The following is a 46,127-nucleotide window of genomic DNA, read 5'->3' as shown; positions in this document are numbered from 1 at the left end:
GATCAAAAGCAAAAGCGAAAGCAGAGCTTCGGCCCCCTCCCCTGCTTTAGCTGCCGGGGTCAGATCCCTTTTCCTGCGGAAAAGGGATCTGACCCCTACCCCACACGCATGGCGTGGATCTACCGTGTCGACCAAGGTCGACACCTACCGGAAATCGCGAGTTACCCGCCGTCACCGGGAAACTGTCGAAGGCGGGGAGGTGTCGGATGGCGGAGTGTCCGCGGCATGGATGCCGCGGCCAAGCCCCCATGGACGGGTTCACGGCGTCCCCGCCATCCGACACCTCCCCGCCTCCCCACGGAACATCCCAGAGCCGCTTTGGCTTCGGCTTCGGCCTCTGCGGGTGCAGGGCGCAGCCCTGCAAAGAAAAAGGCCGCCTTTCGGCGGCCTTCACTTCTCATTACTTCAGCTTGATCTCGCGCAGGCGCTCCTCGAGGAAGCCGTGGGCGGTGATCGGCTCCGGGTACCGGCTCGGGTTCTCCGGGGTGATGCAGGACGGCAGCACATCGATCAGGAAGTCCGGGTTCGGGTGCAGGAAGAACGGTACCGAGTAGCGCGGCTGGCGCGCCAGCTCACCCGGGGGGTTGACCACGCGGTGGATGGTCGACGGATACACATGGTTGGTCAGGCGCTGCAGCATGTCGCCGATGTTGACCACGATGGTGTCGGCGTCCGAAGTGAACGGCACCCACTCGCCATCATGCGACTGCACTTCGAGGCCGGCGGCACTGGCGCCGACCAGCAGGGTGATGAAGTTGATGTCGCCATGGGCGCCCGCACGCACGTTCGGGATGTCGTCGGTGGTGATCGGCGGGTAATGGATCGGACGCAGGATCGAGTTGCCGAAATTGGTCTTGTCGGCGAAGAAATTCTCCGGCAGGCCGATGTGCAGGGCCAGCGCCGACAGCACGCGCGAACCCAGGTTGTCCAGCGCCTGGTACAGGCCGTAGCCACGCTCACGGAAGCCCTCGACCTCGGTCGGCCACAGGTTCGGGGCCATCACATCGCGGTACTTGGAGTCGTCGGCGATCTCGCGGCCGATGTGCCAGAACTCCTTCAGGTCGAAGTGCTTGGAACCCTTGGCGGTTTCAACACCGAACGGGGTGTAGCCGCGGGCGCCGCCGCTGCCGGCCACGTGGTACTTGCGCTTGACCTCATCCGGCAGGGCGAAGAAGGCCTTGAAGGCACCGTAGGCCGCGTCGATGTCGGCCTGCGGGATGCCGTGGTTGCGGATGCCCGCGAATCCCCATTGGCGGTAGGCCGCGCCCAGCTCGGCCACGAAGGCTTCGCGGTCGCTGTCGAAACGGGTGATGTCGAGGGTCGGGATCTGGCTCACAGCGGTTCCTGGCTTGTCGTTGGGTCTGAAACGGGCCTGCGCATTCAGGGCCCGCCTGAACATTGTGACAGATCGCCCGGCGAACGCGACTCGATACAAGGAAACAAACCGATACAATGCGCGACCCGAGCACATTTAACGATTCAATCACGTTGGTGCCGCGCGTTTCTTCCAGCCACCCGACCCCGCCCGCACCATGCCCTCCGACCCAGCCGACACCACGCCCGTAGCAGATACCGCCCGCCACTGGCGCCGGCTGGCCTGGTGGTCGCTGTTCGTGGCCGGCAACGCGATCCTGGCCGCAGCCATCACTGTTGGGAACGTACCGCTGACCGACAACCCCGGTGGCGCAATCGGCCTGGTTTACCTGTCCGTCGCCCTGCCCGGCCATCTGCTGGCATTCGGCGCGCTGGCCGGCCTGTTGCCACTGCTGCTGGGACTCTGGCAGCGCAACGCACGCATCCTGAGTGTCAGTGCAGTGCTGCTGCAGGGCCTGTGGCTGTGCCTGCTGCTGGTCGACGCCAAGGTGTTCACCCTGTACCGCTTCCACCTCAATGCCATGGTGGTGAACATGGTCTTCGGTGGCGCACTGCAGGACCAGGTGGCGCTGTCCTGGAAAACCTGGCTGCAGGCGGGCCTGCTGGTGGCCGCCATCTTCACCGCCGAAGGCCTGCTGGCCTGGGCCTGCTGGAAGCTGCTGCCGGCCCTGCCCCGTCGGCGCACGGTACTGCAGGCCTGGGCGGTGGTCGCACTACTGATGGCCGGCGGCCAGGTCGCCACCGCCTACTACGATGCCCGCGGCGACCGCGATGTGATCGCGCAGTGGAACTATCTGCCATGGGCACAGCCGATCACCGCCAAGAGCTTCATGCGCAAGCTCGGTGTGGTCAGCGAACAGCAGGCCGGGCTGCCAGATCCGCGCCACGCCCAGTTGCAGTATCCGCTGCAGCCGCTGCGCTGCCAGAACCCGCACCGCCCCAACGTGCTGATGGTGGTGCTGGAGTCGCTGCGCCACGACGTCCTGACCCCCCAGCTGATGCCCAATGCCTCGGCGCTGGCACAGGGGTCGCGTGTATACGACCACCACTTCAGCACCGGCAACGCCACCCGCTATGGCCTGTTCGGCCTGCTCTACGGCCTGCCCGGTGGCTACTGGCAGAGCATGCTGGACGAACAGCGTGGCTCGCAGCTGTTCCAGGTACTGCGCCAACAGGGCTACGACCTGCACCTGTATGGCAGTGCGCCGCTGTACAGCCCCGAATTCGACCGCACCGTGTTTGCCGACGTCCGCGATCAGCTGCATCAAGGACCGTCCGAACTCGGCCCGGATGGCCGCGACCGTGCCATCGTCGCTGCGCTGCAGAAGGACATCCGTACCAGCCAGGCGGCACAGCAGCCCTGGTTCGGTTTCGTGTTCCTCGACTCCACCCACGCTGGCTACCACCTGCCTGCCAGCTATCCGCCGGTGGCCACACCGATGGCCAAGGAAATCGACTTCCTGAAATTCGGCCCCGACCACGACCCGACGCCGGAGCTCAACCGCTACCGCACCGCCGTGCACTACGCCGACAGTCTTCTCGGCTCATTGCTGGACGACTTGCGCGCGCAGGGCCTGGCCGAGGACACCATCGTCCTGGTCACCGGTGATCACGCCGAAGAATTCAACGACCTCAAGCTGAACTACTGGGGCCACAACGGCAACTTCTCCGATTACCAGCTGCAGGTGCCGTTCGTACTGCACTGGCCAGGCCAGGCCAGCGGCATTCAGACACGCACCAGTTCCCACGAAGACTGGGTGCCGACCCTGATGCGCCACGCACTGGGCTGCGAGAACGCGCTGACCGACTTCAGCACCGGCCAGGACCTGCTGGGCGAACCCACGGGCCAACGCGCACTGGTGGTGGAAAGCTGGTCGCAACGCGCGGTCCGCCACGGCGACGCCATCTACGTGTTCGACAAATTCGGCAACGCAACGGCGCTTGACCTGCGTTACCGCCCGCTGCCTCAGCAGGTCCCGGACTCCGCCGCCGTCCGCTCTGCATGGGAAGCGCTGACCCGCTTCCGCAACCGCTGACCCCCAAGGATCATCCCGCATGAACCGTCCGCTGCGCATCCTGCATACCGAAGCCGCCAAGGGAATGGGCGGGCAGGAGATCTACATCTTCCGCCACATGCAGGTGATGCGTGCGCGCGGCCATGATGTGTCGCTGCTGTGCCAGCCGGATGCACGGCTGGCCAAGCTGGCGCGTGACGACGGTTTCACCGTGCACGCGCTGCGCATGGGCGGGCTCGCCCGCCTGCTGCGCGGCATCTGGTCGGTGTCACGACTGGTCCGCCGCGAACGTTACGACGTGGTCAATACCACCAGCCGCCGTGACGCGCTGATCGCCGCTGCAGGTGCGCGTCTGGGCGGTACGCCGCTGGTGGTGCGCTCGCGCCATCTGATGAGTCCGGTCAATTCGCTGCTGACCTATACCGGGCTTCCGCACCGGGTTCTGACCGTCAGCAGTTTCGTCAAGCAGCTGCTGGCCGACCGTGGCATACCGGCCGAGCATATCGGCATCGTGCCGCCGATCGCGGTGCCGCCGCGCTGGAGCGAGATCCGCAAGGCCGATCCCTGGCAGTGCCTGCAGGAGGTGCGCGCGCAAGTGCGTGCCGAGCTCGGTTTCGGCGAACGGGACATCGTGGTCGGCTGCGTGGCGGTGCTGCGTGAGCCCAAGGGCCATGCCGACCTGCTGCAGGCGATGGTTCCCCTGTGCAAAGCCAACCCGGACCTGCATCTGGTCATCGTCGGCGATGGCCAACAGGTGATGGAACGACTGCAGGCGCTGTGCGCAGAGCATGGAGTGCAGCAGCAGGTACACCTGCTGGGATACCGCGATGGCGCCTGCCGCCTGATGGCCGGCTTCGACATCTTCGCCCTCGCCTCGCACAAGGAAGCGGCCGGTACCGTATTCCTGGAAGCGGCCTATGTCGGTGTACCGATCGTGGCCACCCGGGTCGGCGGCGTACCGGAAATGGTGGTTGATGGCAGCAATGCGATCCTCACTCGCCTGGGCGACAATGCAGCCTTGACCGGTGCCCTGCGCCTGCTGGTGGACGATCCACAGCGGCGTCGGCAGATGGGCCGCGCCGGCTGGGACTGGATGCACAGCGCACACCGTTTCACCCCGGACGGTCACGGCGAGACCACCGAACACTATTACCACCAGTGGCTGAAGGAGCTGGGACATGGCTGAGGCCCGAACCGTACCGGTGCTGATGCACCATCACGTCAGTCCTTCACCGGGCATGATCACGGTGTCGCCGGAAAACTTCGAGAGCCAGATCGCGTGGCTGGCCGGCAATGGCTGGACGTCGCTGACGCTGGACCAATATGCCGGCTTCCTCGCCGGCAAGCCGGTACCACGCAAATCAATCGTGATCACCTTCGACGATGGCTACCTGGACAACTGGGTGTATGCGCATCCGATCCTGCACAAGTACGGCATGCACGCAGTGGTGTTCGTGGTCACCGGCTGGATGGGCGAAGGCCCGGAACGCCCGCATGCAGGCATCGAAGGGGCAACGCTGCCTGCCACCCCGGACCACCGGGGCTGCGAAGCGGCGATCTACGAACAGGACCGCAGCGACGATGTGATGATGCGCTGGAGCGAAGCGCGCGCCAGCATTGCCGCCGGCACCTTCGAGATGCATTGCCATACCCATACCCATACGCGCTGGCTGCGCCGCACCGACCTGGACCGTGCGCAGCGCCGCGCAGGCCTGAGCCACGACCTGGCGGTTTCGCGCGAGGTCCTGCAGGACAAGCTGGGCCAAGTCTCGGACACGCTGTGCTGGCCGTATGGCGATTTCGACCAGGACCACATCGAGGTGGCGCGCGAGCACGGCTTCCGCTACCTGCACACCACTCATCCTTTCGGCCGCAACCTGGTCGGAGGCGACCCGGAACGCATCTACCGGTTCGCCATCCGCAACCGGCCGGCCAGCTGGCTGCGCAAGCGCATCAGGCTGAGCTACAACCCGCTGATCGGGCCACTGTTCAATGGTTTCAAGGCGCGGCAGAAGAAGATGGTGCCGGGGCCCTGAGTACCGCGTGCACCGCCCGCGCAAAGAAAAACGCCCCGGCTTCCCGGGGCGTTTTCATTTCACCGCGCGGCAGCCTCAGCTGGCGGCGGCGCGTACCGCGGCAGACAGGCGATCGAGCGTGTCCTGCATCAGCGTCGCGTCGTCAGCTTCCACCGTAACCCGCACCACCGGCTCGGTACCGGAAGGACGCAGGAAGGCACGACCACGACCGGCCACCGCCTGCTGCGCGTCGGCGAGCGCGGACTGCACGCTTTCAGCCTGCACCGTGGCCTTGGCCGAGACATTGCCCAGCCGCACGTTCACCGTCTTCTGCGGCACCCGCACCAGCCCCTTCAGCGCCTGGCGCAGGGTCTGGCCGTTGTTGCGCAGCGCCACCAGCACCTGCAGGGCACTGACGATGCCATCGCCGGTGGTGGCCCGATCCAGGCACAGCAGGTGTCCCGACGCTTCACCGCCGAGCACGCCACCACCTTCGATCAGCGCCTGGTGCACGTAGCGGTCACCGACGTTGCTGCGCAGGAACGGAATCTGCAGATCGGCGAAGGCCTTCTCCACACCGTAGTTGCTCATCAGCGTACCGACCACCGGACCGCGCAGGCGACCTTCGTCCTTCCACGCACGTGCCAGGATGTACAGCAGGTCATCACCGTCGACCGGATTGCCCTGGTCATCGGCCATCAGCACGCGGTCGCCATCGCCATCGAAGGCGATGCCGAGATCGGCGCGGGTCTCGCGCACCTTGGCCGCCAGGTTGTCGATATGGGTGGAACCGACGCCGGCGTTGATGTTGACGCCGTTGGGTTCAGCACCGATACCGATCACTTCCGCACCGAGCTCACGGAACAGCAGCGGTGCGATCTGGTAGGTGGCCCCATGCGCACAGTCCAGGACCAGGCGCACGCCACGCAGGTCGAATGCACGCGGCACGCTGGCCTTGCAGAATTCGATGTAGCGGCCGACCGCCTCACGTGCACGCGAAGCTTTGCCCAGCTTCTCCGATTCGGCGGTGGTGAACGGAACATCCAGTGCCGCTTCCAGCGCCAGCTCGGTGGCATCGTCGAGCTTCTCGCCCTGGGCGGAGAAGAACTTGATGCCGTTGTCGTAGTGCGGGTTATGCGAAGCACTGATGACGATGCCGGCATCCACGCCCAGCGTGCGGGTCAGGAAGGCCACGGCCGGGGTCGGCATCGGCCCCAGCAGCTGCACATCAGCACCGGCGGCGACCAGCCCAGCCTCCAGCGCCGCTTCGAACATGTAGCCGGAAATGCGGGTGTCCTTGCCGATGATCACGATCGGCCGGCGCCCGTCCTGGCCACGCTGGGCCACCAGCACCCGGCCCAGGGCGTTGCCCAGACGCAGCACGAAGTCGGCCGAGATCACGCCCTGGCCGACCCGCCCACGGATGCCATCAGTACCGAAGTACTTGCGGCCTCCCATCACGCCACCTCCGGCGCCGGCTGACGGCCCAGCATCGCCAGCAGGTCGGCGAGACGGTCACGCATTTCACGGCGGTCGCAGATCTGGTCGATGGCGCCGTGCTCGAGCAGGAACTCCGAACGCTGGAAGCCTTCCGGCAGCTTTTCGCGCACGGTCTGTTCGATCACGCGCGGGCCGGCGAAACCGATCAGTGCCTGCGGCTCGGCGATGTTGATGTCGCCCAGCATCGCAAACGATGCCGACACGCCACCGGTGGTCGGGTGGGTCAGCACCGAAATGAACGGCAGGCCGGCTTCACGCAGTTTGCCCAGCGCTGCAGAGGTCTTGGCCATCTGCATCAGCGAGAACAGGCCTTCCTGCATGCGCGCGCCACCACTCTGCGAGAAGCACACATAGGGGGCACCGATCTCGACTGCGGTTTCGGCAGCCAGCGAGAAGCGCTCACCCACCACCGAGCCCATCGAGCCGCCCATGAAAGCGAAGTCGAACGACGAGGCCACCAGCGCACGGCCCTTGAGCAGGCCGCGCATGGCGATCAGCGCGTCGTACTCGCCGGTGTTCTTCTGCGCGATCTTGATGCGCTCGCTGTACTTCTTCTGGTCCTTGAACTTGAGCAGGTCGGTCGGGCCCAGGCGCGCAGCGATCTCGGTGGTGCTGTCGGCGTCGAACAACGCTGCCAGGCGCGCACGTGCACGGATCGCCATGTGGTGGCCGCACTTCGGGCAGACCTCCAGGTTCTCTTCCAGTTCTGGCCGGTACAACGCGCTGCCGCAGTTGCTGCACTTTTCCCACAGGCCCTCGGGGACGCTGCGCTTCTTGCTGGGGGTGTTGTCGGTGCGGATGCCGGACGGCATCAACTTGCTGAGCCAACTCATGCGGGAGGACACTTCCGTTCAGGGCGGCCCAAGGGCCGCAAAGGCGGACAGTCTAGCTCCGCTTTCCCTGCCCGTGCACCCCCTGTGCCACCGGCGGAAGGCCGGGAAAAACCATGCTGGGACGTACGTTTAGCGCGGCAACGCCGCGCGGGTAGTGCCGGGCCATGCCCGGCGGATCCCCTTGCGGCCGGCACCGCCGGGCATGGCCCGGCGCTACCGTTACTGGTCCAATGCCTGCCGCAGCGGGGCCAGGAAGGCAGCGGCACGCTGCGCGGCCTGTTCCACCGAGCCCGCCTCAGCCAGCGCGGCGACCAGCGCGCTGCCGACCACCACGCCATCGGCCTGGCGGGCCATGGCCGCAGCACTGGCTGCATCCTTGATGCCGAAACCTGCCACCACCGGCACCGATGCGCGCGTGCGCAGGGCCTGCAGCCGAGCGCTTGCGGCATCGCTGTCCAGCCGCTCGGAGGCACCGGTGACGCCAGCGAAGCTGACGTAGTAAAGGTAACCACGCGCCAATGCCAGCAGCTTGTCGGCACGTGCCTCGCTGGTGGTCGGCGAGGCCAGCAGCACCAGCGCCAGGCCGGCAGCATCGAAGGCCTGCTGCGCCTCACCGGCTTCTTCCGGCGGCAGGTCGACCAGCAGCACTCCATCGACACCGGCGTCCACGGCGTTCCTGGCGAATGCTGCGTAGCCATGGATCTCCACCGGGTTCAGGTAGCCCATCAGTACCACCGGGGTCTGCGCGTCGCGCTCGCGGAACTGCGCCACCGCCCGCAGCACGTAACGGCTGCCAGCACCGCGTGCCAGCGCGCGCTCGGAGCTGCGCTGGATGGTCGGGCCGTCGGCCATCGGGTCGGAGAACGGCACGCCCAGCTCAATCACATCGGCACCGGCTCCGACCAGTGCATGCATCACCGGCACGGTCGCCTCCAGCGAGGGATCACCTGCCGTGATGAAAGGGATCAGCGCCTTGCGCTGCTGCGCGCGCAGGCGCTGGAAACAGGCATCGAGTCGGGAAACAGGCATCTCAGGCACATCCTTCAATCAGTTCAATCGCATCGCTGGTCCCCCAGTACATCTGGATGACCCTCCCTTCAAACAGTTCCACGCGGATGCCAAGGGCCGAGCCCGGGTCCTGCCAGGTCAGGTACTCGCCCTGCTCGCCATCGTAGGCATGCGGGCTGGACACAGGCGGCTTCGGAAACCGGGCAACCGCCTGGGCGCGGGTCATGCCGACGCGCAGGCCGAACGGGCCCGGCTGCTGGGTCGGCGCCCCGCTCTCCGGATCCAGGCCGAGGTCGAAACGGACCACGCGATCTTCGTCGGTCATCATCGACACGCCGGGCGGCAGCCCCTTGCCGTCGTAGTACTCGCAGCTTCCGCCGAGCGCTTCGACCGCTCCTTGTGCCGTCCACGGCCCGAATGCCTTCAGATCCGTCATGTGTTGTCCGATCAGCACCTCGCCGGCATGGTCCAGCGCCACCGAGACCACCGCCGGCGCGTCATCGCTGTTGGTCTCTTCCGTGGAGGGCGGATCGTCGATCGGCGTGCGCGCCATCGGGTCGAGGTCATCATTGGCCGCCGGTTGCTGCACCGGTTGCGTGGTGGCCTTGGCCGCCGGTGCCAGCACCGGCGGTTCCGGCGGCTGGCATGCCGCCAGGCCGAAGGCCAGCAGAAGCACGCCGCTGCTTCGCAGACGCGTGCTCACAGCACCAGGCCTTCGCGCGCGGCGATGGTGTGCACATCCTTGTCACCACGGCCGGACAGGTTGCACAGCACGATCTGATCGCGCGGACGCTCGCGTGCCAGCTTCATCGCCTGCGCCAACGCGTGGCTGGATTCCAGCGCCGGCAGGATGCCCTCGGTGTGCGCCAGCAGATGGAAGGCCTGCAGGGCCTCCTCATCGGTGATGCCCAGGTAGCGCGCGCGGCCGCTGTCGGCCAGGAACGCGTGCTCCGGGCCGACGCCCGGGTAGTCCAGGCCGGCCGACACCGAATGGGTCTCGATGATCTGGCCGTCGTCGTCGCACAGCACGTAGGTGCGGTTGCCATGCAGTACCCCGGGGCGACCGGCAGCAATCGAGGCCGCATGGCGACCGGTATGGATACCATCACCGGCCGCTTCGGCACCGACGATTTCGACCTGACGATCATTGAGGAAGGCATGGAACAGGCCGATCGCGTTGCTGCCGCCGCCGACGCAGGCGGTGATCGCATCGGGCAGGCGGCCGTACTCGGCCAGCATCTGCTCGCGTGCTTCGCGGCCGACGATGGCGTTGAAATCGCGCACCATGCGCGGATAGGGATCCGGGCCGGCGACTGTACCGATGATGTAGAAGGTGTCCTGCACATTGGTCACCCAGTCGCGCATCGCTTCGTTGAGCGCATCCTTCAGGGTGGCCGAGCCGGAGGTGACCGGCACCACCGTCGCGCCCAGCAGCTTCATGCGGTAGACATTGATCTTCTGCCGCTCGATGTCGGTGGCGCCCATGTACACCACGCATTCCAGGCCCAGCCGTGCGGCGACGGTGGCACTGGCCACGCCATGTTGGCCTGCGCCGGTCTCGGCGATGATGCGCTTCTTGCCCATCCGCGCCGCCAGCAGCGCCTGGCCGATGGTGTTGTTGATCTTGTGCGCGCCGGTGTGGTTCAGGTCCTCGCGCTTGAGCAGGATCTGCGCGCCGCCGACATGGTCGCTCAGGCGCTGCGCGTGGTAGATCGGGCTCGGCCGGCCCACGTAATGGGCCAGGTCGCGGTCGTAGGCCAGCTGGAATTCCGGATCCTGGCGGGCCTGGTCATAGGCCTGGGCCAGTTCCTGCAGCGGGCCGACCAGGGTTTCGGCGACGAAGCTGCCGCCGTAGCGGCCGAAGTGGCCCTGGGCATCCGGGAAGGCGTGGTAGTCGGCAATGGGGGAGGCAGACATGGAAGCGACCGCTGGTTCGAGACAGGTTGATACTCTAGCGCACGGGTCGTGACCGGAAAATCGATATTATCTCGCGTATATCGTCAGGAAATCTCACATGAGCCGCTCCCTGCTGCCACCGCTCAATGCGCTGCGCGCCTTCGAGGCCACCGCCCGTCTGGGCGGGGTTGGCCGCGCTGCACAGGACCTGCACGTCACCCACGGTGCGGTCAGCCGGCAGCTGAAGCTGCTGGAAGACCACCTCGGCCTGGCGCTGTTCCAGCGTGCCGGCCGTGGCCTGCGCCTGACCACTGCGGGCATCCTTCTACAGGCCGCCTGCAGCGAAGCCTTCACCGGCATCGAGGACTGCGTGCGCGAGCTGGGACGACCCGCGGCCTCTCCGGTACTGGTCCTGGGTTGCAGTGGCAGCGTGCTCGCGCGCTGGATGATCCCGCGCCTGCCCGCGCTGCAGGCCGCCTTGCCCGGCGTGCGCCTGCAATGGTCGGCGCTGGACGGCAGCTTCACCGAGGCGCAGGCGGCACTGGATGCGGTGCTGCTGCTTGCACAGGGACCGTGGCCACGCGGTTGGCAGGTGCGCGAACTGGCAGCGGAACGGGTCGGCGTGGTGGTGGCCCCCTCGCATCCGGCGGCACTGCGCCTGCGCAACGTGCCGCCGTCTGCACTGCTGAAGGAGACACTGCTGCACACCAGCTCACGGCCACAGGCGTGGCCGGCGTGGGCGCAGGCGCACGGCCTGGAAACGTCCAGACTGCAGCTGGGCACTGCTTTCGAGCACCTGTACTACCTGCTTGAGGCGGCTGTGGCCGGGCTGGGCCCTGCGATCGCGCCCGAGCCGCTGGTCGCGGAGGATCTGGCGGCGGGCCGGCTGGTCGCGCCGTGGGGATTTGCCGCCACGGGTGGCTTCTGGGTACTGGCGCGGCCGGACGGCCCGGTCGATGCGCGCGTGGATGCCCTGGCCGACTGGGCAGCAGCGCAACTGCGATGAGGCGAGGCCCCGGGCGGCATTCACCACCCGGAGCCGGCAACACATTCCTCAGCGACCGCCCATCGCGACCCGCTGCTGCTCCTCATGCACCTGCTGCTGATGCGACGGATCTGCAAGCAGCTTGGCACTGGTCTGCTCCAGCGACGGTGGCGCCTGGGCCAGGTCGACCGCGGTGCGGAAACCCGGCGTCGTGCCCATCACGAACGCCTTGCCATCCTGCACCGTGATGCTCTGCAGCTTGTCGGCCGCGTCGATACCGTTCTGCTTTGCATGCAGCGTGATATTGGCCGCAGCTTCTTCGGAGAACACGCTGGGAAGCTTGCTGCGGACGGCGTTGTGCAGTCCGTGGTCCGGATGTGATGCATCGTTCAGCGACGGCCCCTTCGGCACAGCCGCTGCAGGTTCATGGCCCTGCACACGGCCCGCCGCCAGTGCGGCAGTGGTCTGGCGACCGACAATTCCATCGGCCACCAGCCCCTGCTGTTTCTGGAGCGCGATCACCGCTTCGCGGGTGTGGTCACCGAAACGGCCATCCTCTGACAATCGATGGCCCTGCGCATCACGCACGCCGAGCTGGTTGAGAGTCTGCTGCAACGCCTGCACGTCGGTGCCGCGCTGCCCATGCTTCATCACCTCGCCGGCCGCCGGGTGCGATGCAGCCGGCTGCACGCTGGCGGCAGGCCGGGACGGCGCAGGTTCGCCACTGCCGTGCAGCGGCGCGCGCACCTGGAATTCCGGCTTCGGTGTCAGCGCACCAACGATGCGGGTGCTTCCGCCATCCCAGTACCCGCCCGGCCGGATGGTGACTTCGGCCGGCCCGGTGCTTCCCTGTGATCCGATGAACTGGATGTTTCCCTGCGCATCGTAGCCTTTGAAAATGCCGACATGCTGGCCCTGCGACGAGGAGAACATCAGGATGTCGCCCTGCTTCAGCGATCCGTTCGGCTTGCGTGCTTCGGCAGCCGGGGTCACATCGAAATGCTCGCGTGCGTAAGCCGTGGTGTTCGCACCATTGAACAGCGTCGAAGTAGTGAACCCGGCAGCATTCTCGCCGCGCACGTTGTAACCCGCGTTCTTCAGGCCGCGCCATACGAATGCCGAGCAATCCACGCCGAAGCGTCCGTCACCATCGAGGTCACGCTCCAGCCGGCTGCTGTCGCGCCCGGGACGTGGATGGTCCGGGCGCCCGTATTCGTACTGGCGACCCGAGGCCATGAAATGCTGATAGGCCTCGTTGTAGACCGCGGCACTGCCGACTGCAGCCGCGGCCTGGCCCACAGCGGGCGCCGTCGCCGAAGGCGACTGCACCTGCGCCTGGGTCTGTGTCTGCACGGGCGCGGCCGACTGAGTGCGCGTGGGTTGCTGCAACGTGGCGACCTCACCCGGCTGCCAGCCCTCGAAACGGCGGATGCCGTCTGCCAGCACCTCGCGCTCGCGCACGCTCATCTGGCCGACGGTCTTCGAGCGCAGGTCGACACCCTGGCGATCGCCCTCGGCATAGATGGTGGCCGCCTGTTCCTTGTGGTGGGTGGTGCCGCTGTAATCCTTCGTGGAGTAGCTCGGCAGCATTTCCTCTACGGTCTTGTCGCCGAACCGACGTTCGAGCAGCTGGATCTTCGCCACCCGGCCGGCTTCATAGCTCTCGAAAACCGCGTTGCCCCACTGGTCGAGATCGACCACGCCCTTGTAGCGCCCCTGCGCCGATTCCAGTGCCTGCTCGCGGGTACGCGGATTGGTGACCGTTTTGTCCGCGCTGCCGGCGAATTCGAACTTGAGATTGCCAGGATTGTTGTTGCGCCACGAGACGCTGCCACCTGATCGTTCGACGACGCTGCCATCGTCCATTTCCAGCGTGCGCGTGGTACCTACGCTGCTGACCAGCCGGGTGATTTTTGGATCCGACATGAGCTGTTCCTTTGCCAGTGGTTGATTGGACCGCTCCCCTGGCGGTGATTACATTCCGTTGGAAAACACGTCGAGCACGTCAGCACTGACCCAGCCCTGTGCGCAGTTCCCGGCGTAATGTCCCGGCGCCGCCGCATGGCAGGCCTCGCCCCCCGTGCTCGCCAGGCCAGTGATCGGCCTGTCGCCATAGGTGTCACACAATGTGTTTCCCTTGCACTTGTCGACCGTCGCAGCGGGAACCGCAACGACGTAATAGAACAGCGGATTCTGTCCGGTGCGCCCGATGCCCTGCACACAGACCAGCTGCCCCTTCGACAGCTTCGCGGTCACGCTGACCTTGCTGCCGGTGGATGGCACCGCATTCAATGTCTCCACGCCCTTGGCGTCGGCCACGCCAGCGAAGAAACCCTGGTCGCCACAGTCCGGCGACAATTCGACATCGTAGAAATCACCGCTGTCCACATCGCCGGCCGTGCAGCCGCTGCCTGTACTCGCGTTGCTGCATTTCACACCGCTGGCCTGGATCAGCGCAGCCAGGCCGTCGGCAGCCGGTGCTGCCGCCGGAGCCGTGGCCGGTGCCGTAGCAGGTGCGGCTGCCGGTGTGGCAGCAGCCGGTGCCGATGTGCCCGGGGCGGATGAGTCACCGGCCGCACACGCGCCCAGGGCAAGCAGCAGGCCGGGCACGATCGCCAGGCGGGCCAGGCGGATACGGCGGGAAGAGAGATGGGGCATATCCATTGCGTCCTCGTTGGAAAGGTAAGGCGTATATCGAGGGTGCTGCCAGCGACACGCACGCAGCGTCGCACCCAACCGTGACAGGCTGGGCGAATTGTGTCCGATCAGATGTTTGGGGGCTGTCGACTTTTTGGCGCTGGAACCTGAATCAGCCGAAAGCGTGATGCTCGTCGCATTCAGGAGGCGCCCGCCTTCAAGGCGCGGCGCGCTACAGGCCAGGCTCGCAGGCTACGCACACCCGCCAAGGAGACAGACCCGGCGGAATGCACCGTCGCCGATGACATTCCGGGCGCCCCCCTCAGGTGACGCGGATCACTCCAGAACGGTGCAATCGGCGCGGCGCACTTCCTCGACGAAGGTGCGCATCTTGTAGCCGTCCTTGATGCCCGGCTCCAGTTCGATGCCGCTGGAGACGTCCACGCCCCACGGCAGCGTCGCCAGCACGGCGTCGTAGACGTTTTCCGGGTTCAGGCCTCCGGCCAGCAGGAACGGACGGTGCAGTCCGGTCGGGACGCGGCTCCAGTCGAACGCCACGCCGGTACCGCCACCGCCGCCCGGCGCATGGCTGTCGAACAGGAAGCCGGCTGCGCTGGGGTAGCGCAGCTGCAGGGTGCGTGCGTTGACCTCTTCACGCCCGCCCATGGCGATCGCCTTCAGGTACGGCATGTTGAAGCTGCGGCAGAAGCTCTCGTCTTCCTCACCGTGGAACTGCAGCAGGGTCGGCCGCACCGTGCGCAGCACCTCACGCACCTCTTCCTTGCTGTTGTTGCGGAACAGCGCCACCACGTCGACCATCGGTGCGATCGCCTGGCGCATCGCGCGCGCTTCGGCCGGAGCGACCCGGCGACTGCTCTCGCGGGCAAAGATGAAACCCACTGCGTCCACGCCCAGCTCACCGGCCAGGCGGACGTCGCCGGCACGGGTCATGCCACAGAACTTGATGCGCGTACGGTAGTAGGAACGGCTCATAGCGTGACCTCGGCGGGCAGATGCCAGTTGTCGGGGTACAGGGGCCCAAGGAACACCAGGCCCTGCGGCGGTGCGGTGGGACCGGCTACGGTTCGATCACGCCCGGCCAGCAGTTCAGCGATCCATTCCACCGGTTTTTCGCCGCTGCCCACCAGGATCAACGAACCGACGATATTGCGGACCATGTGATGAAGGAATGCATTGCCCTGTACTGAGACTTCGATCACCTCGCCGTGGCGGCTGACCTGCAGCGACTGCAGCTCACGCCGCGCGTGCAGCGCCTGGCACTGGACCGAGCGGAATGCACTGAAGTCGTTCTCACCGAGCAGGGCCTGTCCGGCGGTGTGCATGAGCGTCTCGTCCAGCGCACGCCGCTCCCAGCTCAGGGTCTGCCGCTCGAGCGCCGGCCGCACTTCACGGTTGAGCAGTCGGTAGCGGTAGCGGCGCGCGCGCGCCGAGAAACGGGCATGGAAATCGTCGGCGACCGGAACACACCAGCGCACTGCGATTGAACGCGGCAGACGGGTGGTGGTGCCCAGCATCCAGGCGCGCGGATCGCGCACCACATCGGTATCGAAATGCACGACCTGGCATTGGCCGTGCACACCGGCATCGGTACGACCGGCACAGACCACCTGCAGCGGCGTGTCCGCCACCGAGGACAAGGCCTGTTCAAGGCTGGCCTGCACGCTGGGACCACCTTCGCCCAGGTTCTGCCAGCCCCTGAAATCGCTGCCGTCATACTCGACGCCAAGCGCGTAACGCATGTGCTACCTCGAAGTTGCGGAGGGGGTGACGCTCAGGCCGGGTCGCGTTCGGACCAGACCGCCAGTTCATTGCCACCGGGCTCGACGAACTGGAAGCGGCTGCCGCCGGGGAAAGAGAACACCGGGCGCACGATCGCGCCGCCGGCATCACGCACGGCCGCTTCGACCGGCGCCAGCTGATCGGCATACAGCACCAGCAGCGGTGCGCCACCGTCCGTGGCCCGCTGTGGCTGGCCGCGGAAGAAACCGCCCTGCAGGCGGCCGTCGTCGAAGGCGGTGTAATCGCTGCCGTAGTCGACGAATGACCAGCCAAACACCTTCTCGAAGAAAGCACGGCTGGCGGCCGGATCGCTGGAAGCGAATTCAACGTAATCGATGCGGCGCTCGCGGCTCATGGCACAGTCCTTGTCGGCAGGTTCGGTCACGGCAGGCGGGCCAGCAGTTCCCGGGCCTGTGCCTGGCTGTGCAGGTCGCCGCCTTCGGCGACTTCCAGCAGCAGGGTACGCGCGGTCTGTGCGTCACCCAGGTCGAGATAGGCGATGGCCAGTTCCAGGCGCTCCTGGCCAGCACGCGGTGACCAGCCAGCATCGTTGGTGGGTGCGCCATCCGTCGTAGCGACGTCATCAGTGTGCGCGTTGTCGATGCGGTCATGGTGGACGCGGTCGACCACGGCCTCGACCTCATGCGACTCCGCCGGCAGGTCAAATACGCCACGGAACTGCGGCTGTTGTTCGGCGTGCAGCGCATAGTCCGGCACACCGACGTCGGCAGCGGCTTCCTGCACCGCCGGTTCGTCAGGGTGCTGTTCGACGACAAGCCCGTCGTCATGTCCGGACGCTGGCTCGTCCCAGCGCGGCTGTTCGGTCACTGCCGCAGGCAGCTCCACCACATCCTCTGCGCGCAGCGTCCCGACCTGCCAGTCGGCCTGCACTGCGTGATCGGCCGTCGGCTCGGCATGCGACGGGTCATGCGTTTCGAGCTCGGTTTCGGTTGCCCAAGCTGGCATCGCCGGCTCCTGGCGGCCCCCTTCGGCAACCACCGACGACCATGAAGACTGCTCGGCCAGGGTATCCAGCGCGGCTCCAGCCGGAACCGCCGCAGCAAGCCCGGTGGCATCGTCTTCTTCACGCAACGGCGGCAATGGCGACGGCTTGCGACGGCGCAGCAGCCACGCCGCAGCGGCCGCCAGCAGCAGCACCGGCAGGCCCAGCCAGTACCATGGCGTTGCTGCGTCGCGGGCACCGGGGGCCTGCGCGAGGCGTTGCTGCGCGGCGGCCAGATCGTTGTCCTTCATGGCAATCAGCGACTGCTGCTGCTGCTTCAGCGCTTCCAGGTCGGCCACGCGCTGCTTGAGCTCGCCGATCTCGGCATCGCGGGTGGCGATGTCCTCACGCGCCTGGCGCAGTTGTTCGTTGCCCAGCATGTCACCCTCGCTGCCGGCAGCGGTGCCGGTGGTTGTGCCCGCACGCGCGGCGTCGGACGCCAGCGCCGGAGCGATCTCAAGTCGTGCCCCGTTGGCCGCAGCCGGGGAGGAATCGGTGGCCGCGACCGCCTTGGCGACCGGGGCGACCGTGCCCGCGGGTTGCGGCACGGTACGCGCCTGCCGCCATTGCGCGGCGTGCTCGCGCACCAGCGCAGCGGCCTCGGCGGCATCGACGGCTGCCAGCGCATCACTGCCCGGCATGCGCAGCACCGCGCCCTGCTTGAGCAGGTTCACGTTGCCCCGGATGAAGGCTTCGGGATTGGCGCGCAGCAGGGCGATCATCGCGCGGTCGCGGCTGATCTGGTTGCCACGTGCCACCGCGCCGGCGATCTGCGACAGGGTCTGCCCGCGCTGCACGGTGACGCTGCCATCGGCTGACGGCGCGGCAACAGGTGTGGCTGCTGTACGCGGGCGAGCCGGCACCGGCGCAGCGGTGGATGCACGCACGGGCGCTGGCACGCTTGCCGTTTCGGCTGCTGCAGGCTCAGGCGCCGCGTCGCGCGTGATGGTGTTGGACAGGGTGCCTGCAGGAGCAACGATCTCCGGTTCGGCCACGGCCAGCGCACTGGACGGTGCATCGACCAGCGCACTGGACGGTGCATCGACCAGCGCCGAGTACTTGCGCACCAGCCGGCCCTGGCCCCAGTCGGCCTCGATCAGGAAGCTCAGCGACGGGGTCTCGACCGGTGCCTGCGAGGTCACCCGCACCACAGCCCTGCCCTGTGCATTGCGGGTCAGTTCGAACTGCAGCTCGCTGACCAGCCCGGTTGGCCGTTGCAGGCCTACGCGTTCGAAGGTGACCGGTGAGGCCAGCGCCACGCGCAGGTTTTCCAGTTCGGACGGGTCGGCCGAGACCACCGGGATTTCTGCCAGCAGTGGCTGGCCCGGCTTGGACAGGACACGGATGTCACCCAAGCCCAGGGCAAGCGCCGAACTGCTGGCCAGGGCCAGCAGCGCGGCGGAAAGATAGCTGAGCGGGCGCTTTGCGCCCTTGGCCCGTTTATTCATGGGCGACACTATAAAGCGTGCGGACCGGAGTCCGCACCCACCGGAAAGACCCTTGAGGTAGTGCCGGCCGCTGGCCGGCAATCCCTTCAGCTGGTGGATCAGGGCAATGCCGGCCAGCGGCCGGCACTACCGGTGAGGCAACCGATGTGATCAGCGCTGTTCGGCAGCGACCAGCTCGGCCAGCTGCACGGCGTTCAGGGCCGCGCCCTTGCGCACGTTGTCCGACACGATCCACAGGTTCAGGCCGCGCGGATGCGACAGGTCCTCACGGATGCGGCCGACGTACACCGCGTCGGTGCCCGACGCATGCGTGACCGGAGTCGGGTAGCCGCCAGCCTCGTGGCGATCGACCACTTCGATGCCCGGCGACTGCTCCAGCAGCGCGCGTGCTTCGGCGACGGTCACCTTGTCACGGGTTTCGATCGCTACCGACTCGGAGTGACCATAGAACACCGGCACGCGCACTGCAGTCGGGTTCACCAGGATGCTGTCGTCGCCGAGGATCTTGCGGGTTTCCCAGACCAGCTTCATTTCTTCCTTGGTGAAGCCGTTGTCCTGGAAGTCGTCGATGTGCGGGATCAGGTTGAAGGCGATCTGCACCGGGAAGCGCTGCGGATCGATTTCCTGGAAGCTCAGCAGCTGGCCGGTCTGCTTGCCCAGTTCTTCCAGTGCCGAACGGCCACCGCCGGATACCGACTGGTAGGTGGACACGTTGATGCGCTCGATGCCGTACTTGCGGTGCAGCGGCGCCAACGCCACCAGCATCTGCATGGTCGAGCAGTTCGGGTTGGCGATGATGCCGCGCGGACGGTTGGCGACCTGCTCTGGATTGACCTCGGACACCACCAGCGGCACGTCATCGTCGTAACGGAAGGCAGAGGAATTGTCGATCACCACCGCACCGGCGGCGGCGAACTTCGGCGCGTATTCCTTGGACACGCTGCCACCGGCCGAGAACAGGGCGATCTCGACGCCGCTCGGGTCGAAGGTTGCCAGGTCCTGGACCTTGACCTTCTGGCCGTTGAACTCGATCTCGCCGCCGGCCGAACGCTCGGAGGCCAGGACGCTCAGGGTTCCGACCGGGAAATCGCGCTCGGCCAGGATGGCCAGCATGGTCTCGCCGACCGCACCGGTGGCGCCGACGATGGCGACGTGGAAGCTGCGTTGTGCATTGCTCATGGGGGAAACTCTCACGAAAACAGGGATGGGGAAAAATCACGCACGACAGCTGGGTTCGGGGAACCTCCTCAAGCGGCACGCACGGAGGCTCCCTATCGTTTCCCGGTTTTTTTGCCCAGCGTCACGCGCGCGGCTATTGCCGCGTCAGCGTTGATCGCGCTTGGCATGCGCGATGGGGCGCCGTCCAGGCCAAGCCCGGCGAGCAGATTATCCACCGCCAGCTGTACCATCGCCGTGCGCGTGGCCAGCGAGGCACTGCCGATATGCGGGGTCAGCACCACGTTGCGCAGCGCCAGCAGTTCCGGACGCACCGTCGGCTCGCCTTCGTACACATCCAGCCCGGCAGCGGCGAGGCGGCCATTGGCCAGTGCGTCGGCCAGTGCCAGTTCGTCGACGATGCCGCCGCGGGCGATGTTCACCAGCGTGGCCGTCGACTTCATCTTCGCCAGTGCAGCTGCATCGATGATGTGATGCGAGGACGGCGAATAAGGCAGCACCGTGATCAGGTGATCGGCCTGCGCCAGCAGCGTATCCAGATCCACATACGAAGCGCCGACAGCGGCCTCGGTGTCGGCCGGCAGGCGCGAACGGTTGTGGTAAAGCACCTTCATGCCAAAACCGTGCGCACCGCGGCGGGCGATGCCCTGGCCGATGCGGCCCATGCCAAGGATGCCCAGCGTGCTGCCGTGGATGTCGGCGCCAAGCATGGTCTGGAACGACCACTGGCCCCACTGCCCCTCGCGCAACCAACGTTCGGATTCGGTGATCCGGCGCGCGGTGGCCATCAGCAGCGCAAAGCCGAGATCGGCGGTGGTTTCGGTGAGGACGTCGGGGGTGTTGCTGGCGAGGATGCCGGCCGCGCTGAGCGCGTCGACGTCCAGGTTGTTGTAGCCGACACCGACATTGGCGATCACCTGCAGCTGCGCGGCATCGGCCAGCTGGGCCGCGCCGATGCGCTCGTTGAGGGTGATGATCGCGCCGTCGGCGCTGGCCAGTTGTTCGGCGATCTGCTCAGGCGACCACGCGGTGACGGTGTCGGTGCTGCGCAGCTGCACGCGATCGCGCAGCGGCGCGATGGCCGCGTCGATCAGCGGCTGGCTCACCCATACCGTCGGCCGCGTGTCAGCCATCGAGCTGACCAGGAATACGCGGGGTGACGGTGCCGACGTCGCCGCACTGCGCACGGTGGCGCAGAGCCTGGTCCATCAGCACCATCGCCACCATCGCCTCGGCGATCGGCGTGGCGCGAATGCCAACGCAGGGATCATGGCGACCGGTGGTGACCACCTCGACCACGTTGCCGGATGTATCCAGCGACGGGCCGGGCAGGCGCAGGCTGGAGGTCGGCTTGAGCACGATCGAGGCGACCACCGGCTGGCCGGTGGAAATGCCGCCGAGAATGCCGCCAGCGTGGTTGCTGGCAAACCCCTGAGGGGTCAGCAGGTCACGGTGTTCGGTGCCCTTCTGCACGGCGCTGGCGAAACCGTCGCCGATCTCCACGCCCTTGACCGCATTGATGCTCATCAACGCGGCGGCCAGGTCACCGTCGAGCTTGCCGTAGATCGGCTCGCCCCAGCCGGGCGGCACGTTGTCGGCGACCACGTCCACGCACGCGCCGACCGAATCACCGGACTTGCGCAGCGCATCCATGTACGCCTCCAGCTCCGGCACCTGTGCGGCATGCGGCCAGAAGAACGGGTTGTCTTCCACCGCCGACCAGTCGAAACCGGCCGGGGTGATCTCGCCCAGCTGCGACAGGTAGCCGCGCACGGTGACGCCGAAGCGCTCGGCCAGCCACTTCTTGGCGACCACGCCGGCGGCCACGCGCATGGTGGTCTCGCGCGCCGAGGAACGGCCGCCGCCACGCGGGTCACGGATGCCGTACTTGTGCCAGTAGCTGTAGTCGGCATGGCCCGGGCGGAACTGCTGGCCGATGTTGGCGTAATCCTTGCTGCGCTGGTCGGTGTTGCGGATCAGCAGTGCGATCGGGGTGCCGGTGGTCAGCCCTTCGTACACGCCGGACAGGATCTCGACCTCATCGGCCTCACGGCGCGCCGAGGTGTGCCGGCTCTTGCCGGTGGCGCGGCGCTGCAGGTCGTGGGCGAATTCGGCCGCGTCCAGCGCCAGCCCCGGCGGGCAGCCATCGATCACGCAGCCGATGGCCGGCCCGTGCGATTCGCCGAACGTGGTGACGGTGAACAGCTTGCCGAACGAATTGGAGCTCACGGGCGCTGCGCCGCCAGTTCGGTGATGCGCGCGCTGTGGGCGATCAGCTCGCGGCATTCGACCGCGAAGATGCCCATCTGGCCGACCTTGAACTCGATCCAGGCGAAATCCACTTCCGGCAGCAGCTTGATCAGGTGCTGCTCGGACTCGCCCACTTCACAGATCAGCAGGCCGTCTTCACTCAGGTGGAGCGGCGCGTCGCGCAGGATCTTCAGCACCAGGTCCAGGCCGTCGTCACCGGCACGCAGGCCCATGTCCGGCTCGTAGGAGTACTCCTGCGGCAGGGCATCGGTCTCGTCGTTGGTGACGTACGGCGGGTTGGTGACGATAAGGTCGTAGTGGCGGCCGGTCAGGCCGTTGAACAGGTCCGACTTGAGCAGGGTCACGTTGTGCGCCTGCAGGCGTTCCTTGTTCTCGGTGGCCAGCGAAAGTGCGTCGTCGCTGAGGTCCACGCCGTCCACTTCCCAGTTCGGGTAGTAGTGCCCCATGGCGATGGCGATGCAGCCCGAACCGGTGCACAGGTCCAGCGCGCGGCTGACATCGCGGCCAGCCAACCACGGCTCGAAGCCGCATTCGATCAGTTCGGCGATCGGCGAGCGCGGCACCAGGGCGCGCGTATCGCTCTTGAAGCTCAAGCCAGCGAACCAGGCTTCACCGGTCAGGTAAGCGGCCGGGATGCGCTCGTCGATACGGCGCTGGAAGAGTTCCAGCACGCGCACCTTCTCCTCCTGCAGCAGACGCGCTTGGCCGTAGGCCGGGCCCAGATCGTGCGGCAGGTGCAGGCTGTGCAGCACCAGCTGGGTCGCTTCATCCAGCGCGTTGTCGTAGCTGTGGCCGAAGGTCAGCCCGGCAGCGTTGAAACGGCTGGTGCCGTAGCGGATCAGATCGATGATCGTGTGGAGTTCGGCGGCCGTTTCAGCGGTCATGGCGGTACTGCGGGCAAAGTGGCCCCCGATTATAGGGGCTGGCGCCCGTGGCGGCATCCGTTGCGGCGGAAACGATCGGGCCACAGCCGGTATGATGGAGCCCACTTCGCGCGGGGGCTCCCATGTTCAATCGCAACGCCGGCATCATCCTGCTGGTCGCCCTGGCGGCGGGCCTTGGCCTGCTGGCCGCGCAGCAGGTGTTCGCGCCGAAGCCTCCGGCCAATGCAGCGGCCACCGAAGCGATCACCCTGTACCCGCAGGCCCGCGAACTGCCCGACTTCAACCTGGCCCAGTCCGACGGCACCCGCCTGATTCCGGGCGAGCTGAAGGGCCACTGGACCCTGGTGTTCCTGGGCTTCACCTTCTGCCCGGACGTCTGCCCGACCACCCTGGCCGAGCTGGCCGGCGCCCAGAACCAGTGGGAGGCCCTGCCCGACAGCCTGCGCCCGCGCGTGCTGTTCGTCTCGGTCGACCCCGACCGCGACAGCGCCACCCGCCTCGGCGAATACGTGCACGGCTTCCACAAGGACACCCTGGCCGCGACTGCCGATGTGCCCTCGCTGGAGCGCTTTGCCACCTCGTTGGGCTTCGTGTTCCAGAAGGTGCCGGGCAAGCACTTCGACGAAAATCCCGAGGACTATACCGTCGAGCACTCGGCCAGCCTGGCCGTGCTCGACCCGCAGGGCCGCCTCGCCGGCCTGGTGCGGCCCCCGTTCAACGCGCCGGCGATTGCCCGCGACCTGCAGAAGCTGACCGAGAAAACCGCCCCATGAGTCTCACCACCGCCCTGACGTACGCCCTGCCCCACCGCCTGCTGTCCTCGATGGCGCGTTCGCTGGCGTACTCGGACGATCCGCGCGTGTCGCGCTGGTTGATCGACACGGTCACCCGCAAGTTCAATGTCAACCTGGATGAAGCGGCCAATCCGGACCCGCGCAGCTATGCGACCTTCAACCAGTTCTTCACCCGTGCACTGAAGCCGGGCGCGCGCGTGGCCGATGCCGATCCGCGCAACCTGGTGATGCCGGCCGACGGCCGCATCAGCCAGCTCGGCAGGGTCGAGGCCGGTCGCATCTTCCAGGCCAAGGGCCAGTCGTTCACCGCCGCCGAACTGCTGGGCAGTGACGAGGATGCCAAGCCGTACAACGACGGCCTGTACGCCACCGTGTACCTGTCGCCGCGCGACTACCATCGCGTGCACATGCCGTGGACCGGCACCCTGCGAGAAACCGTGCACGTGCCCGGCCGCCTGTTCAGCGTCGGCCCGGCCGCCGTCAACGGCGTGCCGCGCCTGTTCGCGCGCAACGAGCGCCTGGTCTGCCATTTCGACACCAGCTTCGGCCCGATGGTCAGCGTGATGGTCGGTGCGCTGCTGGTGTCCGGCGTGGAAACCGTGTGGAGCGGCGAAGAAATTCCGGCCTACGGTGACCGCATCACCCGCAAGGACTACCGCGGCCAGGGCATCCAGCTGGAGCGCTTCGCCGAGATGGCGCGCTTCAACTACGGCTCGACCGTGATCGTGCTGCTGCCGCCGGGCGTGGCCGAGTTTGCCCCGCAGCTGGGTGCCGAAAGCCCGGTGCAGCTGGGCCAGGCCCTGGCGAAGCTGCGCTGAGGCTTCCGTTAGTGCCGGCCGCTGGCCGGCATCTCCGTTGATCCAACGCGTCGAGCATTGCCGGCCAGCGGCCGGCACTACTGGTACGCGCGTTACTGCAGGGCCGGTGCAGGGCCGACGTCCATGCCGTCGTAGTCTTCCACACCCTTTTCCGCAGCCAACGCCGCGAACTCCTGGTTGCGGCGGTCCAGCGACGCTTCGTCGTGGATCTCCACGCGCTCCACATGCAGCACATGGAACGGTGCACCGCCCTCTTCCGGCTCCTGTTCGAACAGTTCGACGAAGCTGTAGCCCTGCGCCTGCAGATGATCCGCCAGTGCCTGCAGCGGCTCGGCGCTGGAATGGACGAAGAAGTACCCCCACAGCAACGGGCCGTTGATGTCCCAGTCGGTGTTTTCGCGGAGGTTGGCGAACAGGTTGCGGGTGTCTTCGAGGTCCATGCAGGTTCCAGGGGTCGTGGGGGATTACTTGTCGCAGCCCTGCAGCTTCAGCGTCTGGCCGTGGCGCAGGCTGTAGGCCGGGGCTTTCAGGCCGTTGGCGCGGGCCAGGGTCGGCACATCGCACTGGAACTTCGCGGCGATGGCGCCGAGGGTTTCGCCCTTGCCCACCTTGTGGCTGCGCACCGGCTTCGGCCGCGCAGCCGGACGTGGCGTGGCCACCGGCGCTACGGGCGTGGTCGGCACGCTGGTGGATGCGGCCGCATCGGCCACCGGCACCACCCCACCCACGGCCACGCTGCCGGTGTAGCTGGCGGCGGTCGGGCGCACGATCGCTGCATTCAGATCGGCGGTGATCAGGGTGCGGGCGAGGTCGGCACGCGGACCGCTGACGCAGTTGCGCTGGTACAGGCCGGCAATGCGGGTAGTGGCGTTGATCAGCGTGCCGGCCGGAATCCAGCCATCAGCCTCATAGCGCGGGTTGAGATTGCGCAGCGCGCGCATGTAACCATCGCGGGTGCCATGGCTGCCCAGGCAGATGGTCAGTTCATAGATCGTGGTGGATCGCGCCAGGCGGATGGTGGCCGGCTGCGCGCTGATCTTCGGGAACTCCACGCCGTACTGCTGCGGGTGCAGGAAGATCCACGCCGCGGCGATCACCATCGGCACGTAGTCCTTGGTTTCGCCCGGGAACTGGTTGTAGACGCTGTCCACCCAGAAGCTCTGCCCCGGGTACTGCTTGTAGACGCGCGCTGCGCGGCCTTCGCCGCCGTTGTAGCCGGCCAGCGACAGTTCAACGTTGTTGTTGAGCTCGCGCATGCGCTCGTTGAGGTAGGTGGCACTGGCTTCTGCGGCACTGCGTGCATCGAAGCGGGTGTCGAAACCGGTGCCATCCGGGCCCAGGCCGAAGCGGCGGCCAGTGGCCGGCATGAACTGCATCAGGCCGGCGGCACCGGCACGCGAAGAGGCATGTACGCGGCCATTGGATTCCTTGGCCATGATGCCGAACAGCAATGCCTCGGGCAGACCGCGCTTTTCCCACTCCGGCCACATAACCGCGCGCAGGTTCTGGTAGTTCTCGTAGGTGGTCATCAGCGCCGGGCGCATGTCGGTCAGCCAGCGGCGGATACCGGCCTGTACCGCCGGGTTGTACTCCACCATGCTGTCGAAGGCGTGCCGCTTGTCGTTCAGCAGCGCAGCGGCGCGGGCCGCCTCGGGCACGTCGGCGGTGAGCGGGCCGATATGGTCTGGGTCGGCTTCCAGGCGGTCGCCACTTTCATCGGCCACGTCATCGCTGGCAGCTGCATCGGCATCGTGCTTGAGCAGGCGCTTGTAGCTGGCCAGCAGGGTGCCCATCTGGCAGCCCTTCTGCTTCACGCAGTCGTTGAGGACATCTTCCATGTCCTCCAGCGCGGCATCGGCCTCGTTGCTGCCCTTGGGGTCGGCATTGGCGACCAGCAGCAGGGCATCGCTGTAGCGCTTCTCGGCGGCGGTCATGCGCTGCTGCAGCGCATCCACCTTCACCTTGTCCCGGGCCGAGACCCGCTGTGCATGGGCATCGGGTGCCAGGGAAACCAGGCCGGCAAGGGCCAGCAGCGGCCAACCGCGGGAAATCAGGACAGGAACGGGCATTGATGGCACTGTGTGCGAAACAGGCAGGCAGAGTAGCGGCGCCGCCAAGGTCCGGGCAAGCGGACCTTCGGACCGTCACCGCCGGCGGTTAACATTGGGCTATTCACCACAAGGGCTGGACCATGGATCCGATTCTGCTCGGCAAAGGCATCACCGACGATGTTGCCGTCACCCTGCTGCCGAAACTGGGCAACCGCCACGGCCTGGTTGCCGGCGCCACCGGTACCGGCAAGACCGTGACCCTGATGACCCTGGCCGAGGGCTTCTCGCGGCTGGGCGTGCCGGTGTTCCTGGCCGATGTGAAGGGCGATGTATCCGGCCTGGCCGTGCCCGGCACCGGCGCCGAGAACCTGCTCGCGCGCGCCGCCGAGATCGGCGTAGCCGACTATGCGCCAGCGGCAAGCCCTACCATTTTCTGGGACCTGTACGGCAAGCTCGGCCACCCGGTGCGCACCACCGTCAGCGAAATGGGCCCGACCCTGCTGTCGCGCATCCTCGAGTTGAACGACACCCAGGCCGGCGTGCTCGACATCGTGTTCAAGCTGGCCGACGACCGCGGCCTGCTGCTGCTGGACATGGACGATCTGCGCGCCTTGCTCGGACTGGTTGCCGAGGAACGCAAGGACATCTCCACCGAGTACGGCCTGGTCAGCGCACAGTCGATCGCTGCCATCCAGCGTTCGGTGCTGCGCCTGGCGCAGGACGGCGGCGAGAACTTCTTCGGCGAACCCGCGCTGGAACTGGCCGACGTCATGCGGGTCAATCACGACGGCCGCGGCGTGATCGGCATCCTGGCCGCCGACCAGCTGGTGCTCAAGCCCAAGCTGTACTCCACCTTCCTGCTGTGGCTGCTGTCGGAGCTGTTCGAGCAGTTGCCGGAAGTGGGCGACCTGGACAAGCCGAAGCTGGTCTTCATCTTCGACGAGGCCCACCTGTTGTTCGACGATGCACCCGCCTCGCTGGTGCAGCGCATCGAGCAGGTGGTGCGGTTGATCCGCTCCAAGGGCGTGGGCGTGTATTTCTGCTCGCAGTTCCCGGACGACGTGCCGGGCAACATCCTCGGCCAGCTGGGCAACCGCGTGCAGCATGCACTGCGCGCGTTCACCCCGCGCGACCAGAAGGCGGTCAAGACCGCCGCCGAAACCTTCGTGCCCAATCCGAAACTGGATGTGGTGAAGGTACTGAGCCAGCTCGGCACTGGCGAAGCGCTGGTTTCCACGCTGCAGGACAAGGGCGTGCCGATGCCGGTACAGCAGACGATGATCGCACCGCCGCGCTGCCGGATGGGGCCGATCACCGAGGCCGAGCGCGCCCAGGTGCGTGCCGGCAGCCCGGTCGGTACCCGTTACGACACGGCGATCAACCGCGAATCGGCTGCCGAACTGTTGGCACAACGTGCGCAGAAGGCGGTTGAGAAAGCAGAGGCTCCCGCTGCCCGCAGCCGTGAGCAGGACGAGGCGCAGGAAGGTGGCTTCGGCCAGTCGATCAAGGACGCGATCTTCGGCACCAAGCGCCGCCAGGGCATGATCGAGACCATGGCCAAGCAGACCACGCGCACGGTCGGCACCAAGCTGGGCAACCAGATCGTGCGCGGCATCCTGGGTGGCATTTTCGGCGGCAAACGCTAGCTGCCCCTGCTGGGGTCAGAGCCCTTTCCCGTGGAAAGGGATCCGACCCCACGCCTCCATCGCTCCCCTGAAAAGAAATCGCACCATATGTCGCGTTGGCGTCCCCCTGCAGAAAAGAGCACCGCACTGATCACCGCCTCCGGCCATGCACGGTTGAAGGCTGAACTGGATGAGCTGTGGCGTGTGCGGCGCCCCGAAGTGGTGAAAGCACTGGCCGCGGCGGCTGCAGAAGGCGACCGTTCGGAAAACGCCGAGTACACCTACCGCAAGAAGCAGCTGGGCGAGATCGACCGTCGCGTTCGCTACCTGACCAAGCGGCTGGAGTCGCTGCGGGTGGTCGATACCACGCCGACCGATCCGCAGGCGGTGTTCTTCGGTGCGTGGGTGGAACTGGAGAACGTGGACAGCGGGCAGACCAGCCGCTACCGCATCGTCGGCCCGGACGAGACCGATGCGGGATTGGGCTGGATCAGCATCGACTCACCGCTGGCGCGTGCGCTGCTGAAGAAACGGCTGGATGATGAATTCTCGGTGGAGCTGCCGAGCGGGCCGCATACTTTTGCGGTGATCGGCGTGGACTACGAGCCCCTGTAGAGTCGACTATCGCGCGCAGCGCGGGGTTTTCGCGGTGCTGCAGGAAGAGCAGTCGACTAACAGTCGACTCTACCGCCAGGCAACGGCGCCGGATACGCGCGGCCGGCACGCAGCGGGCGGAAATAGTCGGCATCTGCGTAGAAGGCAGCATCCTGCACCTCGTACCAGCCGGGAATGCCAGCCAGCGGCAGGGGCCGCAGTTGCAAGGGATCCGTCAGTACCCCGCCCACGGTGATGGCCCGTGCGACGGCATCGACACACTCCGCGTCGGCATCACCCTGCACCACCACGCACTTGCCCACCAGCCTGCGTCCAGGCAGCACCGCCTGCTCCATCAATGCATGGCCGAATACCGCAGCGATGGCGATGTCGCCGCTCTGCCAGTGCGCAGGTTCGAACAACGCGCGCCAGTCGTGCGCATCCCACGCAGCCAGCAACGCGTGATTGCGCACGCGCACGATCACGCCGGTTTCGTCGAACTGGGTCAGCGCGGCCTGCGCGCGGTTGCGCTGGCCCGGCGGCATGGACTCGATATGCATGCACTGCCGCGCATTGAGTGCATGTTTGAGTTGCCGATAGCGTGCCCACACCAGCGCATTGAACAGGTCGTGCCAATTGTCGGCACGGGTCGCGAGGCGCCCCTGTGCGATGCGCACTTCGTAGTGCAGGCCGTCGGCCAGCAGCGTGGCATCCTGCTCGACCAGGTGCAGTCCCGGCAGCCCCAGCCGCACATCCAGATCGGCGATGGCTGGCCATTCGCGGCCAGCCAGCAGGTCATGGAAGTCCTTCAACCCCGCAAACACCGGGTGCTCGAATACAGTGGCGTCGACCGCCGCACGCGGCGGCGGCACGAAGCGACGGACACCGCTGCCGTCACCGGCGGCGGTCGTCGCTGCGGTCACAGCATCTTGAGATCGAATGCCGGGCGGGTGGCGGCCGGCAGCGCGTCACCGTACAGGTCGTGCTCGTCGCTCTCGGTGATTTCCACGTCGACGAACTCACCCACGCGCAGCGGCACCTGATCGGCGTTCTGGATATGCACCAGGCCGTCGATCTCCGGGGCATCGGCCTTGGAGCGGGCCACGGCGATATCGCCTTCGATGGCGTCGACCAGGCACTGCTGCACGGTGCCGATCTTGGCTTCCAGTCGTGCGGCGGAAATCTGCGCCTGCTTTTCCATGAATCGGGCCAGGCGCTCCTGCTTCACTTCTTCCGGCACTGCATCGGGCAGGTCATTGGCGGTGGCACCTTCGACCGGCGAGTAGGCGAACGCACCGACGCGGTCCAGCTGCGCTTCGTCCAGGAACGACAGCAGCTCTTCGAATTCGGCTTCGGTCTCGCCCGGGAAGCCGACGATGAAGGTGGAGCGCACGGTGATGTCCGGCGCGATGCGGCGCCAGTTCTGCACGCGCTCCAGGGTCTTTTCGACCGCGCCGGGGCGCTTCATCAGACGCAGGATGCGCGGGCTGGCGTGCTGGAACGGGATGTCCAGGTACGGCAGGATGCGGTTCTCGGCCATCAGCGGCACCACCTCGTCCACGTGCGGGTACGGGTAGACGTAGTGCATGCGCACCCACGCATCCAGCTCGGACAGGCCTTCGCACAGTGCCTTCAGGCGGGTCTGGTAGGCCTTGTCGCGCCACATCTTCTCGGCGTACTTCACGTCCACGCCGTAGGCAGAGGTGTCCTGCGACACCACCAGCAACTCACGCACGCCGCCGCGCACCAGGCGCTCGGCTTCACGCAGCACCTCATCAACCGGGCGCGAGACCAGCTTGCCGCGCATCGACGGAATGATGCAGAAGCTGCACTTGTGGTTGCAGCCTTCGGAAATCTTCAGGTACGCGTAATGCCGCGGGGTCAGCTTGATGCCGTAGTCAGGCACCAGATCCACGAACGGGTCGTGCTTGGGCGGCAGCGCTTCGTGCACGGCCTCCATCACGCTCTGGTAGTCCTGCGGGCCGGACACCGCCAGCACGTTCGGATAGGCCTCGCGGATCTGTTCCGGGCGCTTGCCCAGGCAGCCGGTGACGATCACCTTGCCGTTCTGGTTCATCGCCTCGCCGATGGCGTCCAGCGATTCGGTCACCGCCGAATCGATGAAGCCACAGGTGTTGACCACCACCACGTCGGCCGAATCGTAGGACGGGACGATGTCGTATCCCTCGGACCGCAACTGGGTAAGGATGCGCTCGGAATCGACAAGGGCCTTCGGGCAGCCAAGGCTGACGAAGCCGACTTTGGGGTTCAGCTGGGACATGGAATCGCGGGACTCTGGGGGCCTGGGCCCCTGCCGTCGTGGCAGGGGTTCCTGGGGGCCGGGGCCTGAAAGGGCGCCAGTATACCGGGGTTGGCGGCCGCGCTCTGAATGGCCAGCCGCCTGATCACGCACAGCCGCTGACACCGCGCTAACCCGCGCAGCACCGACAATGCAGTCCGGTTCCCCACAACGAGGTAGATGACGATGGCCGAGTGGATCACCCTGGATACGCATCATGGCCCTGTCCGCGCCTGGCAGGCCCTGCCCGAGGGCACCCCGCGCGGCGGGCTGGTGGTGGTGCAGGAAATCTTCGGCGCCAACCCGCACATCCGCAGCGTGGCCGAGCGCTTTGCCGCCGAAGGCTATGCGGTGCTGGCGCCGTCGTTCTTCGACCTGGTCGATGGCGCTGATGCCGATCCGGACGCCCTGCCCTACGACGCCGACGGCGTGAAGCAGGGCCTGGAGCGGGTGACCGCTCTGGGCATGGAGAAGGCACTGGAGGTGGTCCGTGCCGCAGCGACCCGGCTGGCCCCTTACGGCAAGGTCGGCACGGTCGGTTACTGCTGGGGCGGCAGCGTCGCCCTGCTGTCCGCACTGCGCCTGGGCCTGCCTTCGGTCAGCTACTACGGTGCTCGCAACGTCCAGTTCCTCGATGAGACGCCAAAAGCCCCGGTGATTTTCCACTTCGGCGCCCAGGACAAGAGCATCCCGCCGGACGCCATCCAGGCCCATCGCCAGAAGCTGCCGCAGATGGCCACCTACGTCTATCCGGCCGATCACGCCTTCAACCGGGAGGTCGGACATGCGTATGATCCAGACAGCGCCACCCTGGCGCTGCAACGCACCCTGGACTTCTTCTCGGAGCATCTTGGATGAGCGATTTCGAACTCGATTCACGCCTGGCCACCGATAGCGTGCTGGTGGCGGAAGGACCGTTGTCGCAAGTGCGGCTGATGAACGACGAACGATTCCCCTGGCTGGTGCTGGTACCGCGCCTGGCCGGGGTGACCGAGTGGATCGAGCTGGACGGCGAGCAGCAGGACAAGCTGCGCACCGAGCTCAACCGCGCCTGCAAGGCCCTGCACGGTTCCGACGGGGTGGAGAAGATCAATATCGGCGCGCTGGGCAACATCGTGCGCCAGCTGCACTTCCACGTGATCGGCCGCCACGACGGCGATCCGGCCTGGCCGGGACCGGTCTGGGGCAGCGGCCCGGCGCACCGCTACGAGCCGGCAGCGCTGGACCAGCATGTCGCCTACTGGAAGGAACGGCTAGGATATCCGGCCCAGTCCTGAGCCGTTGCCGACCGATGCGATTCAACCTCGTTGCCGCCGTCCTGCTGATCCTGGTCGGGCTGTTCATGCTCGCCAGCAACCTGGGCTGGACCCACCTGAACCTGTCCAAGCTGCTGCTGACCTGGTGGCCGGTGGCGCTGGTCGGCGTCGGTATCGCGATGCTGTTCGGTCGCGGGAAATAAGGTAGCGCCGGGCCCTGCCCGGCGAAAGCAGCGCGCAGCCCCACAAACGGAAACGCCGGGCATGGCCCGGCGCTACCGATACGCGCTGACGCAGGCAGTCAGGTACGCGGCAAGGTCACGCCGGTCTGGCCCTGGTACTTGCCACCACGATCGCGGTACGACGTTTCGCAGACGTCATCGGCTGCGGCCTGGAAGAACAGCATCTGCGCCACGCCTTCGTTGGCGTAGATGCGCGCCGGCAGCGGCGTGGTGTTGCTGAATTCCAGGGTCACGTGGCCTTCCCATTCCGGCTCCAGCGGGGTCACGTTGACGATGATGCCGCAGCGCGCGTAGGTGCTCTTGCCCAGGCACACCACCAGGGTGTCGCGCGGAATGCGGAAGTACTCGACCGTGCGTGCCAGCGCGAAGCTGTTCGGCGGAATGATGCACTCGTCACCGACGATGTCGACGAAGCTGCCCGGATCGAAATGCTTGGGATCGACGATCGTCGAGTTGATGTTGGTGAACACCTTGAACTCGCGCGAGCAGCGCACGTCATAGCCGTAGCTGGAGGTGCCGTAGCTGACGATGCGCTCGCCGTTGGCCTGCTTGACCTGCCCGGCCTCGAACGGCTCGATCATGCCGTGCTGCTCGGACATGCGGCGGATCCAACGGTCACTCTTGATGCTCATGCTTTGTCCTGGGGAATACGAGGGGGCGCGAGGATTCTAGCAGGGGGCCGGGCATCGTCGCCGGCCCCTGCCCCGTCCCTTACAGCAGCGACGACAGGATCGGGATCGAGGCGCGCGGGCGCTTGCCCACTTCCTCGATCAGGCGCTGTGCGGCATGACGATAGGCCTGCGCCGGTACCGAGTCCGGCTGGGCGACGGTGATGGGCGTCCCGGCATCGCCCTGCTCGCGGATGCCGATCTGCAGCGGCAGCGAACCCAGCAGCGGCACGCCGTACTGCGCGGCCATGCGCTCGCCACCGCCCTCCCCGAACAGGTGCTCGACATGGCCGCAGTTGCTGCAGGTATGCACTGCCATGTTCTCGACGATGCCCAGCACCGGCACCTCGACCTTCTCGAACATCTTCAGCGCCTTCTTCGCATCCAGGGTGGCGATGTCCTGCGGCGTGGTGACGATCACCGCCCCGGCCAACGGGATCTTCTGGGTCAGGGTCAGCTGGATGTCACCGGTACCCGGCGGCAGATCGATCAGCAGGAAGTCCAGGTCGTCCCACAGGGTGTCGTTGAACAGCTGGGTCATCGCCGAGGTGGCCATCGGACCGCGCCAGATCATCGGCGTGTCCTCTTCGATCAGATAGCCGATCGACATGGTGTCCACGCCGAATGCGCGCAGTGGCTCGATGCTCTTGTTGTCGGGGCTTTCCGGGCGACCGGACAGGCCCAGCATGGCCGGCACGCTCGGGCCGTAGATGTCTGCATCGAGCACGCCGACGCGCGCGCCCAACTGTTGCAGCGCCACGGCCAGGTTGACCGACGTGGTCGACTTGCCGACACCGCCCTTGCCCGAGCCGACCGCGATCACGTTGCGGATGCGGGCATGCGGCGTCAGTCCCTTCTGGACCTGGCTGGCATGGGGACGGCGGGGAGAACTGTTCACAACGAGCACCGGCGGGGTCAGGGGTAATAACCCAACATCATACAAGCTGGACGCAACCTGACTGAAATTCAGGGTTGCTACAGATTCGTGCACAGATTGTTAAGTTCATGTTACGTTCGCAGAGCACTGTTTTGGGCTGCGAAGCTGGCTTTCCAGCGCGCACGATGGCGCATGCGCAGTGCCGATTTTGTTTTTGCTCTCCAATGGAACTACATGAAATACGTAAGCAACACCGCACGTCGCAATACGCTCGCCGTCGCCCTGATTTCCGCTCTGATGGCCGCCTCCCCGGCAATGGCCCAGGACAAGGCGACCAACCTGGACAAGATCACCGTCACAGGTTCGCTGATCCCGCAGACCCAGGTTGAAACCCAGACCCCGGTGATGTCCATCACCGCACAAGACATCCAGACCCGCGGCTTCAGCAGTGTTGCTGAAGTGCTGCAGCAGTCGTCGCTGACCACCGGCGGCCTGCAGGGCGGCCAGACCTCGGGTTCGTTCACCCAGGGCGCCGAGGCAGCCGGCATGTTCGGCCTGAATCCGGGCTACACCAAGTACCTGATCAACGGCCGCCCGATGCTCTCGTATCCGGCGCTGTACAACGGCAGCGAAACCTTCAACAACATCAGCGGCATTCCGATCGACATCGTCGAGCGCATCGAAGTGCTGCCGGGCGGCCAGTCCTCGCTGTACGGTTCGGACGCGATCGCCGGTGTGGTCAACATCATCCTGAAGGAGCGCATGGACGGCGGCACCATGACCCTCCGTGGCGGCACCTACACTGAAGGCGGTGGCAGCAACATCCGCTTCAGCGCTGCCAAGGGCATCAATGCCTTCGATGACCGCTTCCATGCACTGTTCAACGTGCAGATCGAGAATGGCAGCCCGATCTGGGGCTACCAGCGCGACATCACCCGCCAGAACAACCCGGTCGGCTACACCGCCCAGGTTCCGTCGAACGACTTCGCCGTCATCACCAACGCTGACAACAAGCTGCTGATGATGGACCCGAGCCGTTGCGCCAACGTGGCAGGGCTGTATGACGGCACCACCGTGGTCGGCCAGCGCCCGTCGGGCGAGTCCTGCGGTTCGGTGTACAGCGCCGGCTACAAGACCCTGAAGAACGGCAAGAACAGCGGCCAGTTCTACTCGTCGATGACCTTCGACGTGAACGACAACTTCCAGCTGTTCGCCGACGTGCTGTACAGCAAGGAAAAGACCGAGTTCACCTCCGGCTCCAGCGCCCTCTGGTGGGGCACCAAGTCGGTCATGGGCGGCTTCTACGACCAGGGCCTGGGCAAGGTCGTGAACCTGCAGCGTGCCTTCGCGCCGGAAGAAATCGGCCCGGGCCACTACAACAACATCATGAACTCCGACGAAAGCCGTGCCTACCAGGTCACCCTGGGCGGCAAGGGCATGGTCGGCGACTGGGACTACAGCGCCAGCTTCACCCGTGGCGAGTACCGCCTGGACCAGAACCGCTTCGTACGCTGGAAGGACAAGATCGAAGATTTCTTCGGCCAGACCGTGCTGGGCCCGCGCCTGGGCACCTCGGCTGGCGGCTTCGGCATCTACAACCCGGACTACGCGGCCTTCTACTCGCCGATCACTCCGGACCAGTTCGCCAGCTTCACCGGCTACGGTACCCACCGCAGCAAGACCTGGCAGAACCTGGGCCGCGTGCAGGTGACCAACGGCTCGCTGTTCAGCCTGCCGGGCGGTGACGCCGGCCTGGCCGTCGTGCTGGAAGGTGGCAGCGAAGGTTGGGACTACTCGCCGGACCAGGCGTTCGTCGATGGCAATGTGTGGGGCACCACCGCCGTCGCCGGTGCCGGCCACCGCAGCAACTACGCGGTCACCAGCGAGCTGCGCATGCCGCTGCACGACAAGCTGACCGTCAGCGCGTCGGGCCGCTATGACGCCTTCAAGATCGCCGACAAGACCGTTGACAAGGCCACCTACAGCATCGGCCTGGAATTCCGTCCGATCGAGAGCCTGCTGCTGCGCGGCAAGTACGGTACCGCCTTCCGCGCACCGACCCTGTCCGATGCCTTCCAGGGCATGAGCGGTTCGTACTCGTCCGGCCAGAACGATTACTACCGCTGCAGCCAGCTGGGCTATGGCCTGCGTGATGAGGCCTGCTCGTTCTACAAGAACACCTCGGTGTACAGCGAAAAGTCCGGCAATCCGGACCTGAAGCCGATCACCGCCGATGTGTGGAGCGCAGGTGTGGTGTGGGCCCCGGTCAGCAACTTCTCGCTGTCGGCCGACTACTACAACTGGAAGATCAAGAACGAGGTCAAGACTCTCAGCAGCGACCAGCTGCTGCTGGCCGAGTACCAGTGCCACAACGGCCTGCCGAACAACACCTCGGCCAGCTGCGGTGACGTGACCAACTGGGTGTCCCGCGATGCCGGTGGCAACCTGACCCGCGTGTACACGCCGAAGCTCAACGTTGCCAGCCAGAACCTGGAAGCGGTGACCGTGGCGGCCAAGTACCAGCAGGATATCGGCCGCTTCGGCTCGCTGATGTTCTCCGGCAACTACACCAACATGCTGAAGCGTGAAGTGCAGCCGATGCCGGGTGCCGCCAAGCTCGACCTGCTGAGCGATCCGTACAACATGTGGTACTACGACAACTTCGCCAAGGTCCGCGGCGATCTGTCGGTGGCGTGGAACATCGCCAAGTTCACCACCACCGTGTACGCCAACTACGTCGGCAGCACCCCGAACTACCTGGCCTACACCGGCCGCAGCTACGGCTATGTCCACTCCTCCGGCGCCAAGGCCGGCAAGTGGGGTTCGTACACCACGTACAACCTGAGCATGAACTACCAGGCACAGGAAGATCTGGTCCTGTCGCTGATGGTCAACAACGTGTTCAACAAGCTGCCGGAAGGCCAGCGCTACAACTACCCGGGCAACGAATCGACCCCGTTCAACGACGGCTTCTACAGCGTCTACGGCCGTCAGATCTCGGCCCAGGTCAAGTACAACTTCTGATCCCGTCGTTTTCCGGACTTCGTGTCTGGACCAGGCCCCGCTTCGGCGGGGCCTTTTTTTTGCTCGCAGAAGGCGGTCGAGCGGCCGCGATCCAGGCAACGGACATCGGCGTCGCAGCTAGCGCAACCCATTGATGCAGAAGCGTTGCGTGCAGTACGAAAGGATCCATCGCACATTGCCATGTTTTGAAACACACCAAAACAATTGTCGTTAGCCATTGATTTCAGGGCTGTTTTGAACTCAAAGACCGCTTGACGAGATGACGGTTGCGTGTTGAACGCGTTAAACGCGTGTTACGGTCCAACTGAATGGAATGCAACTGAACAGATTGTTAAACCGGCAAGGAGGCCGGTCGCCAAGACATTGCTCACTACGGGGATTCACCATGTCTCGCCATCGTTCCACACTCCCACGCCACCCACTGACCCTCGCCCTGCTCGGCACCCTCCTCGCCTCGGGCACCGCCCTGGCACAGAGCAGCAACGCGCCGACCCAGCTCGACCGTGTCACCGTCACCGGCTCGCTGATTCCGCAGACCGAGATCGAGAACCACACACCGGTCCTGACCGTGACCGCCGAGGACATCCAGACCCGAGGCTTCACCAGCGTCGCCGACGTACTGCAGCAGTCCTCGCTGTCCACCGGCGGCCTGCAGGGTGGCCAGACTTCGGCTTCGTTCACCCAGGGCGCCGAAGCGGCCGGCATGTTCGGCCTCAGCCCGGGCTATACCAAATACCTGATCAATGGCCGCCCGATGCTTTCGTATCCGGCGCTGTACAACGGCGGCGATACGTTCAACAACATCAGCGGCATTCCGATCGACATCGTCGAGCGCATCGAGATCCTGCCGGGTGGCCAGTCCTCCCTTTACGGTTCGGACGCGATCGCCGGCGTGGTCAACATCATCCTCAAGGAACGCATGGATGGTGGCGTCCTCAACGTACGTGGCGGCGCCTACAGTGAAGGCGGCGGCAACAGCTTCCGCCTCAGCGGCGCCCGCGGCTTCAATGGCGTCGATGATCGCTTCCATGCCCTGGTCAACGTGCAGTACGAAAAGACCAGCCCGATCTGGGGTTACCAGCGTGACCTGACCAAGGTCAACAATCCCGACGGCTACAGCCCGCAGTACGTCTCCAACGACTTCCTGGTGCTGCTGCCGGCTGCCAACAACGCCTACGCCATGATGGACCCGAACCTGTGCGCCAATGTGGCCGGGCAGTTCGATGGCACCACCGTGCTCGGCACCCGGCCCACCGGCCAGGCATGTGGCTCGACCTATGGCACCGGCTACAAGACCATCAAGAACGGCAAGGAAAGCGCGCAGATCTACAGCTCTGCCACCTTCGACGTGAATGACAACTTCCAGCTGTTCGGCGATGCGCTGTACAGCCTGGAAGAGGTCAAGTACGCAACAGGTTCCGGCTACACCTGGTGGGGCACCTCGTCCGGTTGGGGCCGTTTCTACGACCAGGCCAGTGGCCAGTACATGAACCTGCAGCGCGTGTTCGCTCCGGAGGACATCGGCGGCGGCGGCTACCGCGACATCATGAACACCGACCGCAACAAGGCCTACCAGGTAACGCTGGGCGGGCGCGGCACGGCCGGCAACTGGGACTACAGCCTCAGCTTCACCCGCGGCGAGTACAAGCTGACCGAGCGCAACTTCGTGCGCTGGAACGACCCGATCAACGACTACTTCGAGCAGCGCGTGCTGGGCCCGGTACTGGGCACCACCAGCACCGGCTACGACATCTACAGCCCGAACTGGGAAGCGTTCTACTCACCGTTGCCGTCTGGCGACTTCCAGAGCTTCACCGGTTACAGCTACAGCGAAAGCCGTACCTGGCAGAACCTGGCCCGTGCGCAGGTCACCAACGGTTCGCTGTTCAAGCTGCCGGGTGGCGACGCCGGCCTGGCCGTGGTCGTTGAAGGTGGCAGCGAAGGCTGGGACTACAGCCCTGATCCGGGCCTGATGGATGGCAGCGTGTGGGGCACCACGGCGGTTTCCGGTGCCGGCCACCGCAGCAACTACGCAGTGACCGGTGAACTGCGCCTGCCGCTGCATGACACGCTGACGGTCACCGGCTCCGGCCGCTACGACGCCTTCAAGATCGGCAGCAACACCGTCGACAAGTCCACCTACAGCATCGGCATTGAGTTCCGTCCGATCGAAAGCCTGCTGTTCCGCGGCAAGTACGGCACGGCGTTCCGCGCTCCGACCCTCTCCGACGCATTCCAGGGCCGTAGCGGCTACTACGCCAACGGCTCCACCGACTACTACCGTTGCGGCCAGTTGGGCTACGACCCGGCCAATACCACCGGCTGTCCGTATGACAGCGTCTCGGTGTTCGGCACCCGCGCCGGCAATCCGGACCTGGAACCGATCACCGCCGACGTCTGGAATGCAGGTGTTGTGTGGGCACCGATCAACAACCTGTCGCTGTCGGTGGACTACTACAACTGGAAGATCAAGAACGAGGTCGATACGCTCAGCTCCGACCAGCTGCTGCTGGCCGAGTACTACTGCCGTGGCGGCCAGGCTAACAACACCTCGGCCAGCTGCCAGAACGTCAACGACTGGATCACCCGCGATGCGTCCGGCGTGCTGGACGAGATCTACACGCCGAAGATGAACGTCGCGCGCCAGAACCTGGAAGCGCTGACCGCCAGCTTCAAGTACGTGCACGACATGGGCCGCTTCGGTTCGCTTCAGTTCTCGGGCAACTACACCGACATGCTCAAGCGCGAACTGCAGCCGCAGCCGGGCGATGAGTTCCTGGACCTGCTGCGTGACCCGTACGCGATGTGGGTGTACGACTCGTACGCCAAGGTGCGTGCCGATGGTTCAGTCGGCTGGGCCAAGGACAAGTGGACCACCACCCTGTACGCCAACTACATCGGCAAGACGCCGAACTACATGGCGTATGTGGGCAATGGCTACGACTACGTCCACAGCTCCGGCTACAAGGCAGGCAAGTGGGGCTCCTACACCACTTACAACCTGAGCGTGAACTACCGTGCGCTGGACAACCTGACCCTGTCGCTGATGGTCAACAACGTGTTCAACAAGATGCCGGACAACCAGCGCTTCAGCTTCGCCGGCACCAGCGGCCAGCCGTACAACAACTACCTGTACAACGCCTACGGGCGTGCGATCTATGTGCAGGCCAAGTACGAGTTCGGCGGCAAGTAAGCAAGCCGACCACGCTTGTGGGCGCCCCGCCTTGGCGGGGCGCCCATTGGGCCGGGCGGAACTGAGAATTCACACAGAGTTGACGGACCGCGGGCACTCGTTCATCTTCAGGTCATCTTGATGGATCAACGCCAAGGACGTCCCGAAGATGAACCACCCCGCTGTGACCCCTGCCGCACTGGTCGCTGTCCTGGCGCTCGCCGCCAGTCAGGCCATGGCCGCCCCCACTCCCCTGCCGGTTGAAGACTTCGCCAGGATCCCTTCGATCCAGTCGGTCTCGATGAGCCCTGACGGCAAGCAGCTGGTTGCCATCATCGCTGCGCCTGGCAGCAACAACGGCGACACCGCCCTGGCCAACTGGAACCTGGACAAGATGGGGGCGGGGCCGGTCGCCATCACGCCCTCCGGCGACCGCATGAAGTTCATTGCCGCCAGCGCCCTGAAAGCAGGACGCAGCCTGGTGATCGGTCGCCAGGAACTGACCGCACAGCTGGCCGGCTGTGGCGAAGGTAATTCGGTGGGCTCGACCAAGACCTTCCTGGCCAAGGCCTACCTGACCGACAGCAGCCAGACGAAGTTCGACGAAGCCTTTGCCGACAACAGCCGCAAGCTTGGCATCAGCGAGCAGACGCGACGCTGCCTGGAGATCGCCGGCACGGCCTCACTGGTGCATTCGCTGCCGCTGGACCCGGACAAGGTGATCATCTCGCAGGTCAACCAATCCACGCTTTCGTCGAACTATTACCTGTTCAACCTGCGCACCGGAGAGACCGGACTGCTGTTCCGCGGCGACGCCCGTTCCACCCCGGGCCTGTTCCATCCTCGCGATGGCGAACTGTTGACCCGCACCCAGATCGAACCTGCCGGCTCGAACGAGTACGAGCAGCAGATCTTGATCAAGAACAAGAGCAGCGGCCAGTTCGAGAAGCATGACCCGCTGACCACGCGCCTGAGCGATCGCTACACCATGGATGTGGTCGGGATCGACGACCAGACAGGCAAGCTGTACGTGCTCACCGACAGGTTCTCCGAGCAGGTACAGGCCCGCTTGTATGACCCGGTCACCCGCACCTTCGACAGCGAACCGCTGGCGGCCCACCCGCAGTACCCGATTGGCGGCCTGATCCTGGGCACCAAGCCGAGCAACTTCAACCAGGTCCTTGGCTTCTACCTCGAGGGCCCGCGCCGTGAAGCCGTGTATGTGGATCCGCAGATGAAGGGGCTGTACGAGGGCCTGAAGAAGGCCTACCCGGACACCTACATTGCCATCACCGGCTACAACGACGACCTGTCGCGGGTCCTGTTCACTACCAACGCGGCCAACCTGCCTACGACCTACCGCATGCTGAGCGATCGCAAGCAGGTCACCACCCTGGGAAGCGAACGCCCCTGGATCGATGGCAAGCAGATCGGCGAGCAGCGCTGGGTCACTTACACCGCGCGCGACGGCCGCAGGATACCGGCGATTGTCGATCTGCCCGCCGGCTGGAAACAGGGAGATGCACCGCTTCCGGCCCTGGTGCACCCGCATGGCGGCCCTTGGGCACGTGACTACACGGGATGGGATGTCTCGGGCTGGGTGCCCTTCTTCACCTCGCGCGGCTACGCAGTGATCCGCCCGCAATACCGTGGTTCCACCGGCTTTGGCCGAGAGCATTGGCTCGCCGGCGACAAGCAGTGGGGCCTGTCGATGCAGGACGACAATGACGACGCCGCCGCCTGGCTTGTACAACAGGGCATCGCCGCCAAGGATCGCTTGGCCATTTTCGGTTACTCCTACGGCGGCTTTGCCGCAGCTGCAGCGACCGTGCGCGCCCCGTCGCCCTTCCAGTGTGCAATCGCTGGCGCTCCCGTCACAGATCTCGCACGGCTGGGTGTCTCCTGGAGCGAAAACAGGCTGCAACGCATCCTGCAGGGGCAGACGGTGAAGGGCATGGACCCGATGCAGAACACGGCCAAGGCCAACATTCCTCTCCTGACCTTCGTTGGCGACCGCGACGTACGCACCCCGGCCTTCCACGCCAGGAACTTCTACAACGCGGTCAAGGACAAGGTGCCAGCGAAGTTCGAGCTTATCCCGGACATGCCACACAGCATGCCGTGGTACCCCAGCCACTTCCAGGCAACCCTGCCGCTGATGGCTGACTTCCTCGCCAAGGACTGCGGTCCCGGCGGCCTCTGATCCTCGGCAAGTCCGCTGCCGCCCCGGCAATCCCGACAACCCCGCCGACCTCTGGTCGGCGGGGTTTTTCATACTGAAACCTGAATTTTCCATTAGCAACAACAGGTTACAGAGAGTGTCCATTCACGTTGCATTTACTTTACGCGACACATACACTCCATTAACCGAAGCATAACAAATGGGGGTCCAGCAACATGCGCAAAACCAACCGCCTTACTACGCCAAGCCGCCTGCCGCTCGCCCTGGCAGTGCTCACCTGCCTGCAGGCAGCCCCGGTCCTGGCCCAGGAAGCAGTACAAACGGAATCGGCGGCGTCAAGCGCCTCCAATGAAAGCAAGAAGGCGACCAACCTTGACAAGGTCACGGTCACCGGCTCACTGATCCGTCGTGCCGATTACGAGACCACCTCGCCGGTCTTCACCATCGATACAGAACGAAATGCAACCCAGGGCCAGGTGAACGTCGCCGAGTTCCTGCAGAAGTCGGCCATTGGTGCCGCTGAAACCCAGATCACCAACCAGTTCGGTGGCTTCAACACCAACGGCGGTACCGGTGTGCAGACCTTCTCGCTGCGTGGGCTGGGTGCCAACCGCACGCTGGTCCTGCTGGACGGCCAGCGCCCGGGCCCGGCCGGCACCCGTGGTGCCGTCGGTGCATTCGACCTGAACGTGCTGCCGACCGCCGTGCTGCAGCGCGCCGAGATCGTGAAGGACGGTTCGTCCTCGATCTATGGTTCCGATGCCGTCGCCGGCGTGGTCAACCTGATAACCAAGAAGCACTTCGATCGTCCGGAACTGACCGTTACCGGCCGCGTACCGACCGAAGGCGGCGGGGAAGTGTTCTCCGCGTCGCTGGCCAATGGCTGGAACTTCGAGCGCGGTAGCATCGTCGCCGCCGTCGAGTGGTACCGCCAGAATGAGCTGACTCGCGGTGACCGCGACTACTTCAAGTGCGCCGAAGACCTGGTCTGGGACGCAGATGGCAACCGCGTCGACCGTGTCGACCGCTCGATCCTGGCCAACACCAACCTGGGTGGCTGCCAGAACATGCTGCACAACGTAGTGGACGTGACCAACAACCGGGTCACCACACGCTACGTGCCCAGCGCGGATGGCTCCACGGTAGGTCCGTTCCCGGGCTACCGCCCGCGCGCCAACCAGACCTATGCCAACGGCAATCCGATTGCCACCTATGAAGAACCGTACAACTTCCAGGAGTACGGCAAGTCCCACATCGTCAACAAGCAGGAGCGAAAGTCAGTCTACTTCGCCACTGACTTCGGTTTCGATTCGTTCAACTGGAAAACCCAGTTCCTGTACAACAACCGCACCACCGACAACTTCCAGTGGCGCCAGTTCTTCCCGACCGTCCGCCTGCCGGGCAGTGCAACGGCTACGGCACAGCCGATCATGCCGTTCAAGAGCATCTCCAACACCGAGGTTGACTACTTCTACTTCGCCAACAAGCTCGATGGCCTGATCAAGGGCACCGACACCTGGGCGTGGGAAGTTAACGCCAACTACAGCCGGTCCAGCGGCAAGTACAGCACCCTCGGCATCCGCAACTCGATCAGCGGCGATATCGGTCGTCCGGGGGCCGGCACCACGATGGCCGCCAACTACTTCGATCCGGGCTATCTGAGCGGTGCCAAGGTCGACGAACTGGTGAGCATCCTCGGCGTCTGGGCCAACGGCAAAACCACCTACGACCAGACCACCGTCAACGCGGTGTTCAGTGGTGAACTGTTCGACCTGCCGGCCGGCGCCGTGTCCACCGCAGTTGGCTTCGAGTACCGCAACTACAAGATCGACGACAAGCCGGCACCGGAGAACTACGATCTGTGGGGCTCGACCACCGCCGATCGCACCAAGGGCGACGACAAGGTCAAGGAAGCCTTCGTCGAATTCGACATTCCGCTGCTGAAGGGCCTGCCGGGTGTTGAATCGCTGTCGGCCAATGCATCAGGCCGCGTCTTCAAGTACGACTCGATCTCCGGCTCGGACAACGTGTGGAAGCTCGGCCTGAACTGGCAGATCATTCCCTCGCTGCGCCTGCGCGGCACCATCGGCACGTCGTACCGCGCACCGGGCCTGTACGAAATGTACCTGGGCAATCAGACCGGCTTCCTGGCGCAGACGCAGATCGACCCCTGCATCCGCTGGGGTGAAAGCAACAACACCCGCATCCAGGCCAACTGCGGCGCGGCAGGCATCCCGGCCGACTACACCGGTGCCGGCAACTCCAGCGCTACCGTGTATACCCGCGGCGGCAAGGACGGCAACCTGACTCCGGAAACCTCGCGCGCGCGCAGCGTCGGCCTCGTATTCACGCCTTCGTTCGCCGACCTGAGCATCGCCATCGACTACTTCGACTACGAAGTGCGCGATCAGATCACCTCGCTCGGTGCGCCCTCCATCCTGCAGGGCTGCTACGAGTCGACCACCTATCCGAACCGTTACTGCGATCTGCTGCGCCGCAATCCCAGCACCAGCGCAAACGCGAACATGGTGACCGAGGTGTATGCCCAGTACCTGAACATCAACCGCCAGCGCACCCGCGGTTGGGACATGACCCTGAACTGGGATCATGAGTTCAGCTTCGGCAAGTTCTCGCTGGACTCGCAGATCACCTACACGGTGGAAGACACCGCCGAGCTGTTCGACAGCGCCGCTGCCAGCGGCCTGTCCTCGTCCGACCGCCTGGGTGACCTTGGCCGTCCGGACCTGGTCGGCAACCTGGGCCTGAGCCTGAAGCGTGGCGACTGGACCTACAATTGGCTGACGCAGTACATCGCCCAGACCAAGGATCCGGACCTGGACGAAAAGTTCACCTACCAGGGCCGTCCGAACTCCTACCGCGATACCACTCTGGAAAGCCGCTTCTACCACACTGCTTCGGTCAGCTACGACCAGGCCGACTGGCAGATCCTGGTGGGCGTGGCGAACGTGCTGAACACCAAGCCGCCGCTGATCTCCAGCAGCGTCTACTCGTCGCGCTACGGCAACACCTACCCGTTCGCAACCCAGTACGACTACTACGGCCGCACCCCGTTCGTGCGCCTGAAGTACAAGTTCTGATCCTGGGCGGATAGCAGTACCCCGTCAGACCCGGCTTTTGCCGGGTCTGTCTTTTCCGGGCAAGGCAGCGGCCCTTGCGCCCGGCCATGACCTTCGACACCCTTGCAGGGCAGGCCGGCGGCGTATCGTTCGGCCCACGGCCGTCCCCGCGGCCCTTCCCTGACTCACTCGGCCTGGAGGCCATTCAAGTGACCCGTACTCCCAAGATCGTGCTGCTGACCCTGGCCGTTTCGGCCGCGCTGGTCGGCTGCGGCAAGAACGAAACCCCGGCCAAGGACGCCACCGCCTCCACGCCGGCTACCGCCGAAGCCACCAACTACACGCTGGACGAAAGCAAGCTGCCGGCCTACAACTCCTTCCAGCCGAGCGATCTGGACACCAGCAAGGACGCCTGCGGCGCGTTCGGCGACTACGTCAACAGCAAGTGGCTGGCGGCCAATGAGATTCCGGGCGACCGCACCAGCTGGGGCGCGTTCACCATCCTCGACGAGCGTTCGGTGGCCGTGCAGCACCAGCTGGCTGAACAGGTGGCGCAGGTCAAGAACCCGAACCACATCGAGAAGATCGTCGGCGACCTCTGGG

38 protein-coding genes (1 of these 38 only partly in view) are annotated in these 46,127 nt (G+C 65.7%); 16 read left to right on the top strand and 22 right to left on the bottom strand.

From position 1 onward, the window contains the following. Positions 1-400: 400 nt before the first annotated feature. The gene (locus tag DI041_RS11945) at positions 401-1,336 is read right to left on the bottom strand and encodes an isopenicillin N synthase family dioxygenase (protein WP_136639391.1); all 936 of its coding nucleotides are present in this window, start codon (positions 1,334-1,336) and stop codon (positions 401-403) included. A gap of 196 nt (positions 1,337-1,532) precedes the next feature. On the opposite strand from DI041_RS11945, the gene DI041_RS11940 reads away from it, so the two are divergent. Genes DI041_RS11940 through DI041_RS11930 form a run of 3 tightly spaced genes read left to right on the top strand, consistent with a single transcriptional unit; the run spans position 1,533 to position 5,425 of the window. Beyond that, positions 1,533-3,410: a DUF3413 domain-containing protein gene (locus DI041_RS11940; RefSeq protein ID WP_136639390.1), complete on the top strand. Its 1,878-nt coding sequence runs from the start codon at positions 1,533-1,535 to the stop codon at positions 3,408-3,410. Positions 3,411-3,429: 19 nt separating this feature from the next. Further along, entirely contained in the window at positions 3,430-4,575 is a 1,146-nt protein-coding gene (locus DI041_RS11935; RefSeq protein ID WP_136639389.1) for a glycosyltransferase family 4 protein, read from the top strand. Beyond that, complete coding sequence (locus DI041_RS11930) at positions 4,568-5,425, top strand: polysaccharide deacetylase family protein (RefSeq protein ID WP_136639388.1); 858 nt, start codon at positions 4,568-4,570, stop codon at positions 5,423-5,425. Before DI041_RS11935 ends, DI041_RS11930 begins: the two co-directional genes overlap by 8 nt. Before the next feature lie 75 nt (positions 5,426-5,500). Here the strand turns inward: DI041_RS11930 and glmM are convergent, their stop codons facing one another. From glmM to trpB, 5 genes are all read right to left on the bottom strand, one after another. Then, a complete protein-coding gene (gene glmM / locus DI041_RS11925; protein ID WP_136639387.1) occupies positions 5,501-6,862 on the bottom strand; it encodes a phosphoglucosamine mutase in 1,362 nt (453 codons plus the stop codon). Continuing rightward, positions 6,862-7,737, bottom strand: a complete 876-nt coding sequence (gene accD / locus DI041_RS11920; protein ID WP_006381208.1) for an acetyl-CoA carboxylase, carboxyltransferase subunit beta — start codon at positions 7,735-7,737, stop codon at positions 6,862-6,864. The genes glmM and accD overlap by 1 nt, the downstream gene beginning before the upstream one ends. Before the next feature lie 219 nt (positions 7,738-7,956). Continuing rightward, entirely contained in the window at positions 7,957-8,766 is an 810-nt protein-coding gene (gene trpA, locus DI041_RS11915) for a tryptophan synthase subunit alpha (protein WP_136639386.1), read from the bottom strand. Between the two features lies 1 nt (position 8,767). Then, positions 8,768-9,448, bottom strand: coding sequence for a hypothetical protein (locus DI041_RS11910; protein WP_136639385.1), 681 nt, complete (start codon positions 9,446-9,448; stop codon positions 8,768-8,770). After that, complete coding sequence (trpB, locus tag DI041_RS11905; protein ID WP_006381255.1) at positions 9,445-10,662, bottom strand: tryptophan synthase subunit beta; 1,218 nt, start codon at positions 10,660-10,662, stop codon at positions 9,445-9,447. Before trpB ends, DI041_RS11910 begins: the two co-directional genes overlap by 4 nt. A 97-nt stretch (positions 10,663-10,759) precedes the next feature. Between trpB and DI041_RS11900 the strand changes: the two genes are divergently transcribed. Continuing rightward, on the top strand, positions 10,760-11,647 hold the full coding sequence (locus DI041_RS11900) for a LysR family transcriptional regulator (protein ID WP_136639384.1): 888 nt from the start codon (positions 10,760-10,762) through the stop codon (positions 11,645-11,647). Positions 11,648-11,695: 48 nt separating this feature from the next. Here DI041_RS11900 and DI041_RS11895 read toward each other — a convergent pair whose 3' ends face one another. From DI041_RS11895 to prmB, 10 genes are all read right to left on the bottom strand, one after another. Further along, positions 11,696-13,552, bottom strand: coding sequence for a C40 family peptidase (locus tag DI041_RS11895; RefSeq protein WP_136639383.1), 1,857 nt, complete (start codon positions 13,550-13,552; stop codon positions 11,696-11,698). A gap of 48 nt (positions 13,553-13,600) precedes the next feature. Next, positions 13,601-14,290 (bottom strand): hypothetical protein, encoded by a 690-nt coding sequence (locus DI041_RS11890; protein WP_136639382.1) that lies wholly within the window; start codon positions 14,288-14,290, stop codon positions 13,601-13,603. A gap of 309 nt (positions 14,291-14,599) precedes the next feature. Beyond that, entirely contained in the window at positions 14,600-15,256 is a 657-nt protein-coding gene (locus tag DI041_RS11885; protein WP_135274607.1) for a phosphoribosylanthranilate isomerase, read from the bottom strand. Further along, positions 15,253-16,023 carry a tRNA pseudouridine(38-40) synthase TruA gene (truA, locus tag DI041_RS11880; protein ID WP_136639381.1) on the bottom strand — a complete coding sequence of 257 codons (771 nt, stop codon included), beginning with the start codon at positions 16,021-16,023 and terminating at the stop codon, positions 15,253-15,255. The genes DI041_RS11885 and truA overlap by 4 nt, the downstream gene beginning before the upstream one ends. A gap of 32 nt (positions 16,024-16,055) precedes the next feature. Next, entirely contained in the window at positions 16,056-16,418 is a 363-nt protein-coding gene (locus DI041_RS11875) for a VOC family protein (RefSeq protein WP_006381353.1), read from the bottom strand. 26 nt (positions 16,419-16,444) lie between these two features. Beyond that, a complete protein-coding gene (locus DI041_RS11870) occupies positions 16,445-18,514 on the bottom strand; it encodes a FimV/HubP family polar landmark protein (protein ID WP_136639380.1) in 2,070 nt (689 codons plus the stop codon). A 150-nt stretch (positions 18,515-18,664) separates the two neighbouring features. Next, positions 18,665-19,693: an aspartate-semialdehyde dehydrogenase gene (locus DI041_RS11865; RefSeq protein ID WP_136639379.1), complete on the bottom strand. Its 1,029-nt coding sequence runs from the start codon at positions 19,691-19,693 to the stop codon at positions 18,665-18,667. A gap of 92 nt (positions 19,694-19,785) precedes the next feature. Then, positions 19,786-20,823: a 2-hydroxyacid dehydrogenase gene (locus DI041_RS11860; RefSeq protein ID WP_136639378.1), complete on the bottom strand. Its 1,038-nt coding sequence runs from the start codon at positions 20,821-20,823 to the stop codon at positions 19,786-19,788. Continuing rightward, complete coding sequence (gene aroC, locus DI041_RS11855) at positions 20,816-21,919, bottom strand: chorismate synthase (protein WP_136639377.1); 1,104 nt, start codon at positions 21,917-21,919, stop codon at positions 20,816-20,818. Before aroC ends, DI041_RS11860 begins: the two co-directional genes overlap by 8 nt. Further along, positions 21,916-22,845, bottom strand: a complete 930-nt coding sequence (gene prmB / locus DI041_RS11850; protein WP_136639376.1) for a 50S ribosomal protein L3 N(5)-glutamine methyltransferase — start codon at positions 22,843-22,845, stop codon at positions 21,916-21,918. Before prmB ends, aroC begins: the two co-directional genes overlap by 4 nt. 122 nt (positions 22,846-22,967) lie before the next feature. Between prmB and DI041_RS11845 the strand changes: the two genes are divergently transcribed. Continuing rightward, on the top strand, positions 22,968-23,618 hold the full coding sequence (locus tag DI041_RS11845) for an SCO family protein (RefSeq protein ID WP_136639375.1): 651 nt from the start codon (positions 22,968-22,970) through the stop codon (positions 23,616-23,618). Then, the gene (asd, locus tag DI041_RS11840; RefSeq protein WP_136639374.1) at positions 23,615-24,457 is read left to right on the top strand and encodes an archaetidylserine decarboxylase; all 843 of its coding nucleotides are present in this window, start codon (positions 23,615-23,617) and stop codon (positions 24,455-24,457) included. The genes DI041_RS11845 and asd overlap by 4 nt, the downstream gene beginning before the upstream one ends. Before the next feature lie 92 nt (positions 24,458-24,549). Here asd and DI041_RS11835 read toward each other — a convergent pair whose 3' ends face one another. Beyond that, a complete protein-coding gene (locus DI041_RS11835; RefSeq protein ID WP_136639373.1) occupies positions 24,550-24,897 on the bottom strand; it encodes a ribonuclease E inhibitor RraB in 348 nt (115 codons plus the stop codon). Positions 24,898-24,921: 24 nt separating this feature from the next. After that, on the bottom strand, positions 24,922-26,526 hold the full coding sequence (locus DI041_RS11830; RefSeq protein ID WP_136639372.1) for a transglycosylase SLT domain-containing protein: 1,605 nt from the start codon (positions 26,524-26,526) through the stop codon (positions 24,922-24,924). A gap of 122 nt (positions 26,527-26,648) precedes the next feature. Here DI041_RS11830 and DI041_RS11825 point away from each other — a divergent pair, with 122 nt between their 5' ends. After that, the gene (locus DI041_RS11825) at positions 26,649-28,154 is read left to right on the top strand and encodes a helicase HerA-like domain-containing protein (protein WP_136639371.1); all 1,506 of its coding nucleotides are present in this window, start codon (positions 26,649-26,651) and stop codon (positions 28,152-28,154) included. Between the two features lie 87 nt (positions 28,155-28,241). Further along, entirely contained in the window at positions 28,242-28,748 is a 507-nt protein-coding gene (gene greB / locus DI041_RS11820; protein ID WP_006381559.1) for a transcription elongation factor GreB, read from the top strand. 56 nt (positions 28,749-28,804) lie between these two features. On the opposite strand, the gene DI041_RS11815 is transcribed toward greB, so the two are convergent. Beyond that, positions 28,805-29,650, bottom strand: a complete 846-nt coding sequence (locus tag DI041_RS11815; RefSeq protein ID WP_136639370.1) for a DUF3025 domain-containing protein — start codon at positions 29,648-29,650, stop codon at positions 28,805-28,807. Beyond that, positions 29,647-31,008, bottom strand: coding sequence for a 30S ribosomal protein S12 methylthiotransferase RimO (gene rimO / locus DI041_RS11810; RefSeq protein WP_049436796.1), 1,362 nt, complete (start codon positions 31,006-31,008; stop codon positions 29,647-29,649). The genes DI041_RS11815 and rimO overlap by 4 nt, the downstream gene beginning before the upstream one ends. A 204-nt stretch (positions 31,009-31,212) precedes the next feature. On the opposite strand from rimO, the gene DI041_RS11805 reads away from it, so the two are divergent. From DI041_RS11805 to DI041_RS21260, 3 genes are read left to right on the top strand one after another with little or no spacing between them, the layout of a single operon-like run. After that, positions 31,213-31,884 (top strand): dienelactone hydrolase family protein, encoded by a 672-nt coding sequence (locus DI041_RS11805; protein WP_136639369.1) that lies wholly within the window; start codon positions 31,213-31,215, stop codon positions 31,882-31,884. After that, positions 31,881-32,303 (top strand): HIT domain-containing protein, encoded by a 423-nt coding sequence (locus tag DI041_RS11800; protein WP_006381641.1) that lies wholly within the window; start codon positions 31,881-31,883, stop codon positions 32,301-32,303. The genes DI041_RS11805 and DI041_RS11800 overlap by 4 nt, the downstream gene beginning before the upstream one ends. Positions 32,304-32,317: 14 nt before the next feature. Beyond that, complete coding sequence (locus DI041_RS21260) at positions 32,318-32,485, top strand: LiaI-LiaF-like domain-containing protein (RefSeq protein WP_046983580.1); 168 nt, start codon at positions 32,318-32,320, stop codon at positions 32,483-32,485. Between the two features lie 98 nt (positions 32,486-32,583). On the opposite strand, the gene dcd is transcribed toward DI041_RS21260, so the two are convergent. Together dcd and apbC are read right to left on the bottom strand one after the other, a co-directional pair. Next, on the bottom strand, positions 32,584-33,156 hold the full coding sequence (gene dcd, locus DI041_RS11795) for a dCTP deaminase (protein WP_012511735.1): 573 nt from the start codon (positions 33,154-33,156) through the stop codon (positions 32,584-32,586). A gap of 79 nt (positions 33,157-33,235) precedes the next feature. Next, positions 33,236-34,090 (bottom strand): iron-sulfur cluster carrier protein ApbC, encoded by an 855-nt coding sequence (apbC, locus tag DI041_RS11790; RefSeq protein WP_049447715.1) that lies wholly within the window; start codon positions 34,088-34,090, stop codon positions 33,236-33,238. Positions 34,091-34,303: 213 nt separating this feature from the next. Between apbC and DI041_RS11785 the strand changes: the two genes are divergently transcribed. From DI041_RS11785 to DI041_RS11765, 5 genes are all read left to right on the top strand, one after another. Continuing rightward, positions 34,304-37,093 carry a TonB-dependent receptor plug domain-containing protein gene (locus DI041_RS11785; RefSeq protein ID WP_136639368.1) on the top strand — a complete coding sequence of 930 codons (2,790 nt, stop codon included), beginning with the start codon at positions 34,304-34,306 and terminating at the stop codon, positions 37,091-37,093. Positions 37,094-37,478: 385 nt separating this feature from the next. Further along, positions 37,479-40,286, top strand: a complete 2,808-nt coding sequence (locus DI041_RS11780) for a TonB-dependent receptor domain-containing protein (protein WP_046983578.1) — start codon at positions 37,479-37,481, stop codon at positions 40,284-40,286. Positions 40,287-40,434: 148 nt separating this feature from the next. Next, positions 40,435-42,468, top strand: coding sequence for an alpha/beta hydrolase family protein (locus tag DI041_RS11775; RefSeq protein ID WP_136639367.1), 2,034 nt, complete (start codon positions 40,435-40,437; stop codon positions 42,466-42,468). A 194-nt stretch (positions 42,469-42,662) separates the two neighbouring features. Continuing rightward, positions 42,663-45,545, top strand: a complete 2,883-nt coding sequence (locus DI041_RS11770; RefSeq protein WP_136639366.1) for a TonB-dependent receptor plug domain-containing protein — start codon at positions 42,663-42,665, stop codon at positions 45,543-45,545. 188 nt (positions 45,546-45,733) lie between these two features. After that, positions 45,734-46,127, top strand: the beginning of a protein-coding gene (locus tag DI041_RS11765) for a M13 family metallopeptidase (RefSeq protein WP_136639365.1). The gene runs 1,709 nt beyond the window's last position; 394 of the gene's 2,103 nt are visible here — the first part of the coding sequence; its start codon is at positions 45,734-45,736; the stop codon falls past the right edge of the window.

Origin of the sequence: Stenotrophomonas maltophilia, from assembly GCF_004920835.1 — a bacterium.
GTDB lineage: Bacteria > Pseudomonadota > Gammaproteobacteria > Xanthomonadales > Xanthomonadaceae > Stenotrophomonas > Stenotrophomonas maltophilia_AQ.
The sequence above is the reverse complement of the archived record's forward strand: the minus strand, read 5'-3'. Positions and strand labels throughout refer to the sequence as shown.

Bases quoted from the DNA above. Each gene is read 5' to 3' on its own strand.
- DI041_RS11940 (WP_136639390.1), top strand. From the start codon at position 1,533: ATGCCCTCCGACCCAGCCGACACCACGCCCGTAGCAGATACCGCCCGC.
- DI041_RS11935 (WP_136639389.1), top strand. From the start codon at position 3,430: ATGAACCGTCCGCTGCGCATCCTGCATACCGAAGCCGCCAAGGGAATG.
- DI041_RS11930 (WP_136639388.1), top strand. From the start codon at position 4,568: ATGGCTGAGGCCCGAACCGTACCGGTGCTGATGCACCATCACGTCAGT.
- glmM (WP_136639387.1), bottom strand. From the start codon at position 6,862: ATGGGAGGCCGCAAGTACTTCGGTACTGATGGCATCCGTGGGCGGGTC.
- accD (WP_006381208.1), bottom strand. From the start codon at position 7,737: ATGAGTTGGCTCAGCAAGTTGATGCCGTCCGGCATCCGCACCGACAAC.
- trpA (WP_136639386.1), bottom strand. From the start codon at position 8,766: ATGCCTGTTTCCCGACTCGATGCCTGTTTCCAGCGCCTGCGCGCGCAG.
- trpB (WP_006381255.1), bottom strand. From the start codon at position 10,662: ATGTCTGCCTCCCCCATTGCCGACTACCACGCCTTCCCGGATGCCCAG.
- DI041_RS11900 (WP_136639384.1), top strand. From the start codon at position 10,760: ATGAGCCGCTCCCTGCTGCCACCGCTCAATGCGCTGCGCGCCTTCGAG.
- DI041_RS11895 (WP_136639383.1), bottom strand. From the start codon at position 13,552: ATGTCGGATCCAAAAATCACCCGGCTGGTCAGCAGCGTAGGTACCACG.
- DI041_RS11890 (WP_136639382.1), bottom strand. From the start codon at position 14,290: ATGGATATGCCCCATCTCTCTTCCCGCCGTATCCGCCTGGCCCGCCTG.
- DI041_RS11885 (WP_135274607.1), bottom strand. From the start codon at position 15,256: ATGAGCCGTTCCTACTACCGTACGCGCATCAAGTTCTGTGGCATGACC.
- truA (WP_136639381.1), bottom strand. From the start codon at position 16,023: ATGCGTTACGCGCTTGGCGTCGAGTATGACGGCAGCGATTTCAGGGGC.
- DI041_RS11875 (WP_006381353.1), bottom strand. From the start codon at position 16,418: ATGAGCCGCGAGCGCCGCATCGATTACGTTGAATTCGCTTCCAGCGAT.
- DI041_RS11870 (WP_136639380.1), bottom strand. From the start codon at position 18,514: ATGAATAAACGGGCCAAGGGCGCAAAGCGCCCGCTCAGCTATCTTTCC.
- DI041_RS11865 (WP_136639379.1), bottom strand. From the start codon at position 19,693: ATGAGCAATGCACAACGCAGCTTCCACGTCGCCATCGTCGGCGCCACC.
- DI041_RS11860 (WP_136639378.1), bottom strand. From the start codon at position 20,823: ATGGCTGACACGCGGCCGACGGTATGGGTGAGCCAGCCGCTGATCGAC.
- prmB (WP_136639376.1), bottom strand. From the start codon at position 22,845: ATGACCGCTGAAACGGCCGCCGAACTCCACACGATCATCGATCTGATC.
- DI041_RS11845 (WP_136639375.1), top strand. From the start codon at position 22,968: ATGTTCAATCGCAACGCCGGCATCATCCTGCTGGTCGCCCTGGCGGCG.
- asd (WP_136639374.1), top strand. From the start codon at position 23,615: ATGAGTCTCACCACCGCCCTGACGTACGCCCTGCCCCACCGCCTGCTG.
- DI041_RS11835 (WP_136639373.1), bottom strand. From the start codon at position 24,897: ATGGACCTCGAAGACACCCGCAACCTGTTCGCCAACCTCCGCGAAAAC.
- DI041_RS11830 (WP_136639372.1), bottom strand. From the start codon at position 26,526: ATGCCCGTTCCTGTCCTGATTTCCCGCGGTTGGCCGCTGCTGGCCCTT.
- DI041_RS11825 (WP_136639371.1), top strand. From the start codon at position 26,649: ATGGATCCGATTCTGCTCGGCAAAGGCATCACCGACGATGTTGCCGTC.
- greB (WP_006381559.1), top strand. From the start codon at position 28,242: ATGTCGCGTTGGCGTCCCCCTGCAGAAAAGAGCACCGCACTGATCACC.
- rimO (WP_049436796.1), bottom strand. From the start codon at position 31,008: ATGTCCCAGCTGAACCCCAAAGTCGGCTTCGTCAGCCTTGGCTGCCCG.
- DI041_RS11805 (WP_136639369.1), top strand. From the start codon at position 31,213: ATGGCCGAGTGGATCACCCTGGATACGCATCATGGCCCTGTCCGCGCC.
- DI041_RS11800 (WP_006381641.1), top strand. From the start codon at position 31,881: ATGAGCGATTTCGAACTCGATTCACGCCTGGCCACCGATAGCGTGCTG.
- DI041_RS21260 (WP_046983580.1), top strand. From the start codon at position 32,318: ATGCGATTCAACCTCGTTGCCGCCGTCCTGCTGATCCTGGTCGGGCTG.
- dcd (WP_012511735.1), bottom strand. From the start codon at position 33,156: ATGAGCATCAAGAGTGACCGTTGGATCCGCCGCATGTCCGAGCAGCAC.
- DI041_RS11785 (WP_136639368.1), top strand. From the start codon at position 34,304: ATGAAATACGTAAGCAACACCGCACGTCGCAATACGCTCGCCGTCGCC.
- DI041_RS11780 (WP_046983578.1), top strand. From the start codon at position 37,479: ATGTCTCGCCATCGTTCCACACTCCCACGCCACCCACTGACCCTCGCC.
- DI041_RS11775 (WP_136639367.1), top strand. From the start codon at position 40,435: ATGAACCACCCCGCTGTGACCCCTGCCGCACTGGTCGCTGTCCTGGCG.
- DI041_RS11770 (WP_136639366.1), top strand. From the start codon at position 42,663: ATGCGCAAAACCAACCGCCTTACTACGCCAAGCCGCCTGCCGCTCGCC.